This is a genomic window from Candidatus Phycosocius spiralis (assembly GCF_030158815.1).
GTDB classification, from domain to species: domain Bacteria; phylum Pseudomonadota; class Alphaproteobacteria; order Caulobacterales; family Aquidulcibacteraceae; genus Aquidulcibacter; species Aquidulcibacter spiralis.
In genome coordinates this window covers 1-57,671 of the sequence record NZ_BPFZ01000001.1, presented here as the reverse complement: position 1 = coordinate 57,671, position 57,671 = coordinate 1, and the positions used below count along the sequence as shown (strand labels likewise).

General features: G+C 49.6%; 54 protein-coding genes and 1 tRNA gene (1 of these 55 running past the window's edge). 16 read left to right on the top strand and 39 right to left on the bottom strand.

All coding sequences use genetic code 11. The annotated features are described in order from the left end of the window. Window positions 1-688: the 5' portion of an SH3 domain-containing protein gene (locus tag PsB1_RS00275; protein ID WP_284358366.1), read on the bottom strand. 449 nt of this gene lie to the left of the window's left edge; 688 of the gene's 1,137 nt are visible here — the first part of the coding sequence; its start codon is at window positions 686-688; its stop codon lies beyond the left edge, outside the window. Window positions 689-868: 180 nt separating this feature from the next. Next, window positions 869-3,013 (bottom strand): sodium-translocating pyrophosphatase, encoded by a 2,145-nt coding sequence (locus PsB1_RS00270; protein WP_284358365.1) that lies wholly within the window; start codon window positions 3,011-3,013, stop codon window positions 869-871. Window positions 3,014-3,265: 252 nt separating this feature from the next. Here PsB1_RS00270 and PsB1_RS00265 point away from each other — a divergent pair, with 252 nt between their 5' ends. Further along, the gene (locus tag PsB1_RS00265; protein WP_284358364.1) at window positions 3,266-3,649 is read left to right on the top strand and encodes a hypothetical protein; all 384 of its coding nucleotides are present in this window, start codon (window positions 3,266-3,268) and stop codon (window positions 3,647-3,649) included. Between the two features lie 19 nt (window positions 3,650-3,668). Here PsB1_RS00265 and thiL read toward each other — a convergent pair whose 3' ends face one another. The 7 genes from thiL to glyA are packed head-to-tail and all read right to left on the bottom strand — an operon-like array spanning window position 3,669 to window position 8,840. Continuing rightward, a complete protein-coding gene (gene thiL / locus PsB1_RS00260) occupies window positions 3,669-4,670 on the bottom strand; it encodes a thiamine-phosphate kinase (protein WP_284358363.1) in 1,002 nt (333 codons plus the stop codon). Window positions 4,671-4,682: 12 nt separating this feature from the next. Continuing rightward, the gene (gene nusB, locus PsB1_RS00255) at window positions 4,683-5,216 is read right to left on the bottom strand and encodes a transcription antitermination factor NusB (RefSeq protein WP_320412705.1); all 534 of its coding nucleotides are present in this window, start codon (window positions 5,214-5,216) and stop codon (window positions 4,683-4,685) included. Further along, entirely contained in the window at window positions 5,165-5,632 is a 468-nt protein-coding gene (gene ribH / locus PsB1_RS00250; RefSeq protein WP_284358362.1) for a 6,7-dimethyl-8-ribityllumazine synthase, read from the bottom strand. The genes nusB and ribH overlap by 52 nt, the downstream gene beginning before the upstream one ends. Before the next feature lie 35 nt (window positions 5,633-5,667). After that, window positions 5,668-6,276 (bottom strand): riboflavin synthase, encoded by a 609-nt coding sequence (locus tag PsB1_RS00245; protein ID WP_284358361.1) that lies wholly within the window; start codon window positions 6,274-6,276, stop codon window positions 5,668-5,670. A 10-nt stretch (window positions 6,277-6,286) separates the two neighbouring features. Further along, on the bottom strand, window positions 6,287-7,000 hold the full coding sequence (locus PsB1_RS00240; protein ID WP_284358360.1) for a RibD family protein: 714 nt from the start codon (window positions 6,998-7,000) through the stop codon (window positions 6,287-6,289). After that, a complete protein-coding gene (gene nrdR, locus PsB1_RS00235) occupies window positions 6,993-7,487 on the bottom strand; it encodes a transcriptional regulator NrdR (protein ID WP_284358359.1) in 495 nt (164 codons plus the stop codon). The genes PsB1_RS00240 and nrdR overlap by 8 nt, the downstream gene beginning before the upstream one ends. Before the next feature lie 54 nt (window positions 7,488-7,541). Then, window positions 7,542-8,840 carry a serine hydroxymethyltransferase gene (glyA, locus tag PsB1_RS00230; RefSeq protein ID WP_284358358.1) on the bottom strand — a complete coding sequence of 433 codons (1,299 nt, stop codon included), beginning with the start codon at window positions 8,838-8,840 and terminating at the stop codon, window positions 7,542-7,544. Window positions 8,841-9,181: 341 nt separating this feature from the next. Between glyA and PsB1_RS00225 the strand changes: the two genes are divergently transcribed. Further along, window positions 9,182-9,601: a Ros/MucR family transcriptional regulator gene (locus tag PsB1_RS00225; protein WP_284358357.1), complete on the top strand. Its 420-nt coding sequence runs from the start codon at window positions 9,182-9,184 to the stop codon at window positions 9,599-9,601. A gap of 91 nt (window positions 9,602-9,692) precedes the next feature. Here PsB1_RS00225 and PsB1_RS00220 read toward each other — a convergent pair whose 3' ends face one another. The 6 genes from PsB1_RS00220 to PsB1_RS00195 form a co-directional block, all read right to left on the bottom strand. After that, complete coding sequence (locus PsB1_RS00220) at window positions 9,693-10,022, bottom strand: DUF6898 family protein (protein WP_284358356.1); 330 nt, start codon at window positions 10,020-10,022, stop codon at window positions 9,693-9,695. Between the two features lie 1,055 nt (window positions 10,023-11,077). After that, window positions 11,078-11,584: a MarR family winged helix-turn-helix transcriptional regulator gene (locus PsB1_RS00215; protein ID WP_284358355.1), complete on the bottom strand. Its 507-nt coding sequence runs from the start codon at window positions 11,582-11,584 to the stop codon at window positions 11,078-11,080. A 78-nt stretch (window positions 11,585-11,662) separates the two neighbouring features. After that, complete coding sequence (gene mmsB / locus PsB1_RS00210; protein WP_284358354.1) at window positions 11,663-12,550, bottom strand: 3-hydroxyisobutyrate dehydrogenase; 888 nt, start codon at window positions 12,548-12,550, stop codon at window positions 11,663-11,665. Next, window positions 12,544-13,635, bottom strand: a complete 1,092-nt coding sequence (locus PsB1_RS00205) for an enoyl-CoA hydratase/isomerase family protein (protein WP_284358353.1) — start codon at window positions 13,633-13,635, stop codon at window positions 12,544-12,546. Before PsB1_RS00205 ends, mmsB begins: the two co-directional genes overlap by 7 nt. Then, window positions 13,632-14,642, bottom strand: a complete 1,011-nt coding sequence (locus PsB1_RS00200; protein WP_284358352.1) for a glycerophosphodiester phosphodiesterase — start codon at window positions 14,640-14,642, stop codon at window positions 13,632-13,634. The genes PsB1_RS00205 and PsB1_RS00200 overlap by 4 nt, the downstream gene beginning before the upstream one ends. 160 nt (window positions 14,643-14,802) lie before the next feature. Beyond that, window positions 14,803-15,945 carry an acyl-CoA dehydrogenase family protein gene (locus tag PsB1_RS00195; RefSeq protein ID WP_284358351.1) on the bottom strand — a complete coding sequence of 381 codons (1,143 nt, stop codon included), beginning with the start codon at window positions 15,943-15,945 and terminating at the stop codon, window positions 14,803-14,805. Between the two features lie 66 nt (window positions 15,946-16,011). Between PsB1_RS00195 and hemB the strand changes: the two genes are divergently transcribed. Continuing rightward, the gene (hemB, locus tag PsB1_RS00190; protein ID WP_284358350.1) at window positions 16,012-17,016 is read left to right on the top strand and encodes a porphobilinogen synthase; all 1,005 of its coding nucleotides are present in this window, start codon (window positions 16,012-16,014) and stop codon (window positions 17,014-17,016) included. 32 nt (window positions 17,017-17,048) lie between these two features. Here the strand turns inward: hemB and PsB1_RS00185 are convergent, their stop codons facing one another. From PsB1_RS00185 to PsB1_RS00175, 3 genes are read right to left on the bottom strand one after another with little or no spacing between them, the layout of a single operon-like run. Further along, window positions 17,049-17,642, bottom strand: coding sequence for a hypothetical protein (locus PsB1_RS00185; RefSeq protein ID WP_284358349.1), 594 nt, complete (start codon window positions 17,640-17,642; stop codon window positions 17,049-17,051). Next, window positions 17,639-18,517, bottom strand: coding sequence for an NAD(P)-dependent oxidoreductase (locus tag PsB1_RS00180; RefSeq protein WP_284358348.1), 879 nt, complete (start codon window positions 18,515-18,517; stop codon window positions 17,639-17,641). Before PsB1_RS00180 ends, PsB1_RS00185 begins: the two co-directional genes overlap by 4 nt. Then, a complete protein-coding gene (locus tag PsB1_RS00175) occupies window positions 18,514-19,002 on the bottom strand; it encodes a flavin reductase family protein (RefSeq protein WP_284358347.1) in 489 nt (162 codons plus the stop codon). The genes PsB1_RS00180 and PsB1_RS00175 overlap by 4 nt, the downstream gene beginning before the upstream one ends. A 75-nt stretch (window positions 19,003-19,077) precedes the next feature. On the opposite strand from PsB1_RS00175, the gene PsB1_RS00170 reads away from it, so the two are divergent. Then, complete coding sequence (locus PsB1_RS00170) at window positions 19,078-19,968, top strand: flagellar motor protein MotB (RefSeq protein ID WP_284358346.1); 891 nt, start codon at window positions 19,078-19,080, stop codon at window positions 19,966-19,968. 170 nt (window positions 19,969-20,138) lie between these two features. Further along, window positions 20,139-20,906, top strand: a complete 768-nt coding sequence (locus PsB1_RS00165; RefSeq protein WP_284358345.1) for an arginyltransferase — start codon at window positions 20,139-20,141, stop codon at window positions 20,904-20,906. A 96-nt stretch (window positions 20,907-21,002) separates the two neighbouring features. On the opposite strand, the gene parC is transcribed toward PsB1_RS00165, so the two are convergent. The 7 genes from parC to PsB1_RS00130 form a co-directional block, all read right to left on the bottom strand. Next, on the bottom strand, window positions 21,003-23,252 hold the full coding sequence (gene parC, locus PsB1_RS00160; protein ID WP_284358344.1) for a DNA topoisomerase IV subunit A: 2,250 nt from the start codon (window positions 23,250-23,252) through the stop codon (window positions 21,003-21,005). A gap of 153 nt (window positions 23,253-23,405) precedes the next feature. Beyond that, window positions 23,406-23,480, bottom strand: a tRNA-Glu gene (locus PsB1_RS00155). 73 nt (window positions 23,481-23,553) lie between these two features. Next, entirely contained in the window at window positions 23,554-25,350 is a 1,797-nt protein-coding gene (gene recJ, locus PsB1_RS00150) for a single-stranded-DNA-specific exonuclease RecJ (RefSeq protein ID WP_284358343.1), read from the bottom strand. Window positions 25,351-25,354: 4 nt separating this feature from the next. Continuing rightward, window positions 25,355-26,305: a class II fructose-bisphosphatase gene (gene glpX / locus PsB1_RS00145; protein WP_284358342.1), complete on the bottom strand. Its 951-nt coding sequence runs from the start codon at window positions 26,303-26,305 to the stop codon at window positions 25,355-25,357. Between the two features lie 45 nt (window positions 26,306-26,350). Beyond that, window positions 26,351-27,622: a homoserine dehydrogenase gene (locus PsB1_RS00140; RefSeq protein ID WP_284358341.1), complete on the bottom strand. Its 1,272-nt coding sequence runs from the start codon at window positions 27,620-27,622 to the stop codon at window positions 26,351-26,353. 60 nt (window positions 27,623-27,682) lie between these two features. After that, complete coding sequence (locus tag PsB1_RS00135) at window positions 27,683-28,876, bottom strand: LL-diaminopimelate aminotransferase (protein ID WP_284358340.1); 1,194 nt, start codon at window positions 28,874-28,876, stop codon at window positions 27,683-27,685. Window positions 28,877-28,937: 61 nt separating this feature from the next. Continuing rightward, complete coding sequence (locus PsB1_RS00130) at window positions 28,938-29,441, bottom strand: hypothetical protein (protein WP_284358339.1); 504 nt, start codon at window positions 29,439-29,441, stop codon at window positions 28,938-28,940. A gap of 197 nt (window positions 29,442-29,638) precedes the next feature. On the opposite strand from PsB1_RS00130, the gene phaC reads away from it, so the two are divergent. The 5 genes from phaC (at window position 29,639) to PsB1_RS00105 (ending at window position 36,452) form a co-directional block, all read left to right on the top strand. Further along, window positions 29,639-31,534 carry a class I poly(R)-hydroxyalkanoic acid synthase gene (gene phaC / locus PsB1_RS00125; protein WP_284358338.1) on the top strand — a complete coding sequence of 632 codons (1,896 nt, stop codon included), beginning with the start codon at window positions 29,639-29,641 and terminating at the stop codon, window positions 31,532-31,534. A 68-nt stretch (window positions 31,535-31,602) separates the two neighbouring features. Further along, window positions 31,603-33,090: a cryptochrome/photolyase family protein gene (locus PsB1_RS00120; protein ID WP_284358337.1), complete on the top strand. Its 1,488-nt coding sequence runs from the start codon at window positions 31,603-31,605 to the stop codon at window positions 33,088-33,090. After that, window positions 33,087-34,424 carry an NAD(P)/FAD-dependent oxidoreductase gene (locus PsB1_RS00115; RefSeq protein ID WP_284358336.1) on the top strand — a complete coding sequence of 446 codons (1,338 nt, stop codon included), beginning with the start codon at window positions 33,087-33,089 and terminating at the stop codon, window positions 34,422-34,424. The genes PsB1_RS00120 and PsB1_RS00115 overlap by 4 nt, the downstream gene beginning before the upstream one ends. Next, window positions 34,421-35,215, top strand: coding sequence for a DUF1365 domain-containing protein (locus PsB1_RS00110; RefSeq protein ID WP_284358335.1), 795 nt, complete (start codon window positions 34,421-34,423; stop codon window positions 35,213-35,215). The genes PsB1_RS00115 and PsB1_RS00110 overlap by 4 nt, the downstream gene beginning before the upstream one ends. Then, window positions 35,208-36,452: an SAM-dependent methyltransferase gene (locus PsB1_RS00105; protein ID WP_284358334.1), complete on the top strand. Its 1,245-nt coding sequence runs from the start codon at window positions 35,208-35,210 to the stop codon at window positions 36,450-36,452. Before PsB1_RS00110 ends, PsB1_RS00105 begins: the two co-directional genes overlap by 8 nt. Window positions 36,453-36,469: 17 nt before the next feature. On the opposite strand, the gene PsB1_RS00100 is transcribed toward PsB1_RS00105, so the two are convergent. Beyond that, window positions 36,470-37,924: a coniferyl aldehyde dehydrogenase gene (locus PsB1_RS00100; protein ID WP_284358640.1), complete on the bottom strand. Its 1,455-nt coding sequence runs from the start codon at window positions 37,922-37,924 to the stop codon at window positions 36,470-36,472. Between the two features lie 182 nt (window positions 37,925-38,106). Here PsB1_RS00100 and PsB1_RS00095 point away from each other — a divergent pair, with 182 nt between their 5' ends. Continuing rightward, window positions 38,107-39,153 (top strand): GGDEF domain-containing protein, encoded by a 1,047-nt coding sequence (locus tag PsB1_RS00095; RefSeq protein ID WP_284358333.1) that lies wholly within the window; start codon window positions 38,107-38,109, stop codon window positions 39,151-39,153. A gap of 81 nt (window positions 39,154-39,234) precedes the next feature. On the opposite strand, the gene recO is transcribed toward PsB1_RS00095, so the two are convergent. The 10 genes from recO to folK all read right to left on the bottom strand — a co-directional run bounded on the left by recO (window position 39,235) and on the right by folK (window position 47,664). Continuing rightward, window positions 39,235-39,972, bottom strand: coding sequence for a DNA repair protein RecO (gene recO / locus PsB1_RS00090; protein ID WP_284358332.1), 738 nt, complete (start codon window positions 39,970-39,972; stop codon window positions 39,235-39,237). Window positions 39,973-39,981: 9 nt separating this feature from the next. Then, the gene (era, locus tag PsB1_RS00085; protein WP_284358639.1) at window positions 39,982-40,932 is read right to left on the bottom strand and encodes a GTPase Era; all 951 of its coding nucleotides are present in this window, start codon (window positions 40,930-40,932) and stop codon (window positions 39,982-39,984) included. Between the two features lie 40 nt (window positions 40,933-40,972). Beyond that, complete coding sequence (gene rnc, locus PsB1_RS00080) at window positions 40,973-41,659, bottom strand: ribonuclease III (protein WP_284358331.1); 687 nt, start codon at window positions 41,657-41,659, stop codon at window positions 40,973-40,975. After that, window positions 41,656-42,453 (bottom strand): signal peptidase I, encoded by a 798-nt coding sequence (gene lepB / locus PsB1_RS00075; protein ID WP_284358330.1) that lies wholly within the window; start codon window positions 42,451-42,453, stop codon window positions 41,656-41,658. The genes rnc and lepB overlap by 4 nt, the downstream gene beginning before the upstream one ends. Beyond that, the gene (gene acpS / locus PsB1_RS00070) at window positions 42,446-42,880 is read right to left on the bottom strand and encodes a holo-ACP synthase (RefSeq protein WP_284358329.1); all 435 of its coding nucleotides are present in this window, start codon (window positions 42,878-42,880) and stop codon (window positions 42,446-42,448) included. The genes lepB and acpS overlap by 8 nt, the downstream gene beginning before the upstream one ends. Beyond that, window positions 42,877-43,626: a pyridoxine 5'-phosphate synthase gene (locus tag PsB1_RS00065; RefSeq protein ID WP_284358328.1), complete on the bottom strand. Its 750-nt coding sequence runs from the start codon at window positions 43,624-43,626 to the stop codon at window positions 42,877-42,879. The genes acpS and PsB1_RS00065 overlap by 4 nt, the downstream gene beginning before the upstream one ends. Then, window positions 43,623-44,219 (bottom strand): orotate phosphoribosyltransferase, encoded by a 597-nt coding sequence (gene pyrE / locus PsB1_RS00060; protein ID WP_284358638.1) that lies wholly within the window; start codon window positions 44,217-44,219, stop codon window positions 43,623-43,625. The genes PsB1_RS00065 and pyrE overlap by 4 nt, the downstream gene beginning before the upstream one ends. A 116-nt stretch (window positions 44,220-44,335) precedes the next feature. After that, a complete protein-coding gene (locus tag PsB1_RS00055) occupies window positions 44,336-46,576 on the bottom strand; it encodes a RelA/SpoT family protein (RefSeq protein ID WP_284358327.1) in 2,241 nt (746 codons plus the stop codon). Between the two features lie 15 nt (window positions 46,577-46,591). After that, window positions 46,592-46,945: a DNA-directed RNA polymerase subunit omega gene (gene rpoZ / locus PsB1_RS00050; protein WP_284358326.1), complete on the bottom strand. Its 354-nt coding sequence runs from the start codon at window positions 46,943-46,945 to the stop codon at window positions 46,592-46,594. Window positions 46,946-47,052: 107 nt separating this feature from the next. Further along, complete coding sequence (gene folK, locus PsB1_RS00045; protein WP_284358325.1) at window positions 47,053-47,664, bottom strand: 2-amino-4-hydroxy-6-hydroxymethyldihydropteridine diphosphokinase; 612 nt, start codon at window positions 47,662-47,664, stop codon at window positions 47,053-47,055. On the opposite strand from folK, the gene PsB1_RS00040 reads away from it, so the two are divergent. Then, on the top strand, window positions 47,663-48,319 hold the full coding sequence (locus tag PsB1_RS00040; RefSeq protein WP_284358323.1) for a LabA-like NYN domain-containing protein: 657 nt from the start codon (window positions 47,663-47,665) through the stop codon (window positions 48,317-48,319). The two genes, folK and PsB1_RS00040, sit on opposite strands and share 2 nt — an antisense overlap. Window positions 48,320-48,366: 47 nt before the next feature. Continuing rightward, the gene (locus PsB1_RS00035) at window positions 48,367-49,002 is read left to right on the top strand and encodes a uracil-DNA glycosylase (protein ID WP_284358321.1); all 636 of its coding nucleotides are present in this window, start codon (window positions 48,367-48,369) and stop codon (window positions 49,000-49,002) included. A gap of 71 nt (window positions 49,003-49,073) precedes the next feature. Here PsB1_RS00035 and rpmF read toward each other — a convergent pair whose 3' ends face one another. Then, window positions 49,074-49,256 (bottom strand): 50S ribosomal protein L32, encoded by a 183-nt coding sequence (gene rpmF / locus PsB1_RS00030; RefSeq protein WP_284358319.1) that lies wholly within the window; start codon window positions 49,254-49,256, stop codon window positions 49,074-49,076. A 228-nt stretch (window positions 49,257-49,484) separates the two neighbouring features. Beyond that, complete coding sequence (locus tag PsB1_RS00025) at window positions 49,485-52,418, bottom strand: M16 family metallopeptidase (protein WP_284358317.1); 2,934 nt, start codon at window positions 52,416-52,418, stop codon at window positions 49,485-49,487. Between the two features lie 229 nt (window positions 52,419-52,647). Here PsB1_RS00025 and PsB1_RS00020 point away from each other — a divergent pair, with 229 nt between their 5' ends. Beyond that, the gene (locus PsB1_RS00020) at window positions 52,648-53,241 is read left to right on the top strand and encodes a beta/gamma crystallin family protein (RefSeq protein WP_284358316.1); all 594 of its coding nucleotides are present in this window, start codon (window positions 52,648-52,650) and stop codon (window positions 53,239-53,241) included. A gap of 265 nt (window positions 53,242-53,506) precedes the next feature. Here PsB1_RS00020 and PsB1_RS00015 read toward each other — a convergent pair whose 3' ends face one another. Continuing rightward, a complete protein-coding gene (locus PsB1_RS00015) occupies window positions 53,507-55,177 on the bottom strand; it encodes an NAD+ synthase (protein WP_284358315.1) in 1,671 nt (556 codons plus the stop codon). Between the two features lie 329 nt (window positions 55,178-55,506). On the opposite strand from PsB1_RS00015, the gene PsB1_RS00010 reads away from it, so the two are divergent. Continuing rightward, complete coding sequence (locus PsB1_RS00010; protein WP_284358314.1) at window positions 55,507-56,514, top strand: NADP-dependent oxidoreductase; 1,008 nt, start codon at window positions 55,507-55,509, stop codon at window positions 56,512-56,514. 102 nt (window positions 56,515-56,616) lie between these two features. Further along, window positions 56,617-57,507: a cobalamin biosynthesis protein CbiG gene (locus PsB1_RS00005; protein ID WP_284358313.1), complete on the top strand. Its 891-nt coding sequence runs from the start codon at window positions 56,617-56,619 to the stop codon at window positions 57,505-57,507. The last annotated feature ends 164 nt before the right edge of the window (window positions 57,508-57,671 follow it).

Sequence of the window (57,671 nt, the reverse complement as noted above, 5' to 3'; positions counted from 1 at the left end):
CTGTAGGGTCAATATTTGAAAAATCCCCCTCCCCGTCGCCTAAAGTTGCCAATAAGGTTTCGCGCACAAAGCCAGAGCGCGAGCGATCATGGGGTAAAGTGATGCGGGCCCAATCCCTTCCCCTCACATGAAGTCGACCCGTCATATCCAATACAACCCCCTTGGCCAAATTAACGATAACTGCACTGTCGGGATCGGGCGAGACAAAGGCTTGTGCATCTTGACTTAATTGCCTGACAGCTGGGGGTGAAATTTGGGTCAGATTTAAGCCATCCGTCCGGGCCGTAAGGCCAGAATCATTTAGGTGTGAATTCTGACTTTCTTGGGTTGCAGGGTTATCAACTGGGGGTGAGGGTGCAAAGATCCGCGCGCTAATAATGCCTAAAAGGGCCAAACCTGACCCTAAAGCGACCAAGCGTGAAAATTGAATTACCCCTTTGCTGGGCACAAAAAACGGCTGAAATTGTCCTTTTAGATCTTTTCGGTGGTCTGACACTTTTAGCAAGGCTTGGCTATTAGAAATGGCCATGTTTGAAGGGGTGTCTATCTCTTCATGCTCGTAGTCTGCAGGAACTAAATGGCCTAGAAGTGCAAGCGGGCTATTACAGGCTGGGCAGACACTGTCGAAGCCTGCATAGGGCAAATCAATTCCCTGGGCGGCAAAATGACATAAGGAAGGATCGTTCAAACATTGCCCTTTGAGCACGTCTGCTACTCCAAGACTGACTTGTTTCTACAAAGCCAATTTTCATAAGCCTATCTAAACCATGGGATTTAGCCAAGCCTCTAAACCAAACGCGCACATGGCCATCATAAAAAAGCCCTAGCTGCTAGCTAGGGCTTTTAATCCGGATAAAAGGTCAAGTCGTTAGGCTTGATGGGCCAATAAAGCCAACAACAACAAAGCCACAATATTGGTGATCTTGATCATTGGATTGACCGCTGGACCCGACGTATCCTTGTAAGGATCGCCAACCGTATCGCCAGTGACAGAGGCTTTGTGGGCATCAGAGCCCTTCAAATGCTTGACGCCATCACGATCAACAAAGCCATCCTCAAAGGATTTTTTGGCATTATCCCAAGCGCCGCCACCTGAAGTCATCGATATAGCCACGAATAAGCCAGTAACAATAACCCCAAGCAACATCGCCCCAACAGCAGCCAAAGCTTGCGCCTTGCCCGCTATAGCATCGATCGCGAAGAACAAGACGATTGGCGACAACACTGGCAAAAGCGACGGCACAATCATCTCTCGGATCGCCGCTTTGGTTAGAATGTCAACGGCGCGACCATAATCAGGCTTACCCGTTCCTTCCATAATGCCAGAAATATCCCGAAATTGGCGGCGAACTTCTTGCACCACTGCTTCAGCGGCACGACCCACCGCAGTCATCGACCAGCCACCAAATAAATAAGGCAACAAGCCGCCAATGAGGAGACCTACCACCACATATGGGTTTGAGAGATCAAAACTGACATTAACCCCGGCAAAATAAGGATATTGTATGGGGTTGGTTGAGAAATATTTGAGATCTTCGGTATAGGCAGCAAATAAAACAAGCGCGCCCAAACCAGCTGAACCGATGGCATAACCCTTGGTGACGGCCTTGGTTGTATTACCCACAGCGTCAAGCGCATCGGTAGTTCTACGAACTTCAGGTGGAAGATTAGCCATTTCAGCTATCCCGCCTGCATTATCGGTAACCGGACCAAACGCATCGAGTGCTACGATAATGCCAGCAACCGACAACATGGTGGTGGTGGCAATGGCAATGCCAAAAAGTCCGGCAAGGTTAAAGGTCGTCAAAATACCACCAACAATAATCAAGGCCGGTAATGCGGTTGCTTCCATGGAGACAGCCAAGCCTTGGATCACATTGGTACCATGGCCTGAGACTGACGCCTGCGCGACCGATCGGACAGGGCGGTAATCTGTGCCTGTGTAATATTCTGTCACCCATACGATGGCTGCGGTGACAAGAAGACCCATAAGACCTGATAAAAACAAATTCATCGCCGTGATTGATACACCGGCAGTTGTGACATAAGTTTGCGTGATCAGGGTTTGAACAACCCAATAAAGGCCTGCAACCGACAAAAGGCCAGCAGCAATCAAGCCCTTATAAAGGGCATTCATGATGTTGTTATCTTTACCCAAACGGACGAAAAAGGTACCGATGATCGAAGTGATGATGGCCATAGCACCGATAGCTAATGGCAAGGACATCATGATTTGCGCACCCGTATCCCTGAAGAAGATCGAAGCCAACACCATGGTTGCCACCAAAGTCACGGCATAGGTTTCAAACAAGTCAGCAGCCATACCAGCACAGTCGCCAACATTGTCGCCTACATTATCTGCAATCGTGGCAGGGTTGCGTGGATCATCCTCTGGAATGCCCGCTTCAACCTTACCAACCATATCACCACCTACGTCGGCCCCTTTGGTGAATATACCCCCACCCAGACGGGCGAAGATAGAAATCAACGAAGCACCAAAGCCAAAAGCAACCAAGGGGTCAATTACTGAGCGGCTGGTTGGATCATGGCCTAAGATTTGGGTCAACAAATAAAAATAGCCAGCGACACCGATTAGCGCGAGGCCAGCTACCAACATGCCAGTTACAGCACCAGAGCGAAATGCCATGGATAGCCCAAGGGCCAAACTGCCCCGCGAAGCCTCTGTCGTGCGGACATTGGCCCGAACCGACACCAACATGCCGACATAACCAGCCAAGCCCGACAAAACCGCACCGACCACAAACGCCAAGGAGGTTTCAATCTTAAACAAGACTGTCAAAAGGCAGGCAATAACAAAACCAACAATCCCGATGGTGGTATATTGGCGGTTAAGGTAGGCATTGGCACCTTCTTGAATAGCGGCCGCAATTTCTTGCATCCGCGCGTTACCTGGGCTTGCCTTTAGGACCTGTTGTACGGTGAAAAAGCCGTAAATGAGAGCAATAAAACCCGCTCCAATGGCTGCAATTACACTCAAGACGCTAACGTCCATGTTCTTCCTCTTTTCGTTTCCCGGCTTCTACAAGGTTAAAGTGCATCCTTAACACCTGAAAGAAACCCCCAACTATTGATGCGACCTCTTTAGGGCGCTACCATGCGAGTTGCAACGGCCACTGGCTTGTTGAAGCCTTTGGGTAATTGGTCCATCACGCAAAACCTTAACATTCATGCAAAGAACAGGAAGGTCGGATAAATCATGATGTCGCCCTCTCGAAGAAACATGATGCGGTTTGGCCTTTCAATCGTGGCCTTAACCGCTCCCGCATTTGGTAACTCGGCTCTTGCGCAAGAAAAAAAACTGGAGGCTGCAGATCGTAGCAATTTGGAATTGAATTTTATCGTGATGCCAATTGTCCGAGATGGTGTTTTAGAAAATTATATTTTTGTCTTGTGTAATGTTCGCATGCAGGACGTTTCACAAGCTGATTTTGTGCGTGAAAAACATTTCCTAGTGCGAGATGCGATAACTAAACAAACTTCCCGTAACCCAATTCCTGCAGGAAAAACCCGCAATTCTTATGATACCGGCGCTATTAGCCGTGCGATTACCACAGCTATTACCAGCATTAAACCAGGATTAAAGGTTGTGAAAGTGCAGCTTACCAAAGTGGAATTCATGGGTCGCTAAACCAATGGATCGCTTGATCTCAGAATGACACACTCCAACCCATTTTTTTTGGTAGCCGAATTACTTGCCCTAAATAAGATATAGTCAGGCCTTGTCCTGGCCAACATTGGCCCACCTTGCTCAAGCGCGTACCATTTCTTTGTGCTTGGTTGATAAAATCTTCCGACTGCTCAGCAGAAACGCACATCAAAGCCTGATAATCCTCACCACCTGTTGCCAAGTTCAATAAGGCATCAACCCTGTTATCTGATTTTTCTACCCATTGGCTAGCCTCACTGGAAAGGGGTATACAATCAAGTGCCAATTCAATCCTTACCCTGGAATTGGTTGCAAGGTGAGCTGCATCTGCCAAAAGACCATCCGAGATATCAATACTGGCATGGGCATAATGCGCAATCGGCGCTGACATGGCTAAAGGCGTCGGGAGAGGTGCCAACGCAAAACCTTGACAGGCCTTCAAATCGTTTACGCTTTGCTTGCCAAGGCGTCCCTCTAAGCCTAGATAAGCATCCCCAATCACCCCGGTCACATACACATGGTCGCCAGGCTTGGCCCCAGACCTCAATATTGGAGCGTGTGAAGCTGCCAGTGGTTCCCCAATTAAGGTTAAGCTTGCAACAAGCGGGCCGGATGTTTGACTGGTGTCGCCGCCATAAAGCGGGCAATGATCACCCAATTCAGCCAAATCCTCACCAAGCCCCTTTATGAAAAGGGCTAAACGCGGTAAAGACCACGCTTTGGGCCAGGCCAAGGTCAAAAGAGCTCCACGCGGTCGACAACCTTTGGCAATTAAATCGGACAAATTCCGCCTGACTAAATGTTTGGCGACTAAATCTAGAGGGTCGTCAGGAAAAAAATGAGTTCCTTCAATAATTTGATCGCAAGTCACAACTTGACCATATGCGCTATGGGGTAGTTGCGCCACATCATCCTTAAGTTCAAATGCACCGGGCACTCCCAATGTTAGTGGAGCAAGCAATCGCTTGATCATTCCAAACTCATGGAGTGATTTTTGTGTCATGTCTTTATGCCATCAACAGGCAAGTTGGCGCAAATCGTTCGCGTTCAATTCACGCGCTAACCGATCAAGTAGGCCATTGGTAAATCCGCTTTCCGGCCCATCGAAAAATGCGTTGACTATGCCAACATATTCATCAATCACCACCGCGACGGGGACGTCAACGCGCCGCAACAACTCATAAGTGGCTGCCCGGACTGCAGCGCGAACGATCGAATCAATCCGCTCCAACCGCCAACCTTCAGCTAGGCGTTCCTTGATCGAAGCGTCGATTAGAGCCTGCTCTGCAACAACACCCTCCACGACACAGCGAAAAAAATCGGCATCCGCAGTTTCTAATGGACCAACCTCACTATCCTCGCCGAGACGAAAATTCAGATACTCGAGAACCGTGCTGGTCACGCCGCCTCCTGACATTTCCATTTGATACAAGGCTTGAACGGCCGCCAAGCGCGCACCACGGCGTGCATCGGATTGTACCTGTGGGTTAGTCCGGCTCATACGCCGCCCAAATTCAGACGCCGCTTGGTGGCCAGCAATGTCAAGCAAGCTTCCACTGCATCCTTGCCTTTGTTCTTTTGATCGCGCTTTGCCCGCACGAGGGCTTGGCTTTCATTTTCAACGGTAAGAATGCCATAGCCGATTGGTAAACCCTCAACGGACAAATCCATCAATGCGCGCGCACTTTCGCTGCACACATAATCATAATGACTGGTCTCGCCGCGAATGACGCATCCCAAGGCAACATAGCCATCATAGGATTTGCCAGTCGGCCGATGGGAGGAACGATCTGCATGCGCAATCACAGCAGGAATTTCAAAAACCCCAGGCACTTTAACCACGTCAAAGCTACCACGAACGTCTTCAATCGCTTGGGTAGCACCAGCAACAAGTTCGTCGGCAATATGGGGATAATAATTGCCTACCACAAATAAAAGATGAGGTGGGTTAAAGTTTAAAGTCATGGTACGATCCAAGTCAGAGGGAAAGAAGCATCAATCTAGTTTTTTCTGGATAGTATGCGTTCAACATAACGCGCAACCTGATCTGCTTCAACATTTACACGTGTGCCAGCTTTCAATCTTCCTAAAGTTGTGACTGCCCACGTATGCGGGATGATATTAACTCCGAATATAGCATCATCCACTTCATTGATTGTTAACGAGACCCCATCGATTGCAATAGAGCCTTTAGGGGCAATAAACTTTGCTATCGCCTCATCAATACGGATCAAAACGCGATGGCTGTCGTTTTCTTGGCGTACCTGCACCACCTCACCGATACCATCAACATGGCCTGAAACCATATGACCACCCAATTCATCACCCACCTTAAGAGCACGCTCTAAGTTAAGCTTTGTTGCAAGACGCCAGTCATGAGCGCAAGTAACATCCAAGGTCTCTTGCGATACTTGTACCCGCCAAACAGACCCAGTAGGGCCTGGATTTAATTCGATCAGGGTCAAGCAAACACCTTGATGGGCAATTGATGCCCCAAGGGTAAGGGTGTTGACCTCATACTGGCTTGCAATGGTAAAAATCGCATCCGTGCCTAGGCGATGATCATAACCTATCACAGTTCCAATATCGGTAATGATCCCGGTAAACATGACGAGCCTTCTATTGCTTTTCAATCTTATAGGTTTCTAAGAGATCCGGGCCAAAAGATTGGGTGTCGATTTTATGCAATCTCCATGCCTGTGCCAGCTCGACCACCCCCAGACTTTCAAACACCGAACGGCCATCGCCTCCAAGTAATATTGGGGCGCGGAACCATGCAATGGTGTTAACTAATCCTGCCCGCAGAAAAGATGAGGCAAGACTTGGGCCCGCTTCAATCATGAGCGATCTGACCCCATAGCTTCTTTCCAAGATTGTCAAAGTTGCGGCCAGATCCAAGTGAACTGCACCAGTATGCTTACTTGCATCAGAATACGAACCTGCAATAGGAACATTATGATGCTTAATACCCAAGGAACTTGCCCAAGCAGGGATTACCCCCCCCTCCTTGGTAAACCAAACCACTTGGCCTTGATCTGAACTCGTTACCAACTTGGCGGTTGCGGGCAAACGTGCATGTGTATCTAATAATGCCCGCAAGGGCTGAGACACCTTATCTTGGCCATAGCGGGCCGTTAGAAGTGGATCGTCCGCTAACACGGTTCCAATGCCTGTTATTATGCAATCATAGCTTGCGCGCATGCGATGAACTTCTTGACGCGCCAAAGATCCCGTAATCCATTGGCTGGCCCCGATAACCGTGGCGATGCGAGCATCTAAACTGGTTGCAAGCTTCAGTGTTACATTCACTTGGCGTGGATTAGGCTTATTCATCTTTCAAGGATGGCCGATTGTGTAGATTGGTTTTTAAGGCTGTTAATTCATCATCCACAAATCGGTTAAAGTCTTCTGCCTCTCTAAAATCACGATAGACAGAGGCATAGCGAACAAAGGCGACTGGATCGGTCTCCCCCAAAGCATCTAACACATATTGACCCACCGTGCTGGTCGATATTTCGTTCTCCCCAGAGGTTTCCAACCGCCGCACGATGCCAGAAACAAGATGGTCAATCCGCTCTTCAGGGACATCCCGTTTACGCAAAGCGATCGTGACTGACCTTTGAAGCTTATCGCGATCAAATAATTCACGCACACCATCACGCTTAATCACTTTTAGTTCGCGCAATTGTACGCGCTCAAAGGTTGTAAAGCGCCCCTCGCACGCCGGGCATTGCCTACGACGGCGAATGGATGCACCATCCTCTGCAGGTCGGGAATCTTTGACTTGGGTATCAGCAAATCCACAATAAGGACAGCGCATAGAACAACCTTTGACGACGGTTAGGGCTTCTTTACCCCCTGTAAAGCCGCAAATCTAATAAATGGGAAAGCGCGCACACAAGGCTTCAACTTCACGGCGAACGCGCTGCTCAACTTCTGGGTTCCCTTCGGGCGTGCCGACAAGGGAATCAAGTACTTCAACAATCTTATGGCCAATCCAAGTGAATTCAGATACGCCAAACCCACGCGTGGTGCCTGCGGGGGATCCCAGTCGAATCCCCGATGTGGTGGATGGCGGCCTTGGATCAAACGGCACACCATTTTTATTACACGTTAAGCCAGCCCGCTCCAACGCGGCTTCACTGGCTTTACCAGTAAGGTCTTTAGGCTGCAAATCAACCAAAACAACATGGGTATCGGTACCACCCGATACCAGATCAAAGCCGCCTGCTTTCACGGCTGCTGCCATAGCTTGGGCATTTTCAACCACGTGCCGTGCATAAGCCTGAAAAGCTGGTGTCAAAGCTTCACCAAAGGCCACGGCTTTCGCAGCAATCACATGCATCAACGGCCCACCTTGTAACCCTGGAAACACGGCTGAATCGAATTTTTTTCCAAGTTCAAGATCATTGGACAAAATCATCCCACCCCGCGGCCCACGCAGTGTCTTATGCGTCGTTGTCGTAACAACATGTGCATGGCCCAAAGGGTTTGGATGAGCTCTACCCGCAACCAAACCAGAAAAATGGGCCATATCAACCATAAAATAAGCATCAAAACGGTCTGCAATCTCACGAAAACGGGCAAAATCTATATGCCGGGGGTAGGCCGATCCGCCAGCAATGATCAGTTTTGGTCTATGCTGGCGAGCTAATGCTTCAACGCCATCATAATCAATCAATTGATCTTCGCGATTAACCCCATAAGAAATCGCGTTAAACCACTTACCCGATTGGTTGGCTGGTGAGCCATGGGTTAAATGCCCACCGCTGGCCAAATCAAGCCCAAGAAAAGTATCGCCTGGCTTTAAAAGCGCAAAAAACACAGCTTGATTGGCTTGTGCCCCTGAATGGGGTTGGACATTGGCATAGGCACAATCAAACAAAGCTTTTGCACGTGTGATTGCCAAGTTTTCTGCAACATCCACATATTCACAACCACCATAATATCGACGCCCAGGATAACCTTCAGCGTATTTATTGGTCAAAACCGAACCCTGAACTTCAAGTACTGCTTTAGAAACGATATTCTCTGAAGCAATAAGTTCAATTTGGGTCTGTTGCCGATGCAGCTCACCTGCAAGAGCTTTAGCTAAGTCTGGATCCTGATTTTGAACACTACCCCCAAAAAAATTAATATTATCATATAGTTGGGGTGCTAAGGTCATTGACATGGTCGTATGTCTCCATTTTCCTACTCTTAGAGGAGGAGCCGTCCCAAACGCAACATTTCTTGCATCTAATCATACCTATAAGTAAGTAACTACACTTTGTTATTTCTTAAGGTTAACTTGATCGAAAATTTTTATTTTCGAGACTTACAGAACAAGATTAATCAAGAATACAAAAAAATATGCTAATAAAACAGAATATTAATGAAAAAAACCCTGTAAATTACTCAATCTATTTGCTCTAAACCACGTGAAACGCACAGATCGTTGCAGGACGTCCCTCACAAGTCATGCAAATCAGGTATCTATCCGCGGCGAAATCTAGAAAAGAAGGATTATCCCAAATGCGAAATCAAAGAGAATATCAAAACACGGATTTACTCGAAAGGACGACCGAAATAGTTTCATCTTATGTTGCTGCAAACGAAATTCGTGCGGAAAACTTAAGCGATTTAATTAGGAGTATCCATAAAAGTCTCATCAATCTTTCAAATGATGATTTCGAAAAGCCTGTCGAAAAACCCAAAGCGGCAGTTAGTCTTGGGAAATCAATTACGGATGATTATATCGTTTGTCTGGAAGATGGGAAACGCTTGAAAATGCTCAAACGTTACTTGCGTTCTAAATATAATTTATCACCCGAGGAATATCGTCGTCGTTGGAACTTGCCTGCAGACTATCCAATGGTTGCGCCCAATTATGCCAAACGTCGCAGCGAATTTGCCAAACATATCGGGCTGGGGCGCGGTGTTCGTGGGCGTTAAGTTGTACTAAACAACATCCTTGAGCAAAATCATTAAGTATGGTCAGATATGCGTAGTACACGTTAAGATAATCGGTTCGTCTAGATTAGTTTCATGTATAAATTCCGCCTTTGGGTAAAAAGGGTGACGCTTCTTTTGGATTGTCACCCTTCTGTGGTGGTGTGTTCAAATCATCTGGGGTTTCACGAGCTGCATCAGCTAAATGCCCCTGCGCGATCAAGGCCTGTCCGAGTTTGCGCAAAACCAGCCGATTTTGGTCATGCTGTGCAGCATTGGCAGGGGTAGTCACTGCAACTTCAATCCCTGTCAACGCATCAATCGCGCGAACCTGTGCATAGCCAGCGCGAAAATACCGCTCGATATAGATTTCACGTGCTGAAAGCAGCGCGAAGAGACGTTCATGTGACGTATCTGAAGTCATGCTCCTGCCAACGACCGCTGAAACAGAGATAGAATCTGTGGCTGCCAAAACTGTGAACAGGAATCGTCAAATGGGTGGTCTAGCGTGTCGAAGTGCAAGGCGCTTGGGATAAGGTGCTGTCTTTGCAAACCCCATGCTACCGTCGGAAAAATGATCGATTGCCCTTCGTGGCAAAACCCATCCAACATTCGCTCGAAATAGGCCATAACCAATGTTGCCTCCACAATGAAATGGGAAAAAGAACAACCCGACACGACATAGCAGGAAGACCTGGTTTGTAAAACACATATTGGGGGAAATTTGCTTGTTATGGAGGGTACTTAGGGGGTGTAATGGCTTTGCTGTCTTGTAGAACTCTCTTCTCTCTCCATTTCCAGTGCTTCATAGCGAAAATCGTAGCTCATGTTGACTTATGGATAAAGACAAGCGCACCAGAACTTAGAGCACAATTCACCGCATATCTGCCAACAATGCCCGCGCCAATAGAGTGAAACTCTTAACCCAAGCATGCTTCAATCTTGTTCATGCAATTGGGTGCCACATGGCGTCCCCAAAGCCATTACCACGTACGCCAATGGCCGGATGCATCTGCTTTATCGAGAACAGTCTAGCTCTGGCCCAGCCCCTTGAAGGTCCACCAGATCATAAAGGATGAGTGCATTGCCCTTAGCCATAACAAATGCTAACAAAGTCAATTAGTTTAGCGACACCCACATGTAGCCTAACCATGCAGAAAATGTCATATCCTTGGAACTAGGGGCCGATGTAGAATACGGGCATGACTAAGCTGTCTTGGGAGTACTACCAATCAGCAAAGACTTGATCGCACTCTCTCATCTAACTTCGCCAAAGGTATGGAGAATACCTCTTCATCATGAGGTGACCTTACAGGGTTTGCTACTCATTATCATAGCAGTTCACACATGGTTCCTAGTGATCATGCGACATATGCACTAAATAGTCTTATGCAATCAGACTTACTCAAGCATGTGAACATAAAAAAAAGCTACTGCTGAAACTCAGCAGTAGTTTTAATAGATATTGTGAAGTTTAACCTAGAGCCTGAAGCGAATTTGATCAGCCCAGAAGCGCTCTAGCCGCGTCAAAGTTTTATTGGAGGCGGTCAGTTCTGGGCTTTCAACCCCACCAACTGGGCTTAAGGTCGCCGCATGCCGCTGGAACATGGCGTCCAGCTGGTTACGTAACGTATTGCCAAGTTTGGTTAGACGCAGACGAATTTGGCGTTTGTCATGCTGTGACTTGCCGCTTTCGACATAGCCCAATTCGTGCAACTTCTTTAAATTGTAGGACACATTGGAACCCAGATAAAAGCCGCGCGACTTTAGCTCGCCTGCAGACCATTCAGCATCACCAATATTGAAGATTAATAGTGCCTGCACTGGGGTTAGATCATCGTGGCCTGCACGGTCCAAATCATCTTTGACCACATCAAGCAATTGACGATGCAAACGCTCAACCAAGGACAAAGCCCGACGATATTCACCTAAACTGGATGTTTCTGACGCTTCTAGGAGCGAAATTTCTTGTGTTTGACCCGCCATATCTTTTTCTCCCGCCGTATTCTTCGACGTTTAGTGTTAAGTTAAGGCAAAAGGTCTAATATCTTGTTAAAATGATGGTTACTCTTCCTTCATCAGATCAATAACACCAGAAAAATCACGATTTGGTCCAAACTTAACTAAATATTCACTATAAATCTCTTCTGCTTTTAAGGCTAAAGTAGCTTTGAGCCCACACTCACTATTTGCAGCTAAAGCCAATCGCAGGTCCTTTAACATGAGGGTAATTGCGAAGCCGTTCGTGAAATTTCGGTTGGAAGGTGCATTTTCTACTAATCCAGGCACAGGCGCATAAGATGTCATCGACCAGCTTTGACCGGAGGATTGTGACGCTATCTCAAAAAAGGCTTTCGGATCTAAGCCCAAGCGCTCTGCCAACACAAAGGCCTCACATGTCCCTATCATGGTGACCGCTAGCAGCATATTGTTACAAATTTTTGCCGATTGCCCAGCACCATGAGCCCCTGCATGAATAATTGCTTTGCCCATGGCCGCCAAAATAGGCTTAGCAGCCTTATATTCGGCGTCTGTACCGCCAACCATAAAGGTCAAAGTTCCAGCCTGTGCGGCACCAACGCCGCCCGAAACGGGTGCATCACAGACCCTAAAGCCAGCTTTGGTTGCTTCATGTGCCAAAGTTCGGGCATCTTGCACCGAAATTGTTGAGCAATCGAGGAATAAAGCGCCAGAAGGTGCGTGTGCCATAACGCCGTCGCTACTTCGATACACGTCAAGTACATGGGCCCCACTTGGTAGCATGGTCACGATCACCCTTGCTTGGCAAACCGCTTCGGCTATCGACCTTGCACGCTGACACCCTGCTTGGGTCGCACGTGTCACGGCTGGTTCGGAAAGGTCAAAGGCAATAACCCGGTGTCCCGCCTTAGCTAGGTTTGCAGCCATGCCGCCACCCATAGCGCCCAAACCAATGAAGGCGATATCTACCATGTTAGGGGTTCCCATTCTTGTTCTTCATCCACACCAAATGGTGCAAATATTTCATCTATAATCAATGATGTAACCTCTGCCAATGTGGGAGGATGCCATTGCGGCAAATGGTCCTTATCAACAAGAACCGCCCGTACCCCTTCTTGGAAATCATGCCGACGAACTACGCGCGCGCCAATTCTAAATTCCTGCGCCATGGCTTGCGCGAAATCGGTGGCGAGACGGCCTTCGCGCAATTGGCGCAATGCGATCTTTAAGGTCTGCGGCGACTTAGTTTGCAGAATTGCCAATTGTTGATCGGCCCAAGGCGTTTTATGCGCCTCAAGAGCGCTTACAATGTCCTCGACACTTTGGGCACCAAAACACTGATTGATTTGATCGACAACGTTTGGGGTTAAAAGTTGGGGCGAGCCTGGATCCTGCGTATTGCGCTTTAAGCAGGCTTTCAGAGCGGTTACGGGCTCTGGCGCTGTTAATGCTTGGGTGATTTCGACTTTAAGGGAAGCTAACACATCGCTTGGGACATAATGGGTGGTGATGCCAGCTAGCATACAATCCGCTGCTTTAAGTCGCGCGCCTGTCAGAGCAAGCCACATGCCGATCTCACCGGGTAAACGAGGCAGAAACCAACCACCCCCGACATCTGGGAAAAGCCCGATCCCGGTTTCAGGCATGGCAAATAAGGTCTTTTCAGTACAGATACGTATCGGCCCATGAACACTGATGCCAACACCACCGCCCATACTTATGCCGTCCATTACCGCGATAACTGGCTTTTCAAAATGGGCCAAAAGATGATTGAGTTGATACTCACTACGAAAAAAGGCGCACGCTTGCTTGCCGTCAGTCGCCCCACTTTCAGCTAGCATTTTAATATCACCACCGGCACAAAATCCGCGTGGGCCGGCATGATCAATCAATACCCCGGTTACCGTAGGATCCTTGTCCCAAGCCAATAAGGCTTGGGTCATGATCGCGACCATATCTGCATTAAGGGCATGGAGTGCCTCAGGCCTATTGAGGGTAAGAATAGCTAAAGGCCCAGTTTGTGAGACCAAGACCACGTGACCTTCAACTGGATTCATAGTGTTTCGCGGGCCTCAAAAGCAATCCCTGGGAAATCAGAGAATACGCCATCGACTCCCAAGGCTAAAAAGGCTTGAATCTCGCCCACTAAATCGCCCTGCTGCATCAGATAGGTGACCTCAGCAGGATTTCCGCGGCGATCCCTATTGGATAGGAAGTAATTTTCGGCCCGAAATGTCCATGGGTGAACCTGCAGCCCAACTTTATGGGCATTTTGAACGAAACTGGTCGGTGCCAAAGCCTCATTACCGACGTTACGTGGCAGGATCATTGTTTTTTCTGGCCCCACCCCACTGGCATAGGCAGAAATCGCGGCGAGGCCTTCTGGTAACGACATTTGGGCATAGGTTAGTCCTTGGCCTGCCCCATCAAACGGGCCACCTTCACGCGCCATCAATTGAATCAGGCGTACGCGGGTTTTGGTCTTGAGACGTTTGAGGTTGGACACCTCAAAACTTTGTATAAAAATTGGTGCCCTTGGGTCATCCATGCTGTATTTTTTGATCAATGAGATCAGTGGCTCATCAAAGGATAAATTCAAGCTTTCAAACCAGCTTGGGTGCTTGGTTTCTGGATAAACGCCAATCAGACGCCCCACGATTTTACTTTGCGCTGCCGCAAGCTCTACTACTTCTTCAAAGGTGGGGATAAAATAAAGGCCGTCATAGGCCATATTCGCGGGCCGCAATTGTGGCAGGCGTTCCTTGCAACGCAGGGTTTTGATTTCGGCCAACGTAAAGTCTTCGGTAAACCAGCCTTCAACCTTCATGCCATCAATGATCTGGACCTTCTTGCGGTCGGCAAATTCTGGCTTGGTTGCGACGTCTGTTGTGCCGCTGATTTCGTTTTCATGTCGGCAAATTAAGTGACCATCCTTAGTCATGACCAAATCTGGCTCAATATAGTCTGCACCTTGGTCAATCGCCAATTGATAGGCCGCCAATGTGTGCTCTGGACGCTGACCCGATGCCCCACGATGGGCGATAATAATGGGTTTAGGCTGCATGGGTTTTCCCCTTTGCCTTTCACGATGGGTTAATTCAGCTGAATGTGCGCTTTGATGGGAGACCATAGGGAAGGTGACAGCAGCGCCAAGCCCAGTTAGTACTTGGCGACGGGCCCTAATAGATTTAAATTTGTTTTCATACGGGGGGTTAACTGTGGTTTTAGGTGCCACGATCTAATTCCCTTGCAATGATCACCCGCATAATCTCATTGGTGCCTTCCAAAATCTGATGCACCCGTAAGTCGCGGACAATACGTTCAATTTCATAGTCTTTGAGATAGCCATAGCCGCCATGGATCTGCAGCGCTTGGTTAGCGACATTAAAGCCGACATCTGTGACAAATCGTTTCGCCATGGCGCATAATTTTGTGGCATTTGAACTTTTGGCATCCAAAGCGGCGGCACTGTAGCGTAAAAAAACACGTGCAACCTCCAATTCTGTGGCCATATCCGCGAGCTTGAACTGGGTGGCCTGAAAATCCCATAGCGATTTGCCAAATTGCTTACGGTCCTTTGCATAGGCCATAGCCCGATCTAAGGCCTCCCCTGCCCCACCCAAAGAGCATGCAGCAATATTCAACCGTCCACCATCGAGCCCCAGCATCGCAAAGCGAAAACCATGGCCTTCTTCGCCCAATCGATTGGTAACAGGAATGCGGCAATCCTCAAACATCACTTGTGCGGTTGGTTGGGCCTGCCAGCCCATCTTTTTTTCGGCTTTGCCAAAGGACAGCCCCGGTGTATCCTTGGGAATAATCAAGGTAGAAATGCCTTGAGGGCCAGCTTGCCCCGTACGCACCATAACAACGTAAAGATCAGAAAACCCCGCTCCTGAAATGAAGGCCTTGGTGCCATTGACCACATAGACGTCGCCATCAAGGCGCGCTGTGGTAGAAAGTGAGGCGGCATCTGATCCGGAATCGGGCTCTGTTAGGCAATAGCTGGCGACTAAATCCATGCAGGTGAGTGCAGGTAAAAACTTCTGCCTTTGCGCTAGTGTCCCAAAGCTATCAATCATCCAGCTAGCCATATTATGTATCGATAGAAAGGCTGCGTGGGAGATATCTCCGCGAGATAATTCTTCAAAAATCAAAGTGGCGTCCAACCGCGTCAACCCAGATCCGCCCACATCTTCGCTTACATAAATGCCAGCAAAACCAAGCCCAGCCATCGCTTTAAGGATAGATTTATCTAGCGTGCCGGCCTCTTCCCACGCCATGGCATGGGGAGCTAATTTGTCTTGTGCGAACCGTCGAGCGGTTTGAAGGATGAGGGTCTGGTCTTCGGTTATATCAAACGCCATTTCTGCACCTATGCTGTATGCGGGCCAACCTAGCCGTTCTGAAATAATGGCGCTACAGCTAGTTCCATGACCCAACATCTGCCTTACGCCGCCTACCCCGCCACCCGTATGCGCCGCAATCGGTTACATGATTGGCGCCGCCGCCTGACCCGTGAAACCAAGCTTTCCACCGATGACTTGATCTTGGCGATGGTTGTGCATGACGGCCAAGAAGCGCGCATTCCGGTGGATTCCATGCCTGCTACATTTCGCTACAGCCACACCGAAGCGGTGGCGGTAGCACAAGAAGCAGAATCGCTGGGCATTCCCATGATCGCTGTCTTTCCCTTTATTGACCCAGCACTTAAAGATGCCAAAGGCTCAGAAGCCTTTAACGCCAATGGCTTAGTTCCCGAAGTAATTGCCGCCATGAAGCGTGCCGCACCCAATCTTGGCTTGATGACCGATGTGGCTTTAGACCCCTTTACCAACCATGGTCATGACGGTTTGATCGATGATAATGGCATGATGCTAAACGACCCAACCATTGAGGCTTTAGTTGCTCAAGCCATTCTTGAGGCGCGCGCCGGCGCGGATGTGGTTGCCCCCTCGGATATGACGGACGGGCGAGTTGGGGCTATCCGTGCTGGGTTAGACGGTGCTGGGTTTCAGGACGTAGCCATCATGTCTTACGCGGCTAAATATGCGTCAGCCTTCTATGGCCCCTACCGGGATGCCATCGGCTCACAAAGGGCACTCAAGGGCGATAAAAAGACCTATCAAATGGACCCCGGCAACAGCGATGAGGCGTTGCACGAAGTAGCCCTTGATCTTCATGAAGGCGCTGACATGGTCATGGTGAAACCCGGCTTGGCGTACCTCGATATTGTCAGGCGCGTGAAAGACGCGTTCGGTGTCCCAACCTATGCGTTTCAGGTTTCAGGCGAATATGCGATGATGGAGGCGGCCATTGCCAATGGCTGGCTGGATGGCGAGCGTGTGCGGATGGAAACGCTCACTTGCTTTAAACGCGCCGGTGCAGATGGCATCATCACCTATTGGGCGCTCGAAGCGGCCAAACGGCTAGCGTAATCGAAATCTTAAAATGGCTTGGTTGCCGCAGGTCATTTTTTAGACTTCGCACGAACCTTTTCTGGTTTTGCAGTAGATGAACGCGATTTGGGTGGGATTGGATCAATAACGGGCCCAAGAACCAACAGTTCAGGGCGTAGCATTGCGTCTTTTGCGGGAAACGGCACCATTGATATCTGATAGAAGGGCTGTTTCGCGCCGCCAGAAAACGCGATAAAAGGTGTCGAGTCTGGATCGCTTGATGACTGGGTTAGCTTATCATTGGTGAGGCAATCTCGTATCTCTTTAGCAAACCCGCTTAGCCCCGCCTCACGGGCATCCATATCGCCTTCCGCAATCTCCGCAGGGCCATAGCAAGCCAAGGAAATCGTGTAATTATAGACAAACCGACAATCAAAGAGCCCCGGTAACGGCCTGACTTTGACAACTTCAACCTTCTGGGTGACACGCTTGCCTTGTTTGTCACGAACTTGCTGTGGCACCATCTCGCGAACCACCAGCGACTTAAATGCTAGCGGGCGATCTAATGTCGATTTTTCGATTAATGCGATGCCATCACATAATGGCGGCTTCCTGGCTTGGCTTGGAGCTTCTGGAAGGCTCACCAACAACAACAATTCGATCATGGCTTGGCAACTCCTACGGTGAAACGTTTAACCAAGCTCGATGTATCCAAACGACCACCACCTTCAGCTTGAATCTGCGCATAGTAGCTATCCACTAATTTGGTCAGCGCAAGATCAAGGCCACAAGCACTTGCCGCCTCCAGAGCAATGCGCAAATCCTTGCGCATCCAGTCCACCGCAAAGCCAAAGTCAAACTTGCCTTCGGCCATGGTGGACCACCGATTATCCATTTGCCAAGACCCAGCAGCGCCTTTTGAGATTGCTGCTAAAACGGCAGCGGTATCAAGCATTTGGGCTTGGGCAAATGCCAGAGCTTCTGCCAAACCCTGGACCACACCTGCAATAGCGATCTGATTGACCATTTTGGCCAATTGGCCCGTGCCCGCCTCCCCGATACGGACCCGCGTGGCGCAATATGACGAAATTATAGGCTCGGCACGCGTGAATACCGCATTACTTGCCCCGCACATCGCCGTTAGCCGGCCGTTCATAGCACCAGCCTGTCCACCTGAAACTGGGGCATCCATCCAATCAATGCCACGCGCTTGTGTCGCTTGTGAGAGAGAGTAGGCCAGATGAGCTGAGGTTGTGGTGTGATCAATGTAGAGACTGCCCGGTGCCATGTTTGTATAGGCCGCTTCAGCTACCGCCCTAGCGTCGGGATCATCACCGACGCAGGCGATAACGATATCAGCCTTTTTGACCGCATCAGCAATCGTAGTTGCAACGATGCCCTGATGCTTTTGCCCCCAAGCTTGGGCTTTAGAGTTGGTGCGGTTCCATACCTTCACACGATGGCCATGCTTAGATAGCCAACCTGCCATCGGTCCGCCCATGATCCCTAGTCCCAAAAAGGCAATGTCATGGGCCGTCATGGTCGAAACCATGCTGTGGTGGAACCAAAATGACCGCGATGATATGTCAATCCATGGCCATGCCCCACCCAATAGTCTTGGGTTTGACCAATGAGGATCAAGTGATCGCCTGCCACAACCTTTTGCACGACCTTGGTATCAATGACAGCGCACATACCCGGCAACATTGGGCTTCCGGTCTGCATCCTCGAAAATTCATCCCCTTTCAGAGATTGCTTGCCTTTGCCAGCAAATCGCAGCGCTAAATCACCTTGTTGATCGGCAAGAATATTGATGGCATAGTTCGCACAATTTGAAAATAACTCGTAAGAGTCCGATTTATTACCCAAACACCAAAGAACCAAAGGCGGATCAAGAGAAACGGAAGTAAAACTATTCACTGTCAAACCATGGCCATTGCCGGCTTCATCAAGAGTGGTGACGATGGTAACACCGGTTGCGAAGCTTCCAAGGGCGCGTCGATAAAGTTCAAGATCAAATGTCATTTGTTTATTCCTGCAAACCTCCTCTTAACCCTGATGAGAGATAAACCTCAACTCCAAAGGTGAGAGATCGATCCTATGTCGTCTAATCGACCCATAATCATTAAAAAAGTCAAAAAGGTAGCAGGCGGACACCATGGTGGGGCATGGAAAGTCGCTTACGCTGATTTTGTAACTGCTATGATGGCTTTTTTTCTGCTGATGTGGTTGATCAATACTACATCCCCAGATCAAAAACGCGGGATCGCCGATTATTTTGCCCCAGCCAGTGTATCACCCTCAACCTCGGGGGCTGGCGGGATTTTGGGAGGGACTGCGCTGGGCGAAGAAGGGGCTTTGCAAAAAGGTGCTACCCCGATTTTTGAAACAACCGCTTCTGCAACAAGTCCGCCATCCGCAGCAGGGGACCAATCCGGGCGCGGTGCTTCAACAAGTATGGATAATCCATCCAATGAAGCATTAGCCCAACGCAAAGATGCAGAATTTGCCCAAGCTGAGATTAGTTTGCGCCAAGCTTTACAAGATATGCCAGAGCTGGCTGAGCTTTCGCGCAACATCATCGTGGACCAAACTCCCGAAGGGTTACGCATTCAATTGGTTGATCAAGAAGGCCGCCCGATGTTTGAACCCGGCTCATCAGTCCCAAATGATCGCGCCCGCCTAATCTTGCAAGCTGCGGCGCGTATCATTCAAGCCTTACCTAATCGAATTGCCATTTCGGGGCATACCGATGCAACCCCCAACCCCGATCCACGCAATTCTAACTGGGAGTTGTCAGCGGCTCGTGCCAATGCAGCGCGCCGGATCCTTCTTGGTGCCGGGGTTGGCGAAGACAGAATTGCTGAAGTCAGCGGCAGGGCTGGCTCAGACCCATTATTTCCAGACGATCCGTACCAAGCTGCCAACCGCCGTATTGCCATTGTCCTTCAACGCGCTTCCTCGCCTTTACCGGAGGGAGATGGACTGTAAAGTCAAGTTCAAGCCACATTGCGGAATATTTCGGTGATCTGATCTTATCTTAGCTTCATTTGACAGCCGTTTTATTGTATAAAAACTCATGTGATCTGGCTCGCTCAGCTACAGTATCAAAGAATTAAGTGCTTGGCCAAATCATCATTAGATGATTATGGTAAAATATCATGACCACAGACCCGACATCACCTGCAGGCAGAATTGCCGCCTCTAAAAATATCAGGTTCTATTTGACTGCTGCCCAACCATGCCCCTATTTGGACGGGCGCAGAGAACGTAAAGTGTTTGCAGCCTTAGACGGGCAAGACGCAACTGAGTTAAATGATAGCCTCACCCACGCAGGTTTTCGGCGCTCTCAAAATATTGCTTACCGCCCAGCTTGCGATATGTGTGCTGCATGTGTTTCTGTTCGTGTCCCTGCTGAGCAATTTGTATTTACTAAGCGTTGGCGGCGCGTGCTCAATCGTAATCGAGATGTGATTTCCAATATCGCTCATTCTCATGCAACTTATGAGCAATTTTCCTTGCTGCAAACTTATCTCCAACATCGTCATTTTGGGGCTGGCATGTCCGATATGTCTGTTTTTGATTATGCAGCCATGGTCGAAGAAACTTCGGTGCGCACCCATATGATCGAATATCGTGTGACCAATGAAGGAGATCGTTTGATCGGGTGCGCACTCATTGATACTTTGGCTGACGGCCTATCAATGGTCTATGCCTTTTTTGACCCGCGTGAGGCAAACCGTAGCTTAGGCAGCTTCATGATCCTAGATCATTTGCGTCAAGCCCGAAACATCGGGCTGGCTTATGTCTATCTTGGATATTGGGTTCGTGGATCGCAAAAAATGGCCTATAAAACCGATTTTCGTCCGATCGAGGCTCTTGGATCTTCAGGCTGGTCCAATTTGGATGATTTGCTTGCCAAGATTTAATGAGATTAGCCTCAATCGCCAAGACTACGATATAGTAGGTATTGGGCTATTTGAAGGACAATTTGGTCAAGTTGCCGTTTAACTTGGCCATTCTTCTCAGCCGTTAAATTTGCCTGTTTTGGAAAACCCACGGGGGACCATTCGTCCAGCTGCCGCGCGCTTAGCCACATAGTCGCGCCAATCGGGTACATCGTGACGACGCCCTGACGTATCAAACCATGCAAGCCCGTCGGCTGAGTGAAAGGTGAGAGCGTCAAGTAAACCGCCATCCTTATAACTCTGAAGTTTAACGCCCTTTCCACGACCCATACGTGGTAACTCATCGCTGTTGAAAACCAGTAGCTTGCGATTTTCGCCGACCACAGCCAGCATGTCACCTTCAATAGGTAGCACTACAGCGGTTTTTGCTCGCCCATCTAAGTTTAAGACTTGCTTGCCGGAACGCCGCATCGCCGCACATTCCTCATCGCTGACGACAAAGCCGTAACCAGAGCTAGCTGCCACCAAACGCTCACCTTCTGGTTGTGGCACAAACATAGCAACAATATCATGCTCTTCGCCCAAATCGATGGACAATCGAACGGGCTCTCCCAGACCACGACCGCTAGGTAATTTATCACCAGCTAATGCAAAGGCACGCCCGTCAGTCGCAAATAACACAATACGATCGGTGGTTTCGGCTTGAACGGAGAGACAATAGCTGTCGCCATCCTTGTATTTGACTGTGGAGAGATCATCGACTTTGCCCTTAAGCGCGCGGATCCAGCCTTTCTGCGACAAGATAACCGTAATCGGCTCCCGCGTGACAAAGGCTTCAGCGCTTAAAGACAAGCTGGCAGGAGCATCAGCAAAAGTCGTTCGCCTTGCTCCCAATGGGGTATCTTTTGAGAAAATCGCGCGGATCTGTTGCAATTCTTTTCCAGCCTGTTCCCACTGCAAACGCTCTGACTCGATGCGGGCAACAAGACCCACGCGTTCTGCCTTTAGCTGCTTATTTTCTTGGCGGATTTCCATTTCTTCAAGCTTACGCAAATTACGCAATCGGGTGTCTAAAATAGCATTAGCTTGGATATCGCTTATAGAATATGTCGTGATCAAAACGGCTTTTGGATCTTCCTCGTTGCGGATGATGTGAATGACCTTGTCCAAATTGAGATAGGCAACCAACAAGCCTTCTAGGATTTCAAGCCTTGCGTCGATTTTACGTAAACGCCAATTGGCCCGCGCTACAATCACTTCGCGCTTATGTTCCAAAAACGCTTTCAGGCACTCCACCAAAGTCATGACCCGGGGGGCACCGCGGGCATCAAGCACGTTAAGGTTCATAGAGAACCGACTTTCAAGATCCGTCAGCTTGAACAAACTTTCCATCAAATGCTCAGGCTCTACCGTGCGCGACCTAGGTTCAAGCACTAAACGAATGTCTTCTGCGCTCTCATCGCGGACATCCCCTAAAAGAGGAGCCCTTTTGTTGTCGATCAGCTCGGCCAAATGCTCCACAATTTTGGACTTTTGGACTTGATAGGGTGTCTGTGTGACGATGACACGCCACGTACCCCGCCCTGTATCTTCTACGTGCCAGCGTGCGCGGGTGCGAAATCCCCCTTTACCGGTGGCATAGGCTTCGCGGATCGCCTCGCGCGTTTCCACACAAATGCCCCCGGTTGGAAAATCTGGGCCAGGGACCAAGGCCACTATCTCATCCAAATCGGCCTCTGGCTTCTCAATCAATAACAAACACGCATCGATTAATTCAGCCGCATTATGGGGCGGGATGGAAGTAGCCATGCCAACCGCAATACCCATCGACCCATTGGCAAGGAGGTTGGGGTAGCCAGCGGGCAGAACTGCAGGCTCTTCATCTTCTTGGGAATAGGTTTCACGAAAGACAACCGCATCTTCCTCAACCCCTTCGTTCAATAAAGCGCCAATGGCGGTTAGTCGTGCCTCGGTATAGCGATACGCAGCCGCAGAATCGCCATCAATATTGCCAAAATTACCTTGGCCATCGACCAAGGGGTAGCGTACCGAGAAGTCTTGGGCAAGGCGAACCAAAGCATCATAAATCGCGCTATCGCCATGGGGGTGATATTTGCCCATCACATCGCCAACAATCTTGGCGCACTTCTTGAAATTACTGGCGGGATCAAGGCCAAGTTCACCCATGGCATGGATGATGCGGCGCTGAACGGGCTTTAGGCCATCGCGCACGTCGGGAAGTGCGCGGCTTGTGATCGTGGAAAGCGCATAGACCAAATAACGGCTTTCTAAAGCCCGATCGAACGGCTCGTTGATAATGTTGCCACTATCCCCGCCGCTGCCATCCAACTCCAACATATCACCCATCAGTCCATGCCTTGCGAATCAAATCTTAGCTCGAATGAGGCTCCTATCATGACAGGGCCAGTGCTATGATGCGACGCCATCGGGCAGCCCAAGATGCTGTTTGGCTGCAAACAGGAGTGGATGACACAAAAATGCGAGGGTGGTATAAATGGCTGGCAGCCCCTACGGGAGTCGAACCCGTCTTTCCTGATTGAAAATCAGGCGTCCTAACCGATAGACGAAGGGGCCATAATGCACCAATCTTGAGTGCAAGCCGCGCTCTATACAAAGGTCACTTATTACAAGCAAGCGCTGGATGCTGTTAAGATGCAGGGCTTGCATCCATGATTTCACAATCAACCCGATTAGCGCCATGCCAGTCATCTTTTTTAAAACGAACCACGACATGCAAAGGTGCTCGCCCCATTAAGGCATCTCCAAGGGGAGTATGAAGAGCTCGAAACGCAATCGCTTTGATTTTGGCACCGCTTTGATCTTCCATCATCAAGCGAACATGGTTTGTGCCAACCTGAGCTGCCGCGAAGGGGCGAACATTGGCTACGGCGAATACCGGTTCTGGCCATCCAGCCCCATATGGGCCAACATCCACCAAAGCTTCCAAAAGCTCTAATGTCGCCGCATCCAAGCTAAGCAAAGCGTCTATATCCAAATCCCGCCGATCACCTACCGCGGTTGCCTCAGCACTCAGTCGCTTTGAAAGGTCACTATGAACAGCTTCTATGTCACTAAAGGCCATGGTGAGGCCTGCAGCCATCGCATGGCCACCACCCGCAATAATCGTTCCGGCTTGTGCAGCACCTGCAATCGCGGCACCCAAATTGACACCTGGAATAGAACGTCCAGATCCCTTGGCCAACGGATCATCCAGATCAGCAGACCCAATCACAATCACTGGGCGGTGAAACTTATCCTTAAGCCGTCCTGCAACAATGCCTATGACGCCCGGATGCCAGCCAGGAGCCCCCAGCATCAATAGTGGACCGTCTAAGGCACCTGCTTCACCACGTTCAACCCGGGCAATAGCTTCATCAAGAACATTGGCTTCAATCGCGCGACGTTCTGCATTGAGGACTTCTAATTCCTCAGCCAATTGTTGAGCTTCATTCTTGTTCGTGGTGGACAAAAGACGCACAGCAAGGGAGGAATCCCCCACCCGCCCCCCGGCATTCAGCCTAGGACCAAACACCCAAGCTGATGCATAAACACTGCCGGGATCCTTAAGCTTGGCCGCCTGCGCAAGAGCGGCTAAGCCAACATTGCTCAATTGCGCTTGTACTTTAAGGCCTTGCGCCACCAAAGCACGGTTTAAGCCGATTAAGGGGGCGACGTCACAAATAGTGCCAAGTGCAGCTAAATCCAGCCGAGCCAATAGGTCAAAGGGTGGTAAGCCGTCCATTAAGCCCTGTGCACGGGCCGCGCGGTTAAGGGCAACCAGTGCCACAAACACCACCCCAGCAGCTGTCAGATGGCCTAGCCCGGAACCATCATCGCTGCGATTGGGATTGACCACAGCCAAAGCGGGCGGGGGCTTATCGTGCATCAAATGATGATCAAACACCACCACTTCCAGTCCAATTCGAGCGGCTTCTTCCAAAGCCGCGTACGCGGCGGCACCACAATCAACGGTGATCAGCAAATCGGTGCCAGAGTGTTTGATTTTATTGACGATCTTTGGGCTAGGGCCATACCCATCCACAACGCGATCAGGCACGAACACATTGGCATTTGCCCCTAAGGCTTGGAACCAACCCAGCAATAGCGCACCTGAGGTTCCGCCATCCACGTCATAATCAGCCAAGATTGTGATGGTTTGCTTGGACCGCACGGCATTTAAGATCGCGGTGACTGCCTTTTCCATGTCAATGAGCGAGAATGGCTCCGGCAACTCATGCTTTAAGCGCGGCGACAAAATGCGATAGGCAGTCTCTGGGGTAGCACCACGGGCGACAAGCAATTTGGCTTGCAGCGGAGCGATTCCTAACCGTCTGACCCCCTCTTCTAAGGGACCAAGATCATGATGAAGGCGTGATGGCGGGCAACGTTGGTTCCACCGCTTGCCAGTTAAGCTTAACTCAATACCCAAAAATGCGCTGGGCATCTTATTATGCAAGATGAATGGTCCGCACGATTCGCTCGGTCTTCCTAGCCGAATCCAAGACCAAAGTCTCCGTTACAAACCCCTTTGGCGTGGACTTGACCCCAGCCACCAAAGCGCCATTCGTGACCCCGGTTGCTGAGAATATAACATCGGTTGAGACCAATTCATTCAAAAGATAGGTGCGACCTAAATCAGTGATGCCGATGCGGCGCGCACGAGCTTTTTCATCTTCATTGCGGAATACCAAGCGGCCTTGGAATTGCCCGCCGACGCATTTTAGAGCTGCCGCAGCTAAAACCCCCTCAGGCGCACCACCCTGACCAAGATAGAGATCAATCCCAGTATCTGGGTCAGTCGTATATATGACCCCAGCGACATCGCCATCTGTGATCAAATGAATGCGTGCACCAACTGCGCGCAAACTTTCAATGATCGAGCTATGTCGTGGCCGATCCAGCACACAAACTCCGATCTGATGGGGCGCCACACCCTTGGCATTTGCCAAAGCCATAACATTATCAATCGGTGATCTATCTATATCAACAACGCCCGCAGGATAACCCGGGCCGACCGCGATCTTATCCATATAAGTGTCTGGCGCGTGTAAAAGCCCATCCTTAGGCGCAATGGCCAGCACAGCTAATGCATTGGGCATGGCTTTGGCAGTCAATGTGGTCCCTTCAAGGGGGTCGAGCGCTATATCATATTCGCCCCCCTGCCCGGTTCCAACCTCTTCGCCAATATACAGCATTGGGGCCTCATCACGTTCCCCCTCGCCAATGACAACCCGGCCCTTCATAGCCATGGCATTGAGGCCCCTGCGCATGGCGTCAACGGCCATCTGATCGGCAGCCTTCTCATCACCACGCCCAATACCTTGATAGGAGGCGATGGCAGCAGCTTCGGTCGCCACAAGCGCGCCAGCAGCGATTTCAAGGGGTAAAGTTATGGTCATTACTGGTCCAACTTTGTTAGAGGGCGAGCGTATCAATCGCGATCATTAATCTTCCAAGGGCATCAGAATTGGGGGTTCAACCATAATTTCCAAGCGCGACAATTCGGCCATGGCTTTAAACAAATCCCCTTCCGCCATGGGTTGCGTCGTCAGAACAATGGGCACCCGGGCGGCATCTTCGGGTGGCTTCTGCAGGAAGCTTTCGATAGAAACAAGGTGTTTTGCCAGTGTATCGGTGATTTTGGCAATGGTTCCGGCGCGATCAGCTACCCGAAGTCGTACATAAAATTTAGAGATGGCTGACCCTTGCTGGTTAGGCAAAAACCTTGAGTTTGCTTGGCCGGGGCCAGAGAACACAGGCCGCGTGTCCTGATGCGACAAATCGATCAAATCACCCGCTACGGCCGAAGCCGTTGGCCCAGCCCCTGCCCCAGCGCCCACTAAGGACAAGCGGCCTACTGGATCCGCATCAATGACCACTGCATTGAGCGCGCCATTAACACGCGCAATTGGATGGTCTTGTCCCAATAAAGTTGGGCGTACAGATTGTACAATGAAGGATCCAACCCGCGCCGCCTTGGCCAAAAGCTTTACCCTTCGCCCCAAAAATTTGGCACTTTCCAAATCAATCGGCTCAATGGCTTCAATGCCTTCAAGACGCAAGGATGAAAAATCGGGAGGGCCACCAAAGGCAATTGCAGAAAGGATCGATAATTTATGCCCCGCGTCAGCACCCGACACGTCTAAGCTTGGGTCCGCTTCAGCATAACCCAAACGCTGGGCTTCAGCCAACACTTCTGCAAAACTACGCCCGGACTCATCCATTTCGGTTAGTATAAAATTGCACGTACCATTTAGAACACCACTAACCGAGGTGATATAATTAGCCGCCAATCCTTCGCGAAGGGCCTTGATAACTGGGATACCCCCTGCCACTGCCGCTTCATACCGGATTTCACTGCCATGCTTTGCTGCTAATGTAGCCAAATGAGCTCCGTGAGCTGCCAACAATGCTTTATTGGCTGTAACCACATGCTTGCCAGCCATCAAAGCCGCTTCAACCGCGTCCTTGGCGCTGCCGTCAGCACCACCTATCAATTCGACAAACACATCAATATTTGGGCTTTTGGCCAGTTCGACAGGATCGTCAAACCAAGTGAGGTGAGTAATGTCCACGTCCCGTACGCGACCCAAAGTGCGTGCCGATACCCCAACAACTTGGACAACCGAAGCCAAAGGCCCTTGCCCAAACGCTAGCTTTAACAGGCCCATTCCGACCGTACCTAAACCTGCAACGCCAATCTTCAACATGCTCATGATCACTCACTTATAGCTCAAAGGGCCATTCATCATTGGGATCAATGCCTAGCTTATGCGCTAAAGCACCCCACTGTCTTGGGAGAGAAATTTGCGAACCGACCGCGCTGCTTGGCGGATGCGCTGCTCATTTTCAACCAAGGCAATGCGCACATAGTCATCGCCATACTCACCAAAGCCCGCTCCTGGGGCAACCGCAACCCCTGCCTGCTTCACCAAGCGTTTAGAAAACTCAACCGAGCCAAGGGATCGAAACTTCTCTGGTATAAGCGACCAAGCAAACATGGAGGCTTGCGGTTCGGGCACTTCCCACCCGGCGCGGGAAAAAGAATCAATCAGGGCATCACGGCGCGCTTTATAAATGGCGCGCATCTCTGAGACACAGGCCTGGGGACCATTCAAAGCTTCCGCTGCTGCAACTTGTACGGGCGTATAGGCCCCATAATCCAAATAAGATTTCACCCGCGCGAGAGCTGCAATTACCCTTTCATTCCCCAAGGCGAAACCAACCCTAAAGCCTGCCATCGAATAGGTTTTAGAAAGCGTGTTGACCTCCACAACCACATCCGTAGCACCTGCAATTTGCAAGATACTGGGCGGTGGCTTGTTCTCATCGAAGTAAATCTCCGAATAGGCCATGTCTGAAATGACCAACATGGCGTGCTTTTTCGCCAAGGCGACCACTTCTTTATAGAAGTCAAGCTCCACGACTTGGGCCGTCGGATTGGCTGGATAGCATACAATCATGGCAATCGGCGGGGGAACCGAATGGCGTACAGCGCGGCTGATCCCGGCCAAATAATGTTCTGGGCTATGGGCTTCAATCGACCGGATCACCCCGCCTGCCATGATAAAACCAAAGGCATGTATCGGATAAGACGGATTAGGGGCAATCACGACATCACCAGGGGCGCAAATTGCTTGAGCCAGATTTGCGAAGCCTTCTTTAGATCCCAGCGTGGCAACAATTTGGGTTTCGGGATTTAAATGCACCCCAAAGCGGCGTTCGTAATAGCCAGCCATGGCGCGGCGCAAACCCGCGATACCCCTTGATGCCGAGTAGCGATTGGTGCGCGGTTTGCGTGCTGTCTCCACCAGCTTGTCCACAATATGTTCAGGGACAGGCAGATCAGGATTGCCCATGCCAAAATCAATTATATCGGTGCCTTCAGCCCGCAGACGCGCCTTAAGTTTATTGACCTCCTCAAAAACATAAGGTGGCAAACGCTTTATCTTATAAAATTCGCCGATCATGGCGCTAGACCTTTATTGAGCAAGAAGCGCAAGTCCCAAAAATTAAGATATATAAAGTCAATCAATTAGGTTGCAGGCGTGCGATACCTGCCTCTATGCTCGCTCGTGCTTTGGCCGCCCAACTCGTCGCGTCTGAGGGAGAAGGATCGATGGGAGCAGACATATGCGAAGCCTCCAATGTTGATCTGACTTGGCTGGCCCATGCTTGAGTGCTTTCGAGCTGACTGAGCGGCGGTGCACCCGCTTTAAATGAAAGGCGACGGACATCCCTTAACAGGTCAGACTCAAAATCTATCCAGTCTTTCTCACTTGGCAGGTTAACTGGAACTGTGGGAATTTTTGATAAATCAGGATAACCTGCTGCAACGACTACAGCCCTTGTTGAACGAATGGCATCAGGCAAAGCACCCTCAACAGTCCCAATGGATTGGCATGCTACGGCTGGAATCATGCCCATTAAACCCAATCTACGCAAAAACTGAAGCACAAGTTTGCGTAGGCCAAGGGCAAAACCTTCTTGCTTGCTTGGTCCACTTTGGCATTCATCCACATTCGACATGGTCATACTAGATCGTCCCGGCGTTTGCTTGTCAAAGGTATAGTCACATGGGAATGCCCACGTCTAGAAATTCAACAAGGGTGACAGAAAGTACCACAAAGCGCTATAAGCTTTTAATGCGCCGCTGCGTACCTTGCCGCAAGGCAAACAGTGCATAAAGATGTCAATCAATGCGATTTGGCAAAGCATTTGGGACAAAGACTATGGCAGAGAAAATATCCAGGGCCGCTAGTGACCCTAAAGGTGATCAAGCAGCCTTTGAACAATTGCCCCCGACCGATCCCGCTACTGCCACCACCTTGTTAGAGGCACTTCAAGCGCAAAACTTAGAGAGTATAGAAAGTTTGACCCGTAATCTGGGTCATGCGCTGTCCAAAGTGGGTATGTTGGGTGTTCAAGCCGTCGATGAAGTCATGGCCGATGACGCCCGCCCCTTGCGGGCTGATCCCTATGGCTTGGCGCCCTATGCTGCCGAAGTAACAACACGTCTGGTCGGTAATCCGGAAAAAATGCTTGCCGCGCATCAGGATTTATGGCGCGGCTTTTCGGATTTATGGACAGAGACGGTCAAAATCAGTCTTGGCGAAGAGGTCGATCAAGAGCCAAAAGACAAGCGTTTCGTTGACGCCGATTGGCAAACCTTGCCCATGTTCAACTTGATTCAAAAAACCTATCTGCATACTGCCAATTGGTTTACTGGGCTGATCGACCATGTTGATGGCATTGATGACATGACACGCCGAAAGGCAAGCTTCTTTCATAAACAGCTTGCCGACGCTTTCGCCCCGTCCAATTTCTTAATGACCAATCCAGTCGCCCTTCGTGAAGCGTTACGCACAGGTGGAATGAGTATTGTCAAAGGTATATCCAATCTAGAACAAGACCTAAAACGTGGTCATGGACGCCTCACACCCAACCAAGTTGATGAGCGTCCTTTTAAAATTGGCGAAAACATCGCGATCAGCCCAGGAAAAATCATTCATCGCGGCGAAATTATTGAAATCATACAATATAATCCCACGACAAAGACCGTATTTGAAATCCCGATCCTGTTCTTTCCGCCTTGGATCAACAAATTCTACATCTTGGATCTTCGGCAAGACAATTCCATGGTGAAATGGCTGACCGAACAAGGCCACAGCGTCTTTGTCGTGTCTTGGGTGAACCCCGGCGTTGAACATACCGAAAAAACCTTTGAGGATTATGCGCGCTTGGGCATATTTGAAGCTCTCGACGCGGTCATCAAGGCAACGGGTCAAAGCAAAATCAATACGGTGGGCTATTGCATCGGAGGAACACTTTTAGCAGCTACCATGGCTTTTATGGCCAAGACGGGCGATGATCGGATTAATTCTGCGACTTTTTTTGCTTCTCAATCGGATTTTGAAGAAGCCGGTGACCTTAAAGTCTTCACCGATGATGCAGCGATCCAATACATCAAGGACGAGATTGAGCATGCAGGTGGGGTGTTGGATGCCACCGTTATGGGTGAAACCTTTAACTTCTTGCGCGCCAATGACCTTGTCTGGTCGTTTGTGGTCAATAATTATCTCATGGGCAAGGATCCTAAGCCCTTTGATTTACTTTTCTGGAACGCAGACCAAACGCGCATGCCTAAAGCCTTGCATCTTTTTTATCTGGATAATTTTTATCGACACAATCGTTTAAGCAAGGGCGAGATGAGCTTAATGGGTCACAAACTTGCAATGAAAGACGTCACCACCCCAGTCTATATGCAATCTTCCAAAGAAGACCATATCGCGCCTTGGCGCTCCATTTTTCGTGGGGCAAAGTTATTTGGCGGGCCAGTACGGATGATTTTGGCGGGCTCTGGTCATATCGCCGGGGTTATCAATCATCCAGCTGCACAAAAATACCAGCATTGGTTGCCCTCCAAGTCCATGACAGACCTGCCCGCTACAGCGGATCAATGGCAGCAGAGCCTAGAAGAATTTAAAGGCTCTTGGTGGCCAGATTGGGCGATTTGGCTTGCGGAGCGCTCAGGCAACCAAATCCCGGCTCGTGTGCCAGGTGACGGGGAATGTGCCGTGCTGGGCGATGCGCCAGGCACCTATGTTTTGGTTAAATCAGCCTCTTAGAATTTCATTTCTGTAAGCTATCGACAGCGCGCTTCAATCCAATTTCAGGCCCACCACGTAAGGCAAGCATGCAAGCCATCCCCCTGAACCAATCCCCACGCCCTTCCTTGGTATGGTTACGCGATGACCTCCGCTTAGATGATAATCCTGCCCTTAATGCAGCTGCCAAGGAAGGGCCCGTCGTTATCATCTATATCCTTGAAGAGGGTGCAGGAACCGGGCGGCCATTAGGAGGTGCACTCAAATGGTGGTTGCACCAAAGCCTAAAAAGCTTGGCATCTGATTTGGAGGCGTGCGACCTCAAGCTCTTATTGCGACGAGGAGATCCAAAAACGATCATTCCACAATTGGCGCAAGCCATTGGTGCTAAAACTGTGCATTGGAACCGGCGTTATTACGCGTGGTCTAAACTATTAGATAGCGCAATCAAATCTAAGCTTAATACAATTGAAATCAATGCAATAAGTTATAAAGCTAACGTACTTTCTGAACCATGGGAAGTTAAAACCGGGGCAGGTGGGCCCTTTAAGGTTTTCACACCTTTTTTTAAGGCAGCCCAACCCTTGTGCGATACTTGGGCGCAAGAGGCGATCTCAACGCCAAAACTGTTCGGCTTTGACGCGTTTGATTATCCAAGTGAGCGGCTTCAGGATTGGGCTTTACACCCTTCCAAACCAGATTGGTCGGGAGGGCTTGCCCACATGTGGCAACCTGGTGAAGTCGGCGCCCAGAAGAGATTAGAAGCATTCTTAGATGGTCCAATTAAAACCTATCAAAGCGATCGAAACGTACCGGGCATTGACGGGACATCGCTGTTATCGCCGCATCTACGCTTTGGCGAGATTTCGATCAGGCGGGTTTGGCTGGCCGCGCGAAATGCGATGGCCATCGATTCTACGCTGACTAAAGACGGACAGCATTTTCTATCTGAATTAGGTTGGCGAGAATTCTCTACCCATTTAATCTATCATTTCGAGAGTTTTCCAGACGAAAGCTGGAAAACACCTTATCGGACTTTTCCGTGGAGGCATGATCCTATCACTTTACGAGCTTGGCAGCGCGGGCAGACAGGCTATCCGATTGTGGATGCGGGTATGCGCCAATTGTATCAAACTGGATGGATGCATAACCGCGTGCGCATGATCGTTGCGTCCTTCCTGATCAAGCACCTTTTACAAGACTGGCGCTTAGGTGAAGAATGGTTTTGGGATACGCTGGTCGATGCTGACATCGCCAATAATGCCGCTGGATGGCAGTGGGTGGCAGGCAGTGGCGCAGATGCTTCGCCGTTCTTTCGGATCTTCAACCCCATGACCCAAGGCGAAAAATTTGATCCAAAAGGCGATTATGTGAGACGTTTCGTGCCAGAGCTGACCAAATTGCCCGACGCCTTCATTCACCGCCCCTTTGATGCGCCAAAAGAGCTATTGCAGCATTATGGTGTTACCCTTGGTCAAACCTATCCCCATCCTATCGTGGATCATGATACGGGTCGCAAAAGGGCACTGGCTGCATTGGCAAGTTTGAAAGAACAACACAATGGAGAAGAGGCGTGAAACTAGCCGTCATTGGTACAGGTATAAGTGGTCTTTCTGCGGCTTGGGCATTGCGCGATGTCCATGAGGTCACTGTCTTTGAAAAAGCCGATCGTTTAGGCGGCCACTCCAATACGGTCACGGTCGATTATGAGGGCACCAGCATTCCCGTCGATACTGGCTTTATTGTCTATAATGCGCTCAATTACCCCAATTTGATCGCGCTTTTTGAAGCCTTGCAGGTGCAAACCAAGCCATCAGACATGAGCTTTTCAGTACGCGATGGGCAGCCTGGCAGTGAGTGGGGCTCAGATGGCGTGCCGGGTTTTTTTGCGTGGAAGCGCAACATATTCGCTTGGAGCCATTGGGCCCTTTTGGGCGAAATGATCCAGTTCAATGCTAAAGCTCAAAAGGATGCTGATAACCCCCTGCTGAATGAGCTCACCCTTGGTTCATATTGCGCCAAGCTTGGACTATCTACTCATTTTTTGGAGCGCTATCTGGTGCCGATGGGGGCTGCGATCTGGTCAACACCTGAACAAGGCATGCTGGATTATCCCGCGGCCAGCTTTATCAAATTCTTCAATAACCACCGCTTAGTCCACTTTGAACGTCCAAACTGGCGTACCGTCACGGGTGGCTCGCAATCCTATGTTCAAGCGATTGGCAAGGAATTGGGTGCCCGCGTCAAACTGCAATGTAGCGTAACCGCTATTAGGCGCACAGAAAATGGTGTTGAAATTGAAGCCGAAGGCACCACGCAAAAGTTTGATCAAGTGATTTTGGCCTGCCACTCAGATGAGGCGTTAGCCCTTTTGTCTGACCCTACAGAGGCAGAAACAGCCATTTTGGGTGCGATCCGCTATGCCCCCAATGTCGCAGTCCTGCATCGTGATCCAAGCTTTATGCCTCAGCGTAAAGCCGCTTGGGCGAGTTGGAATGTTGCGCGTGGTAATCGTAAAGCCCCAATCGAACTGACCTATTGGATGAATAGATTGCAGGGCATTGACCCCAACTTCCCCTTGTTTGTGACCTTAAATCCAGCCCGCGAAGTTAACAGCGATCTGGTCTTTGCCACTATTCCTTATGCGCACCCACAATTTGATCACCAAGCCGCGCGCGCGCAGAAGGGCTTGGCCTATATTCAAGGCGTTCAAAAAACTTGGTTTGCTGGAGCTTGGCAAGGTTACGGATTTCATGAAGATGGTCTTCGCGCAGGGCTTCGGGTTGCTTTAAAGCTGGGTGGGAAAGTCCCTTGGAACTTTATCGATGATGATATTGTACGCGATGAAGTTTCGCCCATGACGGGACCCGCTTTGGGCGTTTTAGCCCCTGAACTTGGATTGGTGTCATGAAGCATAGCCGGGGTTTAGGCTTAATGCGTGGCCGCACATTGCATGTACGGTTTTTGCCGTTTGAACATCGCCTCTCCTATGATCTCTACCAGCTCTTGGTGGATGTGGATCGGCTTGACCACCAGTTTAAGCATCTGCGATGGCTTGCCTATAATCGGTTTGCGCCGCTTTCCTTTTATGACAAGGATCATGGGGATCGCGATGGCGCGCCGTTGCGGCCATGGGTTGAAGCCAAACTCAAGGAAGCTCATATACCTTATGATGGCGGACCTATAGAGCTCTTAACCTTCCCGCGTGTGTTGGGTTTTGTGTTTAATCCTGTTTCGGTTTTTATGGCCTATCAACGAGGCGGCGATCTTGCTGGCGTGATCTATGAAGTCAATAATACGTTTGGTGAGACGCATGCCTATGTCGCCCCAGGCGTTGAAGCGCCTACCCAGCGCCATGAAGCAGACAAGGTTTTTCATGTCTCGCCCTTTTTTGATGTATCAGGGCGCTATGCCTTTGCCTTACACAGAACATCTGAGACCTTCTCTTTGGTCATCGAAAAAATGGCTGCAGCGACGCGTGATCATCTCGCTACCCTCAAACTGCGTCGAGAAGAATTGACGGATCAGAATTTGAAGCGTGCATTTTTCTCCATCCCCTTTATGACTGTTAAAGTGATGGTTGGCATTCATTGGGAGGCCTTGAAACTATTACTAAAAGGTGCTCGCTATTATCAAAAACCCCTTCCACCTCATCCAACCAGTTTCGCGCGACTAAGTAGGATCCCATCTCCACATGAGTGACCAAATCTTACCTGATACCATTCCAGTAACCCATGCTATTGCCCGCAGGCTGCGAGGCGTGCCCTTGGCCTTTAAAATGGCTGCGATGGCCATGACTAAAATCGTGGAAGGTCAAATTTTGGTCACACTCCCTGATGGCCGCATCCTCCTATTTCAAGGCTATAAGCCTGGAAAAAGTGCGACACTCCATATTAAGGACTTTGGATTTATCCGTCGTGTCGCGGCGCAAGGCGACATTGGGTTCGCGGAAGGATTAATGGCTGGCGAATGGGATACGCCCGATCTGGCCGTGCTGCTGGAAGTCTTCTCAAGCAATTTGGATTTAATGCCCAAATTGCTTCTGGGTGGGCCTTTATGGATGGTGATCAATAAGTTCCGGCATAAATTTCTTAAAAGAAACACTAAATCGGGCTCTAAGCGGAATATTCTCGCCCATTATGACCTTGGCAACAGCTTTTACGCGCGCTGGCTAGACCCCAGCATGACTTATTCGTCAGCGGTCTATAAGGATGCGGGTGAGGATCTCACCAGCGCGCAAATGAATAAATACCGCGCCCTAGCCGAACAAGTTAACCTCAAGCCAGGCCATAAGGTGTTGGAGATTGGCTGTGGCTGGGGCGGTTTTGCAGAATTTGCTGCCCGCGAATATGGCGCGCATGTCACAGGGTTAACGATCTCCAAAGAACAGCACAATTATGCTGTTGAGCGCCTGGATCGGGCTGGGCTTAGTCATCTCACCGATATTCAGTTGACGGACTATCGCGATATTCAAGGCGAGTTTGACGCGGTGGTGTCCATTGAAATGTTTGAAGCGGTGGGTGAGGAATATTGGCCCACCTATTTTGACAAGGTCAATTCAGTTCTAAAACCGGGCGGCAAAGCGGGCCTGCAGATCATCACCATCGATGAAAGTTTGTTTGATGTCTATCGTACCCGTGCGGACTTCATTCAAAGATATGTTTTCCCGGGCGGAATGTTGCCGACCGTCCCGCGCCTCAAACAAGAAATTGCCCGCGCAGGTTTGGTTTGGCAAAGCACAGCTGCATTCGGCATTTCATATGCTGATACTTTGGCTGCATGGGCGCGGTCATTCTTGGCAGAATGGATCCAGATTAAAGACTTAGGCTTTGATGAGAGGTTTCGCCAATTGTGGCGTTTTTACCTCGCTTATTGTGAAGCAGGTTTTAGAACCGGTCGCATAGATGTTGGCCATTTTTCGATGGTCAAACCCACTTGAGCCATTTAGACCCTGCCCTATTTGTTTATGTGCTGCGCTAAAAAGGTTTTGACGGCAGAACCATACGGAGGTCGTAGTGCTTTCAATGGGCCAATATCCTTATTGATTTGGTGATAGATAGCCCGCGCGTGACTAAATTCCTTAAAGCCGTCCTGACCATGATACGAGCCCATACCAGATGGGCCTATACCGCCGAACGGCAGGTCCTCCATGGCAATATGGAAGATGACATCATTGACCGTCACGCCGCCCGAAATTGTAGAGGACAAAACGAAATCCTGCTCGACAGGATCGGTCCCAAAATAATAAAGGCCCAAGGGTCGCGGTTTCGCTTTGATGTAAGATACTGCGTCTCGCAGCTCTGAGTAAGTCTTGATTGGCAAGAGTGGGCCAAAGATTTCTTCTTGCATAATGCTCATATCATCGGTGACATCAAGGACCAAAATGGGTGGTATTTTACGGTCACTTTGGCTTGAAAAAACTTCACCCGCCGGATTAATTTCCACAATTTTTGCACCCTTCGCACGGGCATCTGAAAGCAAAGCCATTATCCGATCATAATGTCCTTGCGAAATAATCGCTGTATAATCAGGATTATCGTGCATGCTTGGATACATGCGATTCACCGAGGCCACCAAATGAGACATCAAACTATCCAGTTTTTCCTTTGGGACCAACAGATAGTCCGGTGCCAAACAGATTTGTCCTGCATTGAGGGTTTTGCCGGCCATGATTCGGTCTGCACTGGTTGGCAAATCAGCGGAACGGGAGACAACAACAGGGCTCTTCCCTCCAAGCTCTAAAGTAAGGGGGACTAAATGATCCGCTGCGGCCCGCATGATATGACGCCCAATCCCAGTGCCGCCCGTAAAGACCAAATGATCAAATGCCAAGCGTGAGAATGCCTGTCCGACATCAGGCCCACCTGGGATGACCGCGATTTCTTCTGGAGAAAAGGTTTTAGAAATTAAAAATTTAATTAGCTCTGATGTGTTAGGCGTTAACTCTGAAGGCTTGATCATGGCGCGATTACCCGCCGCCAACACCTGCGCCAATGGTGCAAAAATCAGGTTCACTGGGAAATTCCACGGAGCGATAATACCAACGACACCCTTAGGCAGGTAGTGAATCTCAGCCCTAGCACCAAACAATCCCAAAAGCAGGGGTGAAGTTTTGCGTTTTTCTGGGCGCATCCATTTAGCCAAATGAGCCTTTGCATACTTGAGCGGCCCTAAGGAGCTAGCAATTTCAGTAATCAAACTGGTTTCTCGGGCCCGACACGAGAAATCCTCCGACAAAGCATCAGTAATTTGCTTTGCATGATCAACCAACAAAGCGATACAGCGATCTAAGCGATCTTCACGAACCGCCCTTGAGGCTACGCCATCACGTGAGTGTGCGGCTTTTTGGGCTGCTAGAATGTGGTGCATATGTTCTATTATGTCAGCTTCTTGGCTAATCTTACGTGTCATTTCATCCATGAAGACAACTCCAGAAGCAAGTTTGTGCATTTAAACTTTTATTCTACTTTACCTCTTATTCGCATGGACTTATGAATATTATTGGTCACCGTCAATCTTGGGGCGTGCATTTACGCAATCTCCATATTCAAGTGACTATATCGTTCGTTCAATTCGGTTAGATGGTGAATTGTGTGGCCTTAGGCTTGAATGGTAAACAAGGCATAAGCTTAGCCGACGCAGCCCTTCAATCCATGAAGGAGCGGTCCATCACCCCTTCCCCTGAAAATTATGCCGTGTGGTTAGCCTATCACGGCTCTTTTCCCCAACAACTCCGCGCCGATATGGAAATGATGATCCAAGCAAAGCGCGTGATTGATGATCAAGTATGCGATCAAGTTTATATTACCTATTTTGAAGACATTTCCATTGGCTCAAGAATGGTTAAGGCTAGCGGCAGGATTGCTGCTGAAATGGCAGGGGTACGCAAAGACTTGCAGACAGCGGGCCTTGAAACGAGGGCTTATAGCAAAAAACTGGAATTTGCTAAACAGGAATTGGCCAAAACCGATCATGCTATCATCACGCGTGATGTCGTCGATGGTTTGGTTGATGCAACCCAGGAAATGGCAAACCAATCGCGGCATTTGGAAGAAAAACTTGCCGCATCCGATGCTGAAATTGAGATGCTGCGCGGTGAACTTGAGAGAGTTCGTATCGAGGCTGCCACCGATCCACTGACAGGTCTAGCCAATCGCAAAGAGTTTGAGGCGCGCATGTCGGATATGTTCGCAGCATCTGATCGAGGGGGGGGGCCCATCACCTTGATCATGGCTGATATTGATTTGTTTAAACGGGTCAATGACACATTCGGCCATCAAACAGGCGACCAGGTGATTAAATTTGTTGCTACAGTCATGGAGCGCGTGAAGCCCGATAGTGGCCTCGTGGCGCGCTTGGGTGGCGAAGAATTTGCCCTAATCGCGCCGATGGCCGATCGCAAGGCCGCAATTGAAATAGCTGAAAATATACGATTAGCGGTAGAGAGTAAGCGTTTGGTTCGTAGGTCATCGAATGAGGATTTAGGTAAAATAACCGTTTCCTTGGGCGTTTCCCAGCGAAGAACAGGGGAAAAACCGCAAGATTTGATTGAGCGCGCCGATGCGGCGCTCTATGCATCCAAACGCAATGGTCGAAACCAGGTTAGCCATGATGGGGCACAGGGATCGAAAGCTGCATAATGGTTCTGCTTAAGCTTTCGATGGATCATGATCGATAGCACTCAGCATAGAAAGAGGTTGTGTTGATACTGAAATTGAGCCCTATAATCTTCCTGACTTTCCCAACGCAAAAATGAGCCGAGCTCTGGTCTCTGGCATTGGCTTGCGCAGGGGATCTAGCAGCGCTTGCGCAATGAAATGTCCCAATAATGCAAATCCGTCTGCAATATCGCCGCTTTGTGGCCGGTTTTGACCACCCAACAGAAATGGTGGCAGAGCCAATAAACGATCCTGATATGGTTCCCCTGCTTGCCTTGAGGCCGCACGCCCAGTTTTGGGACTGACCCATGCCAGATCATCCTGCGTACCTGTTAAGGCGCATTGTGATAAATCCAGTCCATAGCCCATCTCTGCTAACAAGCCCATTTCCCATCGGACATAGAGGGCAGGCCAGGATTGGCTATCGCTTAAACTGTCCAGTAAAATTTCTGTAGCTTCAAATAGCCCTAAACAGGCCTGCCGATCTGGCGTAGCGTCTAGCAATAGTGACGCAACGCTGGCTAAAGCCGCTAAAGCTGCCCGATCATCCATCACATCACTAGGACCACCCCCGCGTGCCTCAATGGGATCAAAAAATCCAAGTTGATCGTCGCTGCGGGCTTTCCAAGTCACATGCAGCCTTGTTCCGGGCTCTAAATACGCGCGCTTTCGTTTGCCAGAACCGCCATAAACTAGGCCAGAAGCCCTACCCTTGGCATCACTAAGGACTTCTAGAATAGCGTCATTCTCACCAAACCGTCGCGCAGCCAGTGCGATGGCGCGTCCTTCCCATTCGCTCATGGCATGGGCCTAAACATCAAAGTCTAAGCCCATCGCTGAATAGAGGGAGCGATCCTCAATCCAGTTCTTACGGACTTTGACGTGCAAGAATAAGTGCACCCTACGTTCAATAGCTTCAGCTATCTCTTTACGGGCTTGTTGGGATATCCATTTAAGCGTTTCCCCACCCTTACCAATAGCAATACCCTTGTGGCCTTCGCGCATCACATAAAGGGTTTGTTCAATCCGGACCGAGCCATCTGTTTTCTCAGTCCAGATATCGGTCTCTACCGTGGCCTGATAGGGCAATTCCTCATGAAGGCGCAGAAACACTTTTTCCCGCGTGATTTCGGCTGCCATGACGCGCATCGGCGTATCGGCAGCCTGCTCTTCTGGATAAAGCCATGGACCCACAGGCATTCGCGACGCAAGCAATTCTTTCAACCTCTTGAGCCCGGACAATTTCAAAGCTGAAATCATCACCACCTCATCATAGATCCCAATTTCAAAAAATGACTTAGAAAGTTCAAGCAATTTAGCCCTTTCAAGGACATCGACTTTGTTGAGAGCTAATATGGCCTTACCACCATGTTTCTGGAGCCCTTCAAAAACATACTGGACATCCTCATGGGTTTTTTTATCCGCCCCATCGCCACGCCCTTCGCGCATGCGTGAAGCCGCAAGTGCATCCACAACATGAACAAGTGCATCTGCGTCCGCCGCCCCGCCCCAAGCTGACGCAACCATGGCGCGGTCTAAACGGCGCTTGGGTACAAATACGCCTGGAGTATCAACCAATACAATTTGAGCTCTCTGTTCAATCATTACCCCTCTCACCGGGAACCGGGTTGTTTGCACCTTTTGGGTAACGATCGAGACCTTTTGCCCTACCAAGCCATTCACCAGTGTCGATTTTCCAGCATTTGGCGCACCGAGGATAGCCGCAAAACCGCATCTGGTCGCTTGCCCTTCCGGAGCCAGCGGGACTGAAGCATCTTTTATCGACACATTTTCTCTATGATCAGACACCTAATCCGCCTTGTTTCAGGAGGGCAAGGGCCGCTGCACGTTCTGCATTTTGCTTGGATGACCCTTGGGCGCGGGCAACCAGCGTGCCTAGCTTGACCTCTACGACAAATCTTGGTGCATGGTCTGGGCCATCACGCTCGACAACCTTATAGAAAGGGGTTGAAAGACCGCGTTTTTGAGCCCATTCCTGCAATGCGCTTTTAGGATTACGGCTGCCAGATGATGGTGTTTGGCCACTGACCCAAACAAGTTCAAACAAACCTTCAACCGCATGTCTGCCGCCATCCAGCCAGAGAGCGGCCATCAAGGCTTCAAAAGCATCGCCTAAAATTGAATCACTCTCTGCAACGGCGTCCGCACTTAATCCGCGAGATACTTCGACCAAATGTGTTAAATCGAGCTCGCGCGCGGCTTGTGCACAATTTTTACCCGATACGATGGCATTGAACTGGCGGGTTAGTTCCCCTTCTTCGGCTCGTGCGTACATGTGGAACAAGCGCTCCGCCGCCATAAGACCCAACACCCGGTCTCCAAGCCATTCCAGCCGCTCATTATGCATAAAACCTGGCTGCCCATCCCCACGTGACTTGTGAGTCAATGCGCGCTCTAACAATGCCTTATCCTTGAATTCGTAACCAAGTCTGGCTTGGAGCGCCCGCATCTGAGCTTGTCGTGTCATCGAATTGGTACGGCAAGTCGATCCCACCGCATGCCTGTGAACCAAGTCCAAGGCAGATAAAAACGCGTTGTTTCATCAAAAGACAAAAGAACAATTCGCCCGCGCCCAACCAAGTTTTCAGCTGGTACAAAGCCAACTCCCGATTGAAGGATCGGGTCAGCACGGCTGTCTGTTGAATTATCGCGATTGTCACCCATCATAAAATAATGGCCTTCGGGTACAACAAACACTTGTGTGTCATCAAACATGCCATTGGTTTGCATGTCATAGGTAATATAGGAGCGACCGTTGGGTAATGTTTCCTTGTAACGATTGACGCTCAACACATTTCCGCTTTGATCCTTGATGGTTTCTGGTTGCAATAATTCATGGGGAACCGGGGTGCCATTGATAATCAATTGTCCGCCAACAACTTGAATCCGATCACCTGGTAATCCAATGAGGCGCTTGATATAATCGGTTTTACCATCGGCGGGTAATTTAAACACAACCACATCACCACGCGTGGGTTCATGGCCGAAAATCCGACCCTTAAATAGTTTAGGCTCAAAAGGAATGGAGACATGGCTAAAGCCATAATCCCACTTCGAGGTCCATAAATAATCCCCTACGACAAGGCCAGGACGCATGGATTCTGAAGGAATATTAAAGGGTTGAAATAAAAAGACCCGGAGGACAAAAGCAATGCTCAAAGCAAAAAACACGGTCTTGATATTGTCTTTTATGCTCTCGCCCTTAGGTGCTGGAGCTAATGATTTGGGCGATTTTGGATCAGGTGTCGTCGCGTCAAGCATATAAAATCATTTCATTTTGAGATATGGGGTGGGGCAAAAGTCCAATCACCACAAACGCAAGTGCATAAGGATGATCATCGGTGAGACTTAAGTGTATATCAGCTCTAAAGCCTTGTGGTACCAGTTCTTGCAAACGTTTCAGCGCGCCTCCGGTCAAACTCAAGCTTGGTTTACCAATTGGGGTATTTACCACACCTATATCGCGCCAAGCTACCCCTGCCCGCATGCCTGTTCCCAAGGCTTTTGAGCAAGCTTCTTTGGCTGCAAATCGTTTAGCATAGGTGTTGGATTTTTGCATCGGCCTTAGGTTCGCCCGTGCCTGCTCAAACGGTGTGAAACATCGACTCTCAAACCGTGTCCCAAATCGGGCCAAGGTTTGCTCAATGCGATCAATCCGACAAAGATCACTACCAATACCAACAATCATGAGCGTGCTTCATCCATCAAAGCGCGCATACGTTTGATGGCCCCATCCAATCCCGTGAAAATGGCTTCACCTATGAGAAAATGACCAATATTGAGCTCCACCACTTCGTGAATGGCGGCAATAGGCTTCACATTCTCAAAAGTGAGACCGTGCCCAGCATGGATTTCAAGGCCGCGCTTAGTACCCAATCGCGCCGCATCAGCTAATTGTACAGCCAAATAATCAGCAAGCTGCTTATCGCCGTTCAAGGCCGCTTCCGCATAGGCACCGGTATGCAACTCAACCACATGAGCGCCCATAGCTTCTGCAACCGCCAATTGAATGGGGTCAGGCTCAACGAATAAAGACACCCGACGCCCTGCGGCACTGAGGGTTTGAACCAACGGCGCAATGGAATGATGTAGCCTAGCCACATCAAGACCACCTTCAGTTGTGCGCTCTTCTCGCTTTTCTGGAACTATACACACCGCATGGGTTTTGTGGCGCAGTGCTATTTCTACCATTTCTTCGGTGGCGGCAAGTTCCAGATTGATGGGCAAACTGACTCGCGCAATTAAGCCCTCTAAATCCTCATCGCGAATATGGCGGCGGTCTTCGCGTAGATGCAAAGTTATACCGTCGGCACCTGCTTGTGCGGCCATAAAAGCCGCCCTTAAAGGATCTGGATGAGAGCCACCTCTAGCGTTTCTAATGGTTGCAACATGATCAATATTGACCCCCAAGCGTTGATATGAGCCCGCCTTCATGTATGAAGTCCATGTGTCAGGGCACGGCTTCCGGGCTTGATCGCTGGGATAGAACGTAAATCCGCAGGAATGTCGTCGGGTGCAAAGCTTTCAATCTCAATGGAAGCAAGCGCCACCAGCTCACACCCCACATCGGCACGTCCAGCTGAGCGGTCGATGATAACGGCCGCCCCTAGGATTACGAAAGGTTCATTCTTGATGGCCTCTAAGGTTTCTCGCACAGAAATACCAGTTGTAACAATATCTTCAACGATAACTACCCGTGCTTCAGCCGGCAAAGAAAAGCCACGTCGTAGCCTGAATTGACCATCTTCACGCTCAACATACACCGCTTTAGCCCCTAATTGACGGGCTGTCTCATAACCAGGGATAATTCCCCCTACGGCTGGGGAGACAACATAATCGATTTGGCCCCAGCGTTGGGTAATCAGCGCGGCCAAGCCTTTACAGAGAACTTCTGTAGCTTGAGGGTTCATAAAAACAAAGGCTTTTTGCAAGAAGGTTCGACTATGACGACCCGAAGTTAACACGAAATGGCCCTCTAACAGAGCCCCTGCCGATTGAAAGATAGTCAGAACTTCATCATTGGTCATGCTCATTTCTTACCACTTTAATGGTTGATTTTGCCAGTCTGGTGCTGACACACTTGCACTTTGGGGTTAATCCAAATGCGCTTGCTTCTGGACCATATAAGTAATGGACTACGAGACTAGCCACGTAATCGTTTGACATCAATAACCACTGGCAAAGCCCTTAAAGAAGCTGCAATTATATTTAAATGTTTAGAATCAGCTACTTCTACATCGACAAGCAGGTCTATAAAGTCTTCACGCCGATTTTGGGCGCGAACATTGGTGATATTGCCATCACATTCTGAGATTATTTTACCTACTTGGGCGAACACACCCTTGCTATTCTCACAACTGAGGATCAAACGACCTAAAGCCAATCCGTTGCGCTTGGCTTCATCGGACCAAGCCAGATCGATCCATTGATCCTCGTTGGTCTCATGTTCGGCCAGATGCTCACAATCGATGGTATGTACCTCCACGCCCCGATCTGGCATATGCACCCCAACGATGCGATCCCCTGGCAAGGGGGAGCAACACGCCATGAAATGCAAGCCAACACCTGGTCGCAGATCAGATCCACGCACAAAATCACCCGCATGATCATCATCAATCATCAAGCGTGGTTCCCCTAATACACTTTTGTGGACAAATCCTGGAACAGCCGCTTCCGCCAATACGGCCCCGGTTAAACGCCCCCGACCAATCGCAGCATAAAGTTCGTCCAAGCTTTCATATTTTAGGCGTTGAAGCGCGTCTTCTAAATTCACCTCATCGGGATTGACCCCAACACGGCGCAAAGCGTGCCCGGCTAAACGTTTACCAAGGGTTGTAAACTCTTCGCGCTCACTTTCGCGAACCAAACGACGTATGGCAGAACGCGCTTTACCCGTGACCGCAACCGATTCCCAGTCCGCGACAGGGCGACGGCGGTCCGAGCGCAAAATCTCAACCACGTCACCATTGGTTAATGCCGTACGTAAGGGTCGCTCTTCACCATTGATCCGTGCACCCACTGTGGTATCACCTATGCGGGTATGGACGGCATAAGCAAAATCCAAGGGGGTCGCACCATAGGGTAGCACGATCAAGTCACCCTTTGGGGTAAAGGCAAACACTTGATCTTGAAACATTTCGAGCTTGGCATTTTCCAGAAATTCCTCAGGATCGCCACCATGCTCAAGTATCTCAACCAAACTGCGTAGAGGTGCTAAAGGGTCGCTGCCATTTTCTTCAAGCGGGTGATAGCCATAGCTACTGTTCTTGTAACGCCAATGAGCAGCAACCCCATCTTCTGCAATACGGTTCATGTCGTGCGTGCGTATTTGAATATCGACCGAAGTCGCATTGGGTCCTACAATACCAGTATGAATTGAGCGGTAACCATTTGGCTTGGGAACTGAAATAAAGTCCTTAAAGCGATTTGGAACACACGACCATGCCTCATGAATAACCCCAAGGGCGGCGTAACAATCACTTACACGATCAACCACAACCCGAAAGCCATAAAGATCTGTGACTTCAGAAAAAGAAATTGATTTTCTCTCGAGCTTTTTCCAGATTGAATAAGCTCTTTTTTCGCGCCCAACCACCATGGCTTCAATCCCTGACGCTTCAAGTGCAGCGCTAATTTTTTGGGTGACAGTTGCGACCGCGTCTGCCCTTTGCACGCGCAAATTGGTCAGTTGCTCATGGATGGTTTTAGCGGCTTGTGGGTGAAGATGTTCAAAAGCAAGTTCTTCAAGCTCTCCTGAAAACCGCTGTATACCCATACGCCGCGCAAGGGGGGCATAAATATCTGCGGTCTCGCGGGCTATGCGCTCCCTTTTTTCACGCTTTTTGATATAATTAAGCGTTCGCATGTTGTGCAACCGGTCGGCTAATTTGACCAATAATACCCGCACATCTTTTGAGAGCGCCAGAATGAATTTCTGCAGATTCTCAGCCTGCTTGGTGCGATTAGAATTAAGCTCAAGCTGAGATAATTTGGTAACCCCATCCACCAATTGAGCGACTTCATGGCCGAATAAATGCTCAATTTCAGAGCTGGTAGCGGTGGTATCTTCAATTGTATCGTGCAATAAACCCGTGATGATTGACGCGCTATCCAGCCTTAATTCAGTTAAAATCCCTGCAACTTCTATAGGGTGGGCGAAATAAGGATCTCCCGATGCACGCAGTTGACTACCATGGCGTTGCATCGCAAAGACATAAGCGCGATTGATGGCATCTTCATCCACATCTGGATCATAGGCCCGGATACGATCAACCAATTCATATTGCCGCAGGATGCGTCCGCGACTGGGTGGGCGCACTATATGTTCTGGGAATGGTAATTCCCTTGATTGATCTATGGTCGGAGTGGATGTGTCATCGCCCATCTTAAAGCTTAAGGATTAATAGGGGTCTTCGCGTACGGCCTCTTGCTCTTGCTGCAAGGCACGAAGAACTTCGTCTTCAGTTGCTATCACGGGTGCCTCGAGTGCCAACAAATCACTCTCTTCTTCTTCACGAACAGCATGTGGACGCACTTCACGTAAAGAGGCCACCAAACCATCGCGCAATTCTTCCGTATCAACGGTAACTTCGGCAATCTCACGTAGCGCAACTACTGGATCCTTATCGCGATCACGTTCAAGGGTCAGGGAGGCTCCACCTGAAATTTGGCGGGCGCGGTGCGCTGCATATAAAACAAGAGAAAATCTATTTGGGACGCGTTCAACGCAATCCTCTACCGTCACGCGGGCCATATTGTTATCCTGTTCGGAATTCGATTTATCATTCTAGTCTATAAAGTGAGGCTTCTCAACCACCGCACGCATATGGATCACAAAGTTATATTTGGGCTATAACTGGGCTATAATTGGGCAGCTATCTGTGCAAGCGTTCTTGGGTTCGGGTTTGCTAATTTGATACAGCCATTGAGTTTGCCAGTCTTTTCTAGGCGCTTCAACAGTAACTTACCCCTTTCCCCTGTACGGGGATCACGCCAATCAGGTGCTATTTCTAACAAGGGGCGTAACACAAAGTCACGCTCTTGCAGTCGTGGGTGGGGCAAATTCAAACAATCCGATTCATCCTTAATCATGCCATTATAATCAAGTAGGTCTAGATCCAAAGTCCGGTTTGCCCATTGATTGTTGACATCGCGGGTGCGACCTAAAATTGCCTCAATCCAATGCAATCGTCGTAACAAAGCTACGGGATCACTATCCATTGGCATAATTTTGCACACAGCGTTAGTATAATCAGGATTTGAACAATGTTGTGGCCAAGCTTTTGTGATCCATAATGACGAACACCTAATGACACATTCACCATTTTGTGTCATTAATCCTAGTGCTTCAAGAATAATTTCTTGAGGAACTAAATTTTGTACGCTGAGGTTTGAGCCAAGGCTAACATAGACTCCGGATGCATTTGTTGAAGCTTTTGGTAGGTATTGTTGAGAGGACTTAAGAAAAACCATGACTTTTTATCCCAATGAACGAATCGCGCTTTTCATCGATGGTGCTAATTTCTACGCAGCAGCTCGTACACTTGGCTTTGACGTTGATTATCGCAAACTTCTTGAAGAGTTTAAGAAGCGTGGTCGTCTCGTTCGTGCTAGTTATTATACAGCTATTCTTGAAGAAGTTGAATATAGTCCAGTGCGACCACTGGCGGATTGGTTGGATTACAATGGTTTTAATGTTATAACAAAACCTGCCAAAGAATTCACCGATACCCTAGGTCGCCGGCGCGTCAAAGGAGATATGGATATTGAGATTGCAGTAGATATGATGGAACTCGCCCCCCATATTGATCACATCGTCTTATTTTCAGGAGATGGTGATTTTCGTCAACTGATCGAAGCGGTCCAACGCCGTGGTCCAAGGGTTTCTGTGGTGTCCTCAATCAAAACTCAGCCACCGATGATAGCGGATGAATTACGCCGTCAAGCCGACACTTTCATCGATTTAGCAGATTTAGCAAGCTTGATTGGTCGTCCACCTCGCCCAGATGGGTATGAGAATCCCCGTGGAGGCTATCGCGCAGACTCAATCGGTGATGGGGATGAATTTCTCGATGATCTCGAAGATGATTTTGAAGTTATTGAAGATGAATTTGAAGGTGAGGCCTAGGGCCAATTGCTTGGCCTAATTGCTGAAATGCGGCAAGTTATAGGTAGATGGAATTGATCAGCCCAAAGCGAGATTGCGCGCTTTGCCCACGACTAACCGCCTATCGGGCGCGCAATCAAGCTGAAAACCCGCATTGGTTTAACGGCCCTGCCCCAGCTTTTGGCGATAGGTTGGCCTGGTTATTGATTGTAGGTTTGGCACCAGGACGCGGGGGGGCGAACAGGACCGGTCGGCCTTTCACCGGTGATTGGGCGGGTGATCTATTATATCAAACGCTAGCTAAGTTTAAGCTCTCCACGGGAACCTATGATCCAAACGGCGCGGATGATTTGAAGTTACACGGTGTCATGATCACGAATGCAGTTCAATGCGCTCCACCAGAAAACAAGCCAATCCCATCTGAAATTGCCAATTGCGCGCCGTTCTTAAAGCGACAAATCCAAGCCCTTCCTAACCTAAAACACATCATTTGTCTGGGTCAGATCAGCCATGAATCAACAGTCAAACAGCTTGGAGGCCAATTGGCTAGGCACCGGTTCAAGCATGGGGCCCGTCATCAATTGGGATCATTATGCCTCCATGATTCCTATCATTGTAGCCGCTACAACACCAATACGGGTCGTCTGACCGTGGCGATGTTTGAAGGCGTGTTTACAAGACTTGTGGAGCAAGAGGCTTCCTAAGATTTAGGGTCCAAACTCAACTCAAAAAACCCCGCAAGAACAGGGTTTTTTCCTCTTATGAAAGCTCAGATTCAGTCTTCTTTGGGTGTGATAACCTGACGACCGCGATACATACCAGTCTTCAGGTCAATATGATGGGGGCGACGCAATTCGCCTGAATCCTTGTCTTCAACATAGGAATTGCCACCCAATGCATCGTGAGAACGTCGCATTCCGCGGCGAGATGGAGTGGTTTTACGCTTAGGCACTGCCATGATGCAGGTTCCATTTCAAAAGTAAGGTGACCAAATCTGGATCACCCTCAAAACTGAAGCGCGTCCATACGCGTGAGCGCCCCTAATTGCAACCAATTAAGCCAGTTCTTCTGAAACCTTCTACCAAGAACCCACCGTTCTTACTGGATTTACAATCCATGATGAATGAGAGAGCCTTCACACCATAAAGATTGTGGACTAATCCTATCCATGAGAAGCCCCTAAACCCTAGGGCTTAGGCTTTGGTGCATTGGCTTTGGGTGGTAGCGCTTTTTCTGGTAAGACTTCTATCCGGATTGAGTTTTGCGGCACCAGATAACGTTTGGCAATCTCATGAAGTTGCTTTAGCGTAATGGCCTTTAATCTGGTTTCTGTACTTGCTTCCCGATCTAGGCCATAACCGGACGGGCTGCCTGGCAATTTGGGTGTATTAAGCTCGCTCAACATCGAACTCCAATAGCCATTATTTTGTCGTGCACGACCTTGGGCTTCAACCGCCGGAGCGATTACCCGGTTCAGCTCATCGGCGCTTACGCCATCACGAACCAAATCGGCGGCAATGCGATCAATAACAGCCGCAATCGGTTTGACTTGATCGGGTTCTACGTTGGCTTGGGCATAAAAACGGCCCAGATCCGCATAAAGGGTTGCGACCCAGCCGCCATCTGGCGAATAGGATTTACCGGATGCTTCGCGCACCTTATCGGTTAAACGCAATTGCATGATTGCAGCTAGCGCCCCCATTTTTTCGGCACGATCACGATCAACATATCCAGGGGTGCGCCACGATATATGCACAATCGCTTGTTCGGCTGGGCCCTTGTGTGTCAATACGCGTGCAGCTTGACCAGTCGGTACTGATCGAATGGTGCTTAGTTGAGCAACATCCAGCTTGAGGCCAGGTCTGGTAGGCAATGCACCAAATGTCTTGGCGACGGCGTCCACCACCGGATCAAAATCGACGTCCCCTACGACCACGATATGAATGGTCCCTTCTCGTTGCAACCGAGTGAGCCAAGATTTGCCTTGCGCATCATCGCTGGCCAAAATGCGCGCTAAGTTAGGGGCATCATACATAGGATGACCCGTTTCAAAAAATGTTGCTGAATTAAAAGAAAACCAATCGCCCGCAGTTAATCGTGCTGAGTCCCAAGTTGAGCTGAGCATTTCGCGGATCAACAAAGCAGGTCGCGGTCCCATTCTAGGCTCAATCAATTGCGACAGCATCAATTGTACTTGTTCGGGCAGGTCGGCGGCCGCAGGGGAAGCTGTGATATCTAGGGTGGTACTTCCCAAGCTCACCCCGGCCAAGCTGGTGGAGCGGCCAGCGAACACACTGATTGCCTGATCAAGGGTCAAATCTTTAATACCATCCCCGCTCCAAGAAGCACCCGCGAACATTGGCCAAGCTACATCCCTATAAGGAAACACCAGAAATCCAGCATTGATGATCACCCGAACAAAGGCACGGTCTTTGGTATAATTGGTCTTATGGAAAATGAGCCTCACCCCATTTTCAAATGTAACAATCTTAGCTTTTGGGTGAATTAAGTCTTCAACCTTAGCCATTTTTCCAGGTGGCCCTGGAATCAAAGGTTTAAATTCAACTTTTTGCTTGACTTCGCGTTTCTCCAAAGCCCCCGACATCGCCGATTGCCAAGCAGAAAGAACAGCGGTTTCACCTTCGGCAATCGGCTGTTTTGTGATCAAAGTGATCCCAGGCTCCACCCCGCGCCACCACCAAGAAAACGCCTCATGAACTGCTTGGGGTGTGATGTCTGGTATCGCCAAATCAAATAAGGCTTTCTCATCCACGGGACTTGTGGGCACATCATCGGTACCAAGATCAGAGACAATGGACGAGACTAACCCCGTGGTTCGTCTGGTTGGTTCTTGAATGATCGCCCGCTCTAAACCCAAACGCCGATCCTTAATGGCTTCAGCAATTTCTTCAGCGGTAAAGCCAGTGGCAAGGGCTTGGCGCAATTCTTGTGAAACAGCCTTCAGCCCCGCCTTCCAATCGCCATCGCGCGGCACCACCGCAAGGGTTGCTACCCAACCATTCTTGCGTTTGGTCGTGTTAAAAAATACGGCTGTCGTGGGTGGATTATCCACCAATTGCAAACTCGCTAGACGGCGCGAAAACACGTTCTCTGCAACGCTTTGCAACCGCCACCAAGCCCGTCTTTCGGATGTATCCAACTCACCATAGTCGGTCTCATCCGGTCGCACGAGATTGACGATCGCAACAACGGGCTGTTCTGGTTCCACCAAAACAAGCGCGCGTGCCGGCGTGACGGTCCAGCTACCATTATCTGGAGCAGGAGGAGCGGTCTTGGTCTTGGCTTTCCAATCCGAAAATTTCGCCGCAATCATCGCCTTGGTTGCTTCGACATCCACGTCGCCACTGATCACCAAAATCGCGCGTTCTGGGCGATACCATGTCTCATAGAACTCGCGCAGCTTCGTAGAATTTGCCCCTTCCACACTTGCTCGCAACCCAATGGGTTCACGCAGGGTTTCGCGGTCATTGGGGAAGTAAAAGGCGTTGATCTGGCGGCTGATCCTTCGCGCAGGTCCCTCCCCGTCATTGAGCTCTGAGATCACCACGCCAATTTCGCGTTTGATTGCTTCTTCCTTGAGCAAGAGCCGATCAGCGGTCTCGCGAAAAATCGATAAGGCTTTATCTAAGCGTCCGCCATCGGCGCTTGGTAAATCGAGTTTATACATGGTTTCATTATAATTGACGTGGGCATTGACGTGGCTGCCAAAGCTTGAGCCCAACCGTTCCATTGTCTTAGTCAATTCGCCTTCGGGAATATTGGTTGATCCATTAAAGGCCATATGCTCGATCATATGGGCGAAGCCGCGCTGATCGTCGCGCTCATATTTGGAGCCTGCGTCTAAGCGCAACCGCAGTGCGACTTGCTTTTCAGGTAATTTATTCACGCGGATTGCATATCGCATACCATTGGGCAAAACCCCGTACACAATGGTTGGATCAGGCTTAAGGTCAGAACCGTCCCATGGCCAAACGGCGTCTTTCGGGGTTGACGCAATCGGGAGTCCTTGGCTGTGGCACAGCTGTGGTACAAAGGCTACAACCAAGCTGAAGAGGGCAGCACTCCAGAACAAAACAGACGATCTAAATGTTGTTATCATAGTTTAACGAACCACAACTCTACCCTCTTGCCAAGGGTGGCTCACAATAAACTTTATGAACATATGATTGATCGTGCTTATGCCCTCTACCCAGATTGAGAGCCATAGTGCCAATTTTGTGGCCTATTAAATGAACACACGCCTAATGGGTGCCTCACCACGGGTTCAGATATTTTGCTTATCTTCGTGCCAACTATCCATCGGTCGTCATGTTTTGGTGAGGTTGGACATGAATAAGTTGTTGACGGTTATGATGATCACTTTTTTGGTTCAAGCTGGCATGGCACCAGCCTACGCACAGCACTTTGATCGGGGTCGACCTTCTTTGACCTTATTTACGGGCCTCAATTATACCGGACAGACCTTAACCTTAAGCACAGATAGCCCCGACCTTAGAGAGCACGGGTTTGATGAAGCAGCCGGGAGCCTTCTGGCCCGTGGTGAGTGGCAGGTTTGTCTCGACCCTTTTTATGGCACGCGCTGTCGTATTTACAACGATAGAGTGCCTGATTTGCGTTCCTTTCGGGGCCGCATTTCATCTGCACGCTATGTCGGAGGCCGTGCTCCGAATGGCTATACCGATTTCAATGATCTAGGCTCTGGTGGCAATCTCGGTCATAAAAATGAGGACCGCCCAACAACCTATTCTGGACGCTTTGTCGCAGGTCGAGGAACTGTGTTCTTTCCAGGTTTGGTTGTAGACGGTCGTGATCGTCAACAATTGGATGCCGACCGATTTTGTGCATCTCACAACCTAAGTCGCGCACTTTATGCAGGGCGAAGCCAAACAGGCGAACTTGAGGATGTCTTATGCAAGTATTAGCCTCGACTATTTAAATTGAAGCCTCAATGACATCGATTATGGATCGTGAGCGGGACTTGTATCATGATCAGACCCGCATGACCCATACACACCCTATATTGTTAATCCGTCACATCGTTAACAATGACATAGGCTTAAAGTGTATCAAGGGCTTTATTCCATAGAAGCGCTGAGTAATGCTCAAATGAAGTAACGCATTGAGAGATTGAGATCGGATCTTTGAGTTCAATTAGTGTCTTCCTCCAAGACAGGCACTAAGCTTCGATCAGTTACGATCCCGATATCGATTGGTGATGGGATAACGTCGATCCCGCCCAAAGTTGCGCGAACCTAGTTTCACCCCTGGAGGCGCTTGGCGACGCTTATATTCGGCCAGATAAAGCAGGTTTTGAATACGGTGCACCAGCTCTGGCGCGTGACCTCGTGCGATCACCTCCTCGATCTCAGCTTCTTCTTCGACAAAAGCGTGCAAAATGTCGTCCAGCACCGGATAGGGCGGTAAGCTGTCTTGATCGGTTTGATTGTCGCGCAACTCAGCAGAGGGGGCCTTGTCGATGATGCGTTGCGGGATCACCTCCCCCGCCGGCCCCAAACCAATTTCGCACGTGTTGGCATTGCGCCATCTGGCCAGCGTGTAGACCTGCATCTTATAAAGGTCTTTGAGGACGTTATAGCCGCCACACATGTCGCCATAAAGGGTGGCATAGCCGACGGCCATTTCGCTTTTATTGCCGGTTGTTAAGACCATCTGACCGAATTTGTTGGATAAAGCCATCAAAAGCACACCGCGTGCCCGGCTTTGTATATTTTCTTCAGCTATTCCAGACTGGGTACCTTCAAAATGGGGGTCCAGAATGTCTGTAAAACCAGCGACTACACCCTCAATCGGTAACACGTGATAGGCAGTGCCCAATCGGGCTGCATTATCTTTGGCATCTGCCAAACTCTCCTGACTGGTAAAACGCGAAGGCATCATCAGACAGGTCACACGCTGTGGCCCTAAAGCATCGGTTGCGACAGCCGCACTCAACGCAGAATCAATCCCACCAGATAGACCTAAAATGACGCTTGGAAAGCCGTTTTTATTGACATAATCACGCAACGCCAACACCATAGCTGCATAATCGGCCTGCTGGTTGCTACAAGTCTCTTGCTGTTCCGCTTGCACACATATCCAATGACCTTCACGCCATTGCCAGTCAGATATCGCCAATGTAGCTCTAAAATTGGATAAGGATTGGACGCACTCGCCAGTGTGGCTTAAAGCAAAACTGCCACCGTCAAAACATAATTCATCCTGCCCACCGACTTGATTAACATATAATAATGGAACTTTGGTTTCATATACACGTTCGGTAGCACAGGCCAAACGCTCAAGCGTCACACCACGACGATAGGGCGAGCCATTGGGGACGAGGAGGAGTTGCGCACCTTGGGTGTGGAGTGCATGTGTAACCCGATCAAACCAGATATCTTCACAAATAGGGATTCCGATGCGCACGCCACATATGTCAACTGGGCTAGGTAATGGACCCGGATCAAATACACGCTTCTCATCAAAAACTGCATAATTGGGCAATTCATGCTTATAGCGCACCGCTTGTATTTCACCGTGAGAGAGGACGACAACTGCGTTAAAGAGCCCCTCGGCTGTGCGCCACGGCGTTCCAATGACCACAGTCAAAGCCAGATCGGCAGTCATGTGTGCAAGGACATCAATGGCTGCACGACAATCTCGCACTGCGGCAGGCTTTAAAACCAAGTCTTCGGGGGGATAGCCAATGATAAATAATTCAGAGAACACAACAATATCGGCTTGGCTATGGGCAGCGATTTCAAGAGCTTGTTCAGCCATTCTTCGATTGCCCACAATATCACCCACAATAGGGTTCAATTGGACCGAAACGATACGAAGCTTTGGTTTGGCCTGTTGCATGCATGCCAAACTAGCCTGACACGAGCCTTGTTTCAAAGGCTGGAGCACACAAGAGATTCATGCTTGCATTTTTTCCAAGGACGGGCATCTGCGGCCAATTCATGGGACCAATTGATTGGTCACGCTTGGACTGAAGGGGAATGGAAGTACGGACCCTATCAAAACCTACTGCCTTTCGCTCTTGGCTCAGATTGGATCCATGGTCATACCATGTAGCGCTCATGATCAACATGGCTTTAACTCAATGCCGACACCAATCACCATCAAAGTTGGCTTGACCCCACACCAAAAGGCCGTCAATCGCCTTACAATTGATATGGGAGAAAAAAATGTCACAGCTCACCTCGCGCGAAATTCGCCTCATTTCGCGTCCCGACGGCGAACCAACGCCCCAGAATTTTGAACTGGCACATGTGACATATGATGATCCAAGCCCCGGCATGGTGCAGGTCAGGAACTATTGGATGAGCGTTGACCCCTATATGCGTGGTCGCATGTATGATCGGCCAAGCTATGTTCCCCCCTTTGGTTTAGGGGAGACGTTGCAAGGCCACGCTATTGGTGAAGTCATCGCCAGTGGCGACACCGATTTTGCTGTCGGCGACATCGTGACCCATATGCTGGGTTGGCGCGAAATTGCACAGGGCCCAAAAGCCCTTTTCACCAAAGTCGACACCCATGGCATTGCGCTACAAGCGTTTTTGGGCGTGATGGGCATGCCGGGCATGACCGCATATTGTGGCTTTTTAGAAATCTGCACACCTAAAGCGGGTGAAACTGTTTTTGTTTCTGGGGCTGCAGGTGCCGTTGGCTCTTTGGTTTGCCAGATCGCCAAGCTTAAGGGTTGTAACGTTGTTGCATCATGTGGATCGGAGGCTAAGGCGGCTTGGCTGAAATCAGTCGGCGTGGATGAAGTCATCAATTACAAAACAGCGCCTAACTTGCTTAAGGCCGTGCAATCGTGCGCCCACCAAGGGATCGATATGTATTTTGACAATGTAGGGGGTGAACATCTTGAAGTCGCGTTGGAAGTCGCTCGCGTTGGGGCTCGCTTTGCTGAATGCGGTATGATCAGCCAGTATAATGCAACACGCCCAACATCGGGGCCTAAGAACTTAATCAATGTAATTGGAAAAAGCCTAAAAATTCAAGGTTTCATCGTTTCAAACTTTGCTCATTTACACGCTCAGTTTGTAGAAGAAATGGGGGGTTGGATTAAGTCGGGTGATATCAAATGGGAAGAAACCATCATGACCGGGATTGATAAGGCGCCCGCCGCATTTATCGGTCTGTTTAACGGGGTCAACGCCGGAAAAATGTTGGTCAAATTATCTTAGCCTCTTGTATGACCACTAAGCTATACAATTTGGGCGTGACGAAACTGCTCCTAACTTGTAGAAGCCAAATTTGCCATTTAAGCTTGGTTTAGGAACATACCGATGAGCCGTCTCTTTGATAATTATGTGATGGTGGATTGGTCTGCCGCGGCCAAGCCAAGTTTGGGTGTAGACTCAATCTGGATCGGCATATTGCGGCGCGATGTGCGGTTACAATTGCGATTTGAAGCACAAAATCCCCCAACCCGTCATGGTGCGCTTGAAACTATAAGTACGCTGTTAACCGAATTTGATAAGCGCGGTGATCGCACCTTAATCGGCTTTGATTTTCCTATGGGCTATCCGCATGGAACCGCAGCAGCTTTGAAGCTAGAAGGGCCGGCTTGGCAGGCTATGCATTTATTTTTATCTAAGGAAATCAAAGATAAAACAAATAATGCCAATAATCGATTTCAAGTTGCAGCCCGCATGAATCGACTGATTTCAAATGGTCCTTTCCCATTTTGGGGTTGCCCGCCACGCGACGTTTTGACCACTTTGGACTCCAAAAAAACCCGCCCCCATGAAGCTTCCGATCTACCTGAACATCGCTTGACCGAGCAATTGGTCAAAGCGGCAAGTCCGGTCTGGAAACTTTTTACCGCAGGCTCGGTCGGTTCGCAGGCGTTGGTTGGGATCCCTATTGTCCAAAAGCTGCGCGACCTGCGCGAGGATGCACGTATTTGGCCTTTTGAGACAGGATTTAAACCACTGATCCGTGAGGATTTAAAGGACGTCCGTATTGTGATGGCCGAAATCTATCCCTCCATGCTCAAAACGCAGGGGAAAGCTGGCGAGGTCAAGGATTTAGCGCAAGTGCGTGCTATTGGGGCGCATTTTGCAGGTTTGGATGAAGCAGGCAAATTATCCGCTTGTTTTGGTCCGGCAAAATCCTTAACTGCGGCGCAAATTACCATCGTTGAGCAAGAAGAAGGCTGGATCTTGGGCGTTTAAAACGTCCCATTTAATCCATTAAAGAACTCGAAGGATTGGAAAAAGGGCACAGGCCTAGCGCAAATTAAGGCTCAAAATATCTTTGAAACCGTTGGTGCCTATCGTGCCTCACATTGATTGACCTGCTTGACCGACTGACTGGCAAGACAAGACGTTATAAGCCA

Bases quoted from the DNA above. Each gene is read 5' to 3' on its own strand.
- folK (WP_284358325.1), bottom strand. From the start codon at position 47,664: ATGGTTTTTCTTAAGTCCTCTCAACAATACCTACCAAAAGCTTCAACA.
- PsB1_RS00220 (WP_284358356.1), bottom strand. From the start codon at position 10,022: ATGACTTCAGATACGTCACATGAACGTCTCTTCGCGCTGCTTTCAGCA.
- nrdR (WP_284358359.1), bottom strand. From the start codon at position 7,487: ATGCGCTGTCCTTATTGTGGATTTGCTGATACCCAAGTCAAAGATTCC.
- recJ (WP_284358343.1), bottom strand. From the start codon at position 25,350: ATGCCCAGCGCATTTTTGGGTATTGAGTTAAGCTTAACTGGCAAGCGG.
- thiL (WP_284358363.1), bottom strand. From the start codon at position 4,670: ATGACACAAAAATCACTCCATGAGTTTGGAATGATCAAGCGATTGCTT.
- lepB (WP_284358330.1), bottom strand. From the start codon at position 42,453: ATGCTTGACGCGACGACACCTGATCCAAAATCGCCCAAATCATTAGCT.
- parC (WP_284358344.1), bottom strand. From the start codon at position 23,252: ATGGGTGATATGTTGGAGTTGGATGGCAGCGGCGGGGATAGTGGCAAC.
- PsB1_RS00020 (WP_284358316.1), top strand. From the start codon at position 52,648: ATGAATAAGTTGTTGACGGTTATGATGATCACTTTTTTGGTTCAAGCT.
- PsB1_RS00195 (WP_284358351.1), bottom strand. From the start codon at position 15,945: ATGGCGTTTGATATAACCGAAGACCAGACCCTCATCCTTCAAACCGCT.
- PsB1_RS00055 (WP_284358327.1), bottom strand. From the start codon at position 46,576: ATGGGCGATGACACATCCACTCCGACCATAGATCAATCAAGGGAATTA.
- hemB (WP_284358350.1), top strand. From the start codon at position 16,012: ATGACCCAACATCTGCCTTACGCCGCCTACCCCGCCACCCGTATGCGC.
- phaC (WP_284358338.1), top strand. From the start codon at position 29,639: ATGGCAGAGAAAATATCCAGGGCCGCTAGTGACCCTAAAGGTGATCAA.
- PsB1_RS00240 (WP_284358360.1), bottom strand. From the start codon at position 7,000: ATGAATAAGCCTAATCCACGCCAAGTGAATGTAACACTGAAGCTTGCA.
- acpS (WP_284358329.1), bottom strand. From the start codon at position 42,880: ATGATTGTTGGTATTGGTAGTGATCTTTGTCGGATTGATCGCATTGAG.
- pyrE (WP_284358638.1), bottom strand. From the start codon at position 44,219: ATGACCAATGATGAAGTTCTGACTATCTTTCAATCGGCAGGGGCTCTG.
- PsB1_RS00225 (WP_284358357.1), top strand. From the start codon at position 9,182: ATGCGAAATCAAAGAGAATATCAAAACACGGATTTACTCGAAAGGACG.
- PsB1_RS00025 (WP_284358317.1), bottom strand. From the start codon at position 52,418: ATGATAACAACATTTAGATCGTCTGTTTTGTTCTGGAGTGCTGCCCTC.
- PsB1_RS00100 (WP_284358640.1), bottom strand. From the start codon at position 37,924: ATGACACGTAAGATTAGCCAAGAAGCTGACATAATAGAACATATGCAC.
- PsB1_RS00175 (WP_284358347.1), bottom strand. From the start codon at position 19,002: ATGACATTTGATCTTGAACTTTATCGACGCGCCCTTGGAAGCTTCGCA.
- PsB1_RS00165 (WP_284358345.1), top strand. From the start codon at position 20,139: ATGACCACAGACCCGACATCACCTGCAGGCAGAATTGCCGCCTCTAAA.
- PsB1_RS00105 (WP_284358334.1), top strand. From the start codon at position 35,208: ATGAGTGACCAAATCTTACCTGATACCATTCCAGTAACCCATGCTATT.
- PsB1_RS00200 (WP_284358352.1), bottom strand. From the start codon at position 14,642: ATGCAGCCTAAACCCATTATTATCGCCCATCGTGGGGCATCGGGTCAG.
- ribH (WP_284358362.1), bottom strand. From the start codon at position 5,632: ATGACTTTAAACTTTAACCCACCTCATCTTTTATTTGTGGTAGGCAAT.
- PsB1_RS00215 (WP_284358355.1), bottom strand. From the start codon at position 11,584: ATGGCGGGTCAAACACAAGAAATTTCGCTCCTAGAAGCGTCAGAAACA.
- glyA (WP_284358358.1), bottom strand. From the start codon at position 8,840: ATGTCAATGACCTTAGCACCCCAACTATATGATAATATTAATTTTTTT.
- PsB1_RS00270 (WP_284358365.1), bottom strand. From the start codon at position 3,013: ATGGACGTTAGCGTCTTGAGTGTAATTGCAGCCATTGGAGCGGGTTTT.
- PsB1_RS00010 (WP_284358314.1), top strand. From the start codon at position 55,507: ATGTCACAGCTCACCTCGCGCGAAATTCGCCTCATTTCGCGTCCCGAC.
- rpoZ (WP_284358326.1), bottom strand. From the start codon at position 46,945: ATGGCCCGCGTGACGGTAGAGGATTGCGTTGAACGCGTCCCAAATAGA.
- PsB1_RS00130 (WP_284358339.1), bottom strand. From the start codon at position 29,441: ATGACCATGTCGAATGTGGATGAATGCCAAAGTGGACCAAGCAAGCAA.
- PsB1_RS00005 (WP_284358313.1), top strand. From the start codon at position 56,617: ATGAGCCGTCTCTTTGATAATTATGTGATGGTGGATTGGTCTGCCGCG.
- recO (WP_284358332.1), bottom strand. From the start codon at position 39,972: ATGAGCGAATGGGAAGGACGCGCCATCGCACTGGCTGCGCGACGGTTT.
- glpX (WP_284358342.1), bottom strand. From the start codon at position 26,305: ATGACCATAACTTTACCCCTTGAAATCGCTGCTGGCGCGCTTGTGGCG.
- PsB1_RS00040 (WP_284358323.1), top strand. From the start codon at position 47,663: ATGACTTTTTATCCCAATGAACGAATCGCGCTTTTCATCGATGGTGCT.
- PsB1_RS00180 (WP_284358348.1), bottom strand. From the start codon at position 18,517: ATGACGGCCCATGACATTGCCTTTTTGGGACTAGGGATCATGGGCGGA.
- mmsB (WP_284358354.1), bottom strand. From the start codon at position 12,550: ATGGTAGATATCGCCTTCATTGGTTTGGGCGCTATGGGTGGCGGCATG.
- PsB1_RS00035 (WP_284358321.1), top strand. From the start codon at position 48,367: ATGGAATTGATCAGCCCAAAGCGAGATTGCGCGCTTTGCCCACGACTA.
- rpmF (WP_284358319.1), bottom strand. From the start codon at position 49,256: ATGGCAGTGCCTAAGCGTAAAACCACTCCATCTCGCCGCGGAATGCGA.
- rnc (WP_284358331.1), bottom strand. From the start codon at position 41,659: ATGACACGACAAGCTCAGATGCGGGCGCTCCAAGCCAGACTTGGTTAC.
- PsB1_RS00140 (WP_284358341.1), bottom strand. From the start codon at position 27,622: ATGAGCATGTTGAAGATTGGCGTTGCAGGTTTAGGTACGGTCGGAATG.
- PsB1_RS00120 (WP_284358337.1), top strand. From the start codon at position 31,603: ATGCAAGCCATCCCCCTGAACCAATCCCCACGCCCTTCCTTGGTATGG.
- PsB1_RS00205 (WP_284358353.1), bottom strand. From the start codon at position 13,635: ATGAATCCAGTTGAAGGTCACGTGGTCTTGGTCTCACAAACTGGGCCT.
- PsB1_RS00110 (WP_284358335.1), top strand. From the start codon at position 34,421: ATGAAGCATAGCCGGGGTTTAGGCTTAATGCGTGGCCGCACATTGCAT.
- PsB1_RS00135 (WP_284358340.1), bottom strand. From the start codon at position 28,876: ATGATCGGCGAATTTTATAAGATAAAGCGTTTGCCACCTTATGTTTTT.
- PsB1_RS00245 (WP_284358361.1), bottom strand. From the start codon at position 6,276: ATGTTTACCGGGATCATTACCGATATTGGAACTGTGATAGGTTATGAT.
- PsB1_RS00185 (WP_284358349.1), bottom strand. From the start codon at position 17,642: ATGATCGAATTGTTGTTGTTGGTGAGCCTTCCAGAAGCTCCAAGCCAA.
- PsB1_RS00065 (WP_284358328.1), bottom strand. From the start codon at position 43,626: ATGAAGGCGGGCTCATATCAACGCTTGGGGGTCAATATTGATCATGTT.
- PsB1_RS00015 (WP_284358315.1), bottom strand. From the start codon at position 55,177: ATGCAACAGGCCAAACCAAAGCTTCGTATCGTTTCGGTCCAATTGAAC.
- PsB1_RS00170 (WP_284358346.1), top strand. From the start codon at position 19,078: ATGTCGTCTAATCGACCCATAATCATTAAAAAAGTCAAAAAGGTAGCA.